At 52.9% G+C, this 57671-nt stretch carries 55 protein-coding genes and 1 tRNA gene (1 of these 56 cut by a window edge); 17 read left to right on the top strand and 39 right to left on the bottom strand.

The window, feature by feature from the left end; all coding sequences use genetic code 11:
* Position 1: 1 nt before the first annotated feature.
* Positions 2-77, top strand: a tRNA-Lys gene (locus tag WES_RS06375).
* A gap of 102 nt (positions 78-179) precedes the next feature.
* Here WES_RS06375 and xapR read toward each other — a convergent pair.
* The 4 genes from xapR to xapA are packed head-to-tail and all read right to left on the bottom strand — an operon-like array spanning position 180 to position 3465.
* The gene (gene xapR / locus WES_RS06370) at positions 180-1064 is read right to left on the bottom strand and encodes a DNA-binding transcriptional regulator XapR (protein WP_000439927.1); all 885 of its coding nucleotides are present in this window, start codon (positions 1062-1064) and stop codon (positions 180-182) included.
* A gap of 40 nt (positions 1065-1104) precedes the next feature.
* The gene (locus tag WES_RS0121635; protein WP_000651752.1) at positions 1105-1263 is read right to left on the bottom strand and encodes a DUF1427 family protein; all 159 of its coding nucleotides are present in this window, start codon (positions 1261-1263) and stop codon (positions 1105-1107) included.
* Positions 1264-1315: 52 nt separating this feature from the next.
* Entirely contained in the window at positions 1316-2572 is a 1257-nt protein-coding gene (xapB, locus tag WES_RS06365; RefSeq protein WP_016158731.1) for a xanthosine/proton symporter XapB, read from the bottom strand.
* Positions 2573-2631: 59 nt separating this feature from the next.
* The gene (gene xapA, locus WES_RS06360) at positions 2632-3465 is read right to left on the bottom strand and encodes a xanthosine phosphorylase (RefSeq protein WP_000075899.1); all 834 of its coding nucleotides are present in this window, start codon (positions 3463-3465) and stop codon (positions 2632-2634) included.
* Between the two features lie 248 nt (positions 3466-3713).
* Between xapA and WES_RS06355 the strand changes: the two genes are divergently transcribed.
* A complete protein-coding gene (locus WES_RS06355) occupies positions 3714-4472 on the top strand; it encodes a nucleoside-specific channel-forming Tsx family protein (RefSeq protein WP_016158732.1) in 759 nt (252 codons plus the stop codon).
* A 283-nt stretch (positions 4473-4755) separates the two neighbouring features.
* Positions 4756-5754, top strand: a complete 999-nt coding sequence (locus WES_RS06350; RefSeq protein ID WP_016158733.1) for a bile acid:sodium symporter family protein — start codon at positions 4756-4758, stop codon at positions 5752-5754.
* On the opposite strand, the gene WES_RS06345 is transcribed toward WES_RS06350, so the two are convergent.
* From WES_RS06345 to zipA, 3 genes are all read right to left on the bottom strand, one after another.
* Positions 5751-5969 carry a DUF3820 family protein gene (locus WES_RS06345; protein WP_016158734.1) on the bottom strand — a complete coding sequence of 73 codons (219 nt, stop codon included), beginning with the start codon at positions 5967-5969 and terminating at the stop codon, positions 5751-5753. The genes WES_RS06350 and WES_RS06345 overlap by 4 nt on opposite strands.
* A gap of 1 nt (position 5970) precedes the next feature.
* Positions 5971-7986, bottom strand: coding sequence for an NAD-dependent DNA ligase LigA (gene ligA / locus WES_RS06340; RefSeq protein ID WP_016158735.1), 2016 nt, complete (start codon positions 7984-7986; stop codon positions 5971-5973).
* Positions 7987-8056: 70 nt separating this feature from the next.
* Positions 8057-9049 (bottom strand): cell division protein ZipA, encoded by a 993-nt coding sequence (gene zipA / locus WES_RS06335; protein ID WP_016158736.1) that lies wholly within the window; start codon positions 9047-9049, stop codon positions 8057-8059.
* Positions 9050-9278: 229 nt separating this feature from the next.
* Here zipA and cysZ point away from each other — a divergent pair, with 229 nt between their 5' ends.
* From cysZ to crr, 5 genes are all read left to right on the top strand, one after another.
* The gene (gene cysZ / locus WES_RS06330; RefSeq protein ID WP_000255355.1) at positions 9279-10040 is read left to right on the top strand and encodes a sulfate transporter CysZ; all 762 of its coding nucleotides are present in this window, start codon (positions 9279-9281) and stop codon (positions 10038-10040) included.
* Positions 10041-10223: 183 nt separating this feature from the next.
* Positions 10224-11195, top strand: coding sequence for a cysteine synthase A (gene cysK / locus WES_RS06325; RefSeq protein ID WP_000034402.1), 972 nt, complete (start codon positions 10224-10226; stop codon positions 11193-11195).
* 383 nt (positions 11196-11578) lie between these two features.
* Positions 11579-11836 (top strand): phosphocarrier protein Hpr, encoded by a 258-nt coding sequence (ptsH, locus tag WES_RS06320; protein WP_000487600.1) that lies wholly within the window; start codon positions 11579-11581, stop codon positions 11834-11836.
* A 44-nt stretch (positions 11837-11880) separates the two neighbouring features.
* On the top strand, positions 11881-13608 hold the full coding sequence (gene ptsI / locus WES_RS06315) for a phosphoenolpyruvate-protein phosphotransferase PtsI (RefSeq protein ID WP_000623129.1): 1728 nt from the start codon (positions 11881-11883) through the stop codon (positions 13606-13608).
* A gap of 40 nt (positions 13609-13648) precedes the next feature.
* A complete protein-coding gene (crr, locus tag WES_RS06310) occupies positions 13649-14158 on the top strand; it encodes a PTS glucose transporter subunit IIA (protein ID WP_000522247.1) in 510 nt (169 codons plus the stop codon).
* Positions 14159-14200: 42 nt separating this feature from the next.
* On the opposite strand, the gene pdxK is transcribed toward crr, so the two are convergent.
* Entirely contained in the window at positions 14201-15052 is an 852-nt protein-coding gene (pdxK, locus tag WES_RS06305) for a pyridoxine/pyridoxal/pyridoxamine kinase (protein ID WP_016158737.1), read from the bottom strand.
* Between the two features lie 104 nt (positions 15053-15156).
* On the opposite strand from pdxK, the gene WES_RS06300 reads away from it, so the two are divergent.
* Complete coding sequence (locus WES_RS06300) at positions 15157-15525, top strand: YfeK family protein (RefSeq protein WP_000719936.1); 369 nt, start codon at positions 15157-15159, stop codon at positions 15523-15525.
* 2 nt (positions 15526-15527) lie between these two features.
* Here WES_RS06300 and cysM read toward each other — a convergent pair whose 3' ends face one another.
* From cysM to ucpA, 6 genes are all read right to left on the bottom strand, one after another.
* On the bottom strand, positions 15528-16439 hold the full coding sequence (gene cysM, locus WES_RS06295; RefSeq protein ID WP_001297645.1) for a cysteine synthase B: 912 nt from the start codon (positions 16437-16439) through the stop codon (positions 15528-15530).
* Positions 16440-16572: 133 nt separating this feature from the next.
* Positions 16573-17670, bottom strand: coding sequence for a sulfate/thiosulfate ABC transporter ATP-binding protein CysA (gene cysA / locus WES_RS06290; protein WP_000021086.1), 1098 nt, complete (start codon positions 17668-17670; stop codon positions 16573-16575).
* Positions 17660-18535 (bottom strand): sulfate/thiosulfate ABC transporter permease CysW, encoded by an 876-nt coding sequence (cysW, locus tag WES_RS06285; protein ID WP_016158740.1) that lies wholly within the window; start codon positions 18533-18535, stop codon positions 17660-17662. The genes cysA and cysW overlap by 11 nt, the downstream gene beginning before the upstream one ends.
* Positions 18535-19368 carry a sulfate/thiosulfate ABC transporter permease CysT gene (gene cysT / locus WES_RS06280; protein ID WP_000458422.1) on the bottom strand — a complete coding sequence of 278 codons (834 nt, stop codon included), beginning with the start codon at positions 19366-19368 and terminating at the stop codon, positions 18535-18537. Before cysT ends, cysW begins: the two co-directional genes overlap by 1 nt.
* A complete protein-coding gene (cysP, locus tag WES_RS06275) occupies positions 19368-20384 on the bottom strand; it encodes a thiosulfate/sulfate ABC transporter substrate-binding protein CysP (protein WP_016158741.1) in 1017 nt (338 codons plus the stop codon). The genes cysT and cysP overlap by 1 nt, the downstream gene beginning before the upstream one ends.
* Positions 20385-20541: 157 nt before the next feature.
* On the bottom strand, positions 20542-21333 hold the full coding sequence (gene ucpA / locus WES_RS06270; protein WP_000517454.1) for an SDR family oxidoreductase UcpA: 792 nt from the start codon (positions 21331-21333) through the stop codon (positions 20542-20544).
* Between the two features lie 229 nt (positions 21334-21562).
* Here ucpA and murQ point away from each other — a divergent pair, with 229 nt between their 5' ends.
* A complete protein-coding gene (murQ, locus tag WES_RS06265; protein WP_001175639.1) occupies positions 21563-22459 on the top strand; it encodes an N-acetylmuramic acid 6-phosphate etherase in 897 nt (298 codons plus the stop codon).
* A gap of 3 nt (positions 22460-22462) precedes the next feature.
* The gene (gene murP, locus WES_RS06260) at positions 22463-23887 is read left to right on the top strand and encodes a PTS N-acetylmuramic acid transporter subunit IIBC (protein WP_016235246.1); all 1425 of its coding nucleotides are present in this window, start codon (positions 22463-22465) and stop codon (positions 23885-23887) included.
* Between the two features lie 146 nt (positions 23888-24033).
* On the opposite strand, the gene yfeX is transcribed toward murP, so the two are convergent.
* From yfeX to WES_RS06240, 4 genes are all read right to left on the bottom strand, one after another.
* Positions 24034-24933, bottom strand: a complete 900-nt coding sequence (gene yfeX, locus WES_RS06255; protein WP_010356930.1) for a porphyrinogen peroxidase — start codon at positions 24931-24933, stop codon at positions 24034-24036.
* A gap of 95 nt (positions 24934-25028) precedes the next feature.
* Positions 25029-25604, bottom strand: coding sequence for an RpoE-regulated lipoprotein (locus WES_RS06250; RefSeq protein ID WP_016158744.1), 576 nt, complete (start codon positions 25602-25604; stop codon positions 25029-25031).
* A gap of 206 nt (positions 25605-25810) precedes the next feature.
* On the bottom strand, positions 25811-26260 hold the full coding sequence (locus tag WES_RS06245; protein ID WP_010356932.1) for a DUF2919 domain-containing protein: 450 nt from the start codon (positions 26258-26260) through the stop codon (positions 25811-25813).
* The gene (locus WES_RS06240; RefSeq protein WP_000406000.1) at positions 26247-26672 is read right to left on the bottom strand and encodes a GNAT family acetyltransferase; all 426 of its coding nucleotides are present in this window, start codon (positions 26670-26672) and stop codon (positions 26247-26249) included. Before WES_RS06240 ends, WES_RS06245 begins: the two co-directional genes overlap by 14 nt.
* Before the next feature lie 213 nt (positions 26673-26885).
* Here WES_RS06240 and amiA point away from each other — a divergent pair, with 213 nt between their 5' ends.
* Both amiA and hemF read left to right on the top strand, forming a co-directional pair.
* Positions 26886-27755, top strand: coding sequence for an N-acetylmuramoyl-L-alanine amidase AmiA (amiA, locus tag WES_RS06235; protein ID WP_000102903.1), 870 nt, complete (start codon positions 26886-26888; stop codon positions 27753-27755).
* Positions 27756-27758: 3 nt separating this feature from the next.
* Positions 27759-28658: an oxygen-dependent coproporphyrinogen oxidase gene (gene hemF / locus WES_RS06230; RefSeq protein ID WP_016158745.1), complete on the top strand. Its 900-nt coding sequence runs from the start codon at positions 27759-27761 to the stop codon at positions 28656-28658.
* Between the two features lie 5 nt (positions 28659-28663).
* Here hemF and eutR read toward each other — a convergent pair whose 3' ends face one another.
* The 18 genes from eutR to maeB form a co-directional block, all read right to left on the bottom strand.
* Complete coding sequence (gene eutR, locus WES_RS06225) at positions 28664-29716, bottom strand: HTH-type transcriptional regulator EutR (RefSeq protein WP_000753695.1); 1053 nt, start codon at positions 29714-29716, stop codon at positions 28664-28666.
* A gap of 45 nt (positions 29717-29761) precedes the next feature.
* Positions 29762-30250: an ethanolamine utilization microcompartment protein EutK gene (gene eutK / locus WES_RS06220; protein WP_010350327.1), complete on the bottom strand. Its 489-nt coding sequence runs from the start codon at positions 30248-30250 to the stop codon at positions 29762-29764.
* Between the two features lie 12 nt (positions 30251-30262).
* On the bottom strand, positions 30263-30922 hold the full coding sequence (gene eutL / locus WES_RS06215; protein WP_001111028.1) for an ethanolamine utilization microcompartment protein EutL: 660 nt from the start codon (positions 30920-30922) through the stop codon (positions 30263-30265).
* Positions 30923-30931: 9 nt separating this feature from the next.
* Positions 30932-31819: an ethanolamine ammonia-lyase subunit beta gene (gene eutC, locus WES_RS06210; protein ID WP_016158746.1), complete on the bottom strand. Its 888-nt coding sequence runs from the start codon at positions 31817-31819 to the stop codon at positions 30932-30934.
* Positions 31820-31839: 20 nt separating this feature from the next.
* Positions 31840-33201: an ethanolamine ammonia-lyase subunit alpha gene (gene eutB, locus WES_RS06205; protein ID WP_016158747.1), complete on the bottom strand. Its 1362-nt coding sequence runs from the start codon at positions 33199-33201 to the stop codon at positions 31840-31842.
* Positions 33202-33212: 11 nt separating this feature from the next.
* Positions 33213-34616 (bottom strand): ethanolamine ammonia-lyase reactivating factor EutA, encoded by a 1404-nt coding sequence (eutA, locus tag WES_RS06200; protein ID WP_016235247.1) that lies wholly within the window; start codon positions 34614-34616, stop codon positions 33213-33215.
* Entirely contained in the window at positions 34613-35839 is a 1227-nt protein-coding gene (gene eutH, locus WES_RS06195) for an ethanolamine utilization protein EutH (RefSeq protein WP_016158750.1), read from the bottom strand. Before eutH ends, eutA begins: the two co-directional genes overlap by 4 nt.
* A 116-nt stretch (positions 35840-35955) precedes the next feature.
* Positions 35956-37140, bottom strand: a complete 1185-nt coding sequence (gene eutG, locus WES_RS06190) for an ethanolamine utilization ethanol dehydrogenase EutG (RefSeq protein ID WP_016158751.1) — start codon at positions 37138-37140, stop codon at positions 35956-35958.
* Positions 37133-37966, bottom strand: a complete 834-nt coding sequence (eutJ, locus tag WES_RS06185) for an ethanolamine utilization protein EutJ (protein ID WP_016158752.1) — start codon at positions 37964-37966, stop codon at positions 37133-37135. The genes eutG and eutJ overlap by 8 nt, the downstream gene beginning before the upstream one ends.
* Before the next feature lie 10 nt (positions 37967-37976).
* Complete coding sequence (locus WES_RS06180; RefSeq protein WP_016158753.1) at positions 37977-39380, bottom strand: aldehyde dehydrogenase family protein; 1404 nt, start codon at positions 39378-39380, stop codon at positions 37977-37979.
* 11 nt (positions 39381-39391) lie between these two features.
* On the bottom strand, positions 39392-39679 hold the full coding sequence (gene eutN / locus WES_RS06175; protein ID WP_000762200.1) for an ethanolamine utilization microcompartment protein EutN: 288 nt from the start codon (positions 39677-39679) through the stop codon (positions 39392-39394).
* 106 nt (positions 39680-39785) lie between these two features.
* Complete coding sequence (gene eutM / locus WES_RS06170) at positions 39786-40079, bottom strand: ethanolamine utilization microcompartment protein EutM (protein WP_000387713.1); 294 nt, start codon at positions 40077-40079, stop codon at positions 39786-39788.
* A gap of 38 nt (positions 40080-40117) precedes the next feature.
* The gene (gene pta / locus WES_RS06165) at positions 40118-41134 is read right to left on the bottom strand and encodes a phosphate acetyltransferase (protein WP_000582951.1); all 1017 of its coding nucleotides are present in this window, start codon (positions 41132-41134) and stop codon (positions 40118-40120) included.
* On the bottom strand, positions 41131-41934 hold the full coding sequence (eutT, locus tag WES_RS06160; RefSeq protein ID WP_016158754.1) for an ethanolamine utilization cob(I)yrinic acid a,c-diamide adenosyltransferase EutT: 804 nt from the start codon (positions 41932-41934) through the stop codon (positions 41131-41133). Before eutT ends, pta begins: the two co-directional genes overlap by 4 nt.
* A complete protein-coding gene (eutQ, locus tag WES_RS06155) occupies positions 41931-42632 on the bottom strand; it encodes an ethanolamine utilization acetate kinase EutQ (protein ID WP_016235248.1) in 702 nt (233 codons plus the stop codon). Before eutQ ends, eutT begins: the two co-directional genes overlap by 4 nt.
* Entirely contained in the window at positions 42607-43086 is a 480-nt protein-coding gene (gene eutP / locus WES_RS06150) for an ethanolamine utilization acetate kinase EutP (protein ID WP_016158757.1), read from the bottom strand. The genes eutQ and eutP overlap by 26 nt, the downstream gene beginning before the upstream one ends.
* Before the next feature lie 12 nt (positions 43087-43098).
* Positions 43099-43434 (bottom strand): ethanolamine utilization microcompartment protein EutS, encoded by a 336-nt coding sequence (gene eutS / locus WES_RS06145; protein WP_000356956.1) that lies wholly within the window; start codon positions 43432-43434, stop codon positions 43099-43101.
* Positions 43435-43724: 290 nt separating this feature from the next.
* Positions 43725-46004, bottom strand: a complete 2280-nt coding sequence (gene maeB / locus WES_RS06140; protein WP_016158758.1) for an NADP-dependent oxaloacetate-decarboxylating malate dehydrogenase — start codon at positions 46002-46004, stop codon at positions 43725-43727.
* A gap of 285 nt (positions 46005-46289) precedes the next feature.
* On the opposite strand from maeB, the gene tal reads away from it, so the two are divergent.
* Together tal and tkt are read left to right on the top strand one after the other, a co-directional pair.
* On the top strand, positions 46290-47240 hold the full coding sequence (gene tal, locus WES_RS06135) for a transaldolase (RefSeq protein ID WP_001003729.1): 951 nt from the start codon (positions 46290-46292) through the stop codon (positions 47238-47240).
* Between the two features lie 19 nt (positions 47241-47259).
* Entirely contained in the window at positions 47260-49263 is a 2004-nt protein-coding gene (gene tkt / locus WES_RS06130) for a transketolase (RefSeq protein WP_016158759.1), read from the top strand.
* 103 nt (positions 49264-49366) lie between these two features.
* Here tkt and WES_RS06125 read toward each other — a convergent pair whose 3' ends face one another.
* The 3 genes from WES_RS06125 to aegA form a co-directional block, all read right to left on the bottom strand.
* Entirely contained in the window at positions 49367-50410 is a 1044-nt protein-coding gene (locus tag WES_RS06125; RefSeq protein ID WP_024195146.1) for a DUF1176 domain-containing protein, read from the bottom strand.
* Between the two features lie 125 nt (positions 50411-50535).
* Positions 50536-51111 carry a GDP-mannose pyrophosphatase NudK gene (gene nudK / locus WES_RS06120; protein ID WP_010350316.1) on the bottom strand — a complete coding sequence of 192 codons (576 nt, stop codon included), beginning with the start codon at positions 51109-51111 and terminating at the stop codon, positions 50536-50538.
* A 67-nt stretch (positions 51112-51178) separates the two neighbouring features.
* Entirely contained in the window at positions 51179-53158 is a 1980-nt protein-coding gene (gene aegA, locus WES_RS06115; protein ID WP_016235249.1) for a formate-dependent uric acid utilization protein AegA, read from the bottom strand.
* Between the two features lie 205 nt (positions 53159-53363).
* On the opposite strand from aegA, the gene narQ reads away from it, so the two are divergent.
* On the top strand, positions 53364-55064 hold the full coding sequence (narQ, locus tag WES_RS06110; protein WP_010357107.1) for a nitrate/nitrite two-component system sensor histidine kinase NarQ: 1701 nt from the start codon (positions 53364-53366) through the stop codon (positions 55062-55064).
* 163 nt (positions 55065-55227) lie between these two features.
* Positions 55228-57671, top strand: partial view of a multidrug efflux RND transporter permease AcrD gene (gene acrD, locus WES_RS06105; RefSeq protein ID WP_016158763.1) — the 5' portion only. 670 nt of this gene lie beyond the right edge of the window; 2444 of the gene's 3114 nt are visible here — the first part of the coding sequence; its start codon is at positions 55228-55230; its stop codon lies beyond the right edge, outside the window.

The following is a 57671-nucleotide window of genomic DNA, read 5'->3' on the forward strand; positions in this document are numbered from 1 at the left end:
CGGGTCGTTAGCTCAGTTGGTAGAGCAGTTGACTTTTAATCAATTGGTCGCAGGTTCGAATCCTGCACGACCCACCAATGTAAAAAAGCGCCCTAAAGGCGCTTTTTTGCTATCTGCGATTTGCGAAATTGCCTGATGCGCTTCGCTTATCAGACCTACGATTTCCGGCAACTCCTCGCCTACTGTGTCAATGCTGCCAACAGCTTAACCATCGCGGGTGTCACCTGCTGCGTTTCATAAACAATATACAAATCTGCCGGGATGCGCTCTTTGAGCGGACGGAAAATGACACCTGGCCAGTTCATCTGTGCGTAGCTGTCTGCTATCAAGGTGATACCAATACCCATACTGATCATGGCCAGCACCGTTTGCGGTTCATTAACTTCGCGAATAACAACCGGTGAAAACCCCGCCTGCTGACAAACACGCTGCAAAAAATCCCAGTCTGTGTACACGGGCGGCATTGTGACAAAATACTCGTCACGTAGTGCTTCCAGCGGAACGGCGGAATATGATGAGAGGTGATGCTCTTCAGGCATCGCTACCAGAAACGCCGATTCATGCAAGCGTAAGCTGGTAAAATCTTCCGGTGGTTCTGTCGCCATTCGCCAGATCCCGGCATCGAGTTCGCGACGCTCCAACAGCGCCATTTGCATCGCAGGCATCTTTTCGCGAAACAGTACTTCAACGTTGGGGTTTTCCCTAAGAAATCGCCGCATAACCGGTCGCATCCGTCCCCACATTGCCGTTCCGACCACACCGAGTTCAATCCGCCCTGCTTCTCCCCGCCCTATTTGTTCAATCCGAGCCAACACCTGATTTGCATTCATCAGCAATCGGCGCGATTCTTCCATCAAAATTTTGCCCGCGTGTGTCAGGACGACGCTGCGCGAGTGACGAATAAAAAGCTGTGTGCCAAGTTGATTTTCCAGCTCTTTAATATGAATACTGAGCGGAGGCTGAGACATATTTAAACGCGCCGCTGCGCGGCCAAAATGTAACTCTTCCGCTACAGCAAGAAAATAACGGAGCAACTTAAGGTCTGTTCTGTAAATGCGTTCCATAATTAAGTGCTCCGTTTAATAAATATATCTTGTTAAATTATCACGGCATAAAGTATTTCACCACCAGATAACCTACATACATAAACACAATAGATAATATACCCGGCAATACATTTGGCACAGGAATAGGTAATCGCACGATTGTAAATAAAGCACCAATGCCAAAACCGACACCAGAAGAAAATAAAATATCTTTCACTAATTAACCTTTATCATAAAAGCAGCCCCGAAAAACAGAGCTGCAAATCCTTTTAATGTGTCACTGTTCGATGTGTTATCTTTTCAGGGTCATGGTTATATTTAAACCCAAAGAAAAATATCACTGCGAGGAAAAGAGAATATCCTGCAAACATCAGCCAGATAGTTTGCCAGTCTTTTACGCCATCTACCGAGAAGTAATCTACTGCCATACCGCTCAGAATCGAGCCGACCCACGCACCGACACCATTTACCATGGTCATAAAGAGCCCCTGTGCGCTGGCACAAATGCTGGAATCAACTTCCTGTTCGACAAAGACCGAACCGGAAATATTGAAGAAATCAAACGCGCAGCCGTAAACAATCATCGACAGCAGCAGCAAAATAAACCCGGTTGGTGACGGATCGCCATAAGCGAAGAAGCCAAAGCGTAGCGTCCAGGCCACCATACTCATAAGCATGACCGTTTTGATACCGAAACGCTTTAAAAAGAACGGAATCGTCAGAATAAAACCGACTTCAGCCATCTGTGAAACTGACAGTAAAATGGACGGATACTTCACCACGAAGCTATCAGCAAACTCCGGGTTACGAGCAAAATCATGCAGGAACGGGTTGCCAAAAACGTTGGTAATTTGCAGTACCGCGCCCAGCATCATGGCGAAGAGGAAAAAGATGGCCATGCGTGGATTTTTGAACAGGACGAAGGCATCCAGACCGAGCTTACTGGCAAGCGAAGTAGCCACTTTTTTCTGCGCAACAGGAATCTTAGGCAAAGTCAGCGCATAAGCCGACAGCAGCAGAGACGCCCCGGAAGCGATATACAGTTGCAGACTGCTCAATTCCAGATGCAGTAAGCTTACCGCCCACATCGCGATGATGAACCCCACCGTACCAAAAACGCGAATAGGCGGGAAAGCCGTCACCGGGTCAAGCCCCGCCTGGGCGAGGCAGGAATAAGAGACGCTGTTCGATAATGCGATAGTCGGCATAAATGCCATCGCATTGACTAACATCACCCAAAACATCGTATCCGGATCACTCACCGACGCCGCATAAAAAAGCACACCAGCACACACCAAGTGGCACAGCATATATGCACGTTCCGCACGCAGCCATTTATCCGCGATAATCCCCATAATGCCAGGCATAATTATCGCAGCAATCCCTTTGGAGCTGTAGACCATACCGACGTTAGCGCCGGTAAAATGAAGGGTATTAATCATGTAAGAACCGAGGGTAACCAGCCAGCTCCCCCAGATAAAATATTGCAAAAAGGACATTACCTTTAAGCGTAAAGCGATGCTCATAATCGTTTCCTTATCGCATCATGTGGCCTCACCCGTGAGGCCGTTTATTGTTGTTTTACTTAGGCAATATTGCGCAGAAAGCCGCAAATAAGGTTGATAAAGTTCTGCTTAGAGAGCTCCGCAGCTGCCAGCGTTTGGGTATGCGAAAGCTTTACGTCACTCAGACCTTCCGCCATATTGGTAATCGCAGAAACGGCCACTACCTTCAGGTCACAATGGCGTGCTGAAATAACTTCAGGCACAACGGACATTCCAACGACATCCCCGCCAATAATTTGCATCATGCGAATTTCAGCCGCCGTTTCGAAATTCGGTCCCGGATACGAAACAAACACACCTTCCGTCAGGGGGAATCCCTCTTCTTTCGCCACTTTTTGCAACAGAGCCCGGTAATCCGCATCATAGGCATTTGCCAGCGAGAAGAAGCGTTCTCCAAAACGTTCATCGTTAAGACCCACCATCGGTGTACCCGGCATGGTGTTGATGTGGTCTTTCAGCGCAACCAGACTGCCCGCCCCCACCTCCGGACGCAGTGATCCCGCCGCATTGGTGCAGAACAGCAGTTCACAACCCAGCAATTTGAAAGTACGAATCGCATCGGTCATGATGGTCATTCCACGACCTTCATAGAAATGTCCCCGACCTTTCATACATGCCACCGGAACGCCCTGGAGATGCCCCAACACCAGCTCGCCTGCATGTCCATGCACCGTACTCACCGGGAAGCCCGGCAGCTTTTCATAGGAAATGGCGACAGCGTTCTCAATCTGATCGGCCAGCGCGCCCAGCCCGGAACCTAAAATAAAAACCACTCGTGGTGTGAAATCTGGTTTATAAGCCCGGATAATATCGACGCAATACAGCGGGTTATGAGAAAAATTTGCCTGAGACATATATATCCTTTTTCTGTGGGGTTGAATCTAACGCCTTTTTATAGCGAGGTTGTCCCGGCTCTTACCAATACACTTTTTTCACGCATTCAATAGTGATTCGATATCGATGGATTTATATCTTTTCACTATTAATTCTCAGCAAAAACTGTATTGGTGATACTCACTCCCTTGCATTAACAATATGCCGTTTTTAAGCAACCATTTTATTAAGCAATCTACTAATAACGATCGGCATAGGGATTTATGCTATGAAAAAACATCTTCTGACTCTTTCCTCTTTATTAGCCATACCTGTTATATCTCATGCAGAATTTAAAAGTGGATTTGCAGATATCGGCGTGCATTACCTGGACTGGACCAGCAGAACCACTGAGAAATCGTCGACCAAATCACACAAAGATGATTTTGGTTATCTTGAACTGGAAGGCGGCGCTAACTTTAGTTGGGGAGAAATGTACGGGTTCTTCGACTGGGAAAACTTTTATAACGACCGCCACAATAAACCAGGTAGCGAGCAGCGTTATACCTTTAAAAATACCAACCGCATTTACCTGGGCGATACCGGATTTAATCTCTACCTACACGCGTATGGCACCTACGGTTCGGCAAATCGGGTGAATTTCCACGATGATATGTTCCTGTACGGTATCGGCTACAACTTTACTGGCAAGGGGTGGTGGTTCAAACCGTTCTTCGCTAAACGCTATACGGATCAAACCTATTACACTGGCGATAACGGTTACGTGGCAGGTTGGGTTGTGGGTTACAGCTTTATGCTGGGCAGAGAGAAATTCACCCTCACCAACTGGAACGAGTACGAGTTTGATCGTGATGCCACCTACGCAGCAGGTAATGGCGGTAAAGAAGGGCTGAACGGTGCGGTCGCCCTCTGGTGGAACGCTACCGCGAAACTCACCGCAGGCATTCAGTATCGCTACGCGGACGACAAGCTGGGAGAAGCCTGGTATCAGGACGCCATCATTTACTCGGTCAAATTTAACTTCTGAACCATTTCTGCCGGGATTCCCGGCAGAAATACATAACACGATATATGATACAACGAATCCCCTTCTCGCCCTGCCATCACTATTCTCCTTGTTCTTGCTCCACGTCCTCTAATGCTTCAGCAGTTGTTGAAAGTGACCGGTTCTTCCTGCGCTACTGTGACGAAAACATTTAATTGTTTTAATGAGTCATTCATCTATTTTCTTCATGAATGAATGCAATAAATCAATTTTATTTCTCAAACTGAAAGAAGCACAATAGCACCATCGATCATCTGGAGTCTTTATGAAACTTTTTCGTATCCTCGATCCTTTCACCTTAACCCTGGTCACGGTGGTGTTACTGGCTTCTTTCTTTCCGGCCAGAGGCGGTTTTGTCCCCTTCTTTGAAAATCTGACCACGGCAGCCATTGCCCTGTTGTTCTTTATGCACGGCGCGAAGTTGTCGCGAGAGGCTATTATTGCAGGCGGTAGTCACTGGCGACTGCATTTGTGGGTGATGTGCAGTACCTTCGCGCTGTTTCCGGTTCTGGGCGTGTTGTTTGCCTGGTGGAAACCAGTAAACGTCGATCCCATGCTCTATTCCGGCTTTCTCTATCTTTGCATTCTCCCTGCCACCGTGCAGTCTGCAATCGCTTTTACTTCGATGGCGGGCGGTAACGTCGCGGCGGCCGTTTGTTCTGCATCAGCATCCAGCCTGCTGGGTATTTTCCTTTCGCCATTGCTGGTTGGTCTGGTGATGAATGTTCACGGTGCAGAGGGCAGCCTTGAGCAGGTCGGTAAGATTATGCTGCAATTGTTACTGCCTTTTGTGTTGGGGCATCTTTCTCGCCCGTGGATTGGCAACTGGGTGGCACGCAATAAAAAGTGGATTGCGAAAACTGACCAGACCTCCATTCTGTTGGTGGTCTATACGGCGTTCAGCGAAGCCGTCGTTAACGGCATCTGGCACAAAGTCGGCTGGGGATCGTTGCTGTTTATCGTGGTGGTCAGCTGCGTGCTGTTGGCTATCGTGATTGTGATTAACGTCTTTATGGCACGCCGACTAGGTTTCAATAAAGCGGATGAGATAACGATTGTCTTCTGTGGTTCGAAAAAGAGCCTGGCGAATGGTATTCCGATGGCGAACATTCTGTTCCCAACGTCAGTTATCGGTATGATGGTGCTACCACTGATGATTTTCCATCAGATCCAGCTGATGGTTTGCGCGGTGCTGGCGCGTCGTTATAAGCGCCAGACCGAGCAACTACAGGCGCAGCAGGAAAGCCACGCTGGGAAGATTTAAAGCGGACGTTTCAGGGGCTGAACCAGTTGCGTCAGCCCCTCGGTTTTAATCAGCAGCGTGATTTGCATTAGCTCACTGAGTTTTCCCGCCGGGAACTCATCCTTGCGGGCAAACCACAAAAGATACTCTTCCGGCAGGTCGATTAAGCGACGCCCTTTATACTTGCCAAACGGCATTATCGTATTGGCTATTTCAATCAGCTGCTCTTTTTCCATCTCAGTTACCCAGCAAACGTAGCATTTCAGCTTCGTCGATCACTTCAATGCCCAATTCCTGCGCTTTCGCCAGTTTAGAACCTGCGGCTTCTCCGGCGATCACCAGATCGGTTTTCTTCGACACGCTGCCCGCAACTTTCGCGCCCAGTTCGACCAGGCGAGCTTTAGCGTCATCACGCGACATCTGACTTAAGCTACCGGTGAGCACCACGGTTTTACCGGCAAACGGACTGTCGATCTCTTCAGCGTTGATGACGACCGGCGCAGGCCAGCGAACGCCTTCCGCTAACAGCTCGCTGATGACATTGCGGTTGCTTTCTTCGGCAAAGAAGTTATGAACATGGGATGCAACGACAATTCCGACATCGGGAACTTTTTGCAGCTCTTCAATCGAGGCTGCTTCCAGTGCTTCCAGCGTGCCGAAATATGCCGCCAGACCTGCTGCGGTGGCCTCGCCGACTTCACGGATGCCAAGCGCATAAAGGAAGCGAGCAAAGGTGGTTTCTTTCGCTTTTTCCAGCGCGTTAACCACGTTTTGCGCTGATTTCGGCCCCATTCTCTCCAGTCCGGTCAGTTTGCCTGCGGTGAGTTTGAACAGGTCAGCAGATGTGTGGACGTACTCTTTTTCGACAAGCTGGTCGATGATTTTGTCACCCATACCGTCAACGTCCATCGCGTGGCGGGAAACAAAGTGTTTCAGCGACTCTTTACGCTGAGCGCCGCAAATCAGGCCACCAGTACAGCGGGCGACTGCTTCTCCTTCCACACGTTCAACATCAGAACCACATACCGGACAATGCGTCGGAAATACAACCTCACGGGTATCTTCCGGGCGTTCAGAAAGCACTACGTTAACCACCTGCGGGATCACATCGCCAGCGCGGCGGATCACCACCTTATCGCCAATACGTAAACCAAGACGTTCGATTTCATCGGCATTGTGTAAGGTAGCATTGCTCACCAGCACGCCTGCAACATGTACAGGTTCCAGACGCGCAACGGGCGTAATAGCGCCAGTACGTCCAACCTGAAACTCAACGTCGCGCACGAAAGTCATCTGTTCCTGTGCCGGGAATTTAAACGCCACTGCCCAGCGCGGGGCACGTGAAACAAAGCCAAGTTGTTCCTGCTGCGCCAGTGAGTTGACTTTAATCACCACGCCGTCGATATCAAAGCCCAGCGTCGGGCGGTCTTCTTCAACTTTGTGATAAAACGCCAGCACCTCTTCTGCCGATTCACATAACGTGACACGATCGCTGACCGGTAATCCCCACTTTTTAAATTGCATTAAACGGCCAAGATGGGTGTCAGGCAGCTCGCCACCTTCCAGTACACCAACGCCGTAGCAGAAGAAAGTGAGCGGTCGCTTCGCCGTGATACGTGGATCAAGCTGACGCAGCGAACCTGCCGCCGCATTACGTGGGTTAGCAAATACTTTCCCGCCCGTGCGTCGCGCCTCTTCGTTGATCTTTTCGAATCCCGCTTGCGGCAGGAATACTTCACCACGTACTTCCAGGCGCGCCGGGATATTCTCACCATGCAATTTCAACGGAATAGCGCGGATAGTACGGACGTTAGACGTAATGTCTTCTCCGGTGGTGCCATCGCCACGGGTCGCCGCACTGACCAGAACGCCATTCTCATACAGAATGCTGACGGCAAGACCATCCAGCTTCAGCTCACAGCACCAGGTGACTTTTTCGTTACTTTTCAGACGATCCAGTACGCGTTTGTTGAAGGCGAGAAAACTCTCTTCATCAAAAACGTTGTCCAACGACAGCATCGGAACTTCATGACGAATCTGGCTGAAGGCTGCCAGCGGTGCTGCGCCTACGCGCTGGGTTGGTGAATCCGGGGTAATGAGTTCCGGATGTTTTGCTTCCAGCTCGCGCAGCTCACGCATCAGCCTGTCGTATTCAGCGTCGGGAATTTCCGGCGCATCCATCACATGATAAAGATATTCATGATGGCGAAGCGTCGTTCGCAGTTCTGTGAGTTGTCTTTCGATTGATTCCATATCGCACCATCAATGCTAAAAACCCCCGACAAGCGGGGGTTCGAAGAAGAGTTAATTTGCCTTAAGTGTATCAGGCGTTAGCGTCTTTCACTTCGCGGATGATGTCCTGATACTCGCGCAGTTTCTGCGGAGTCATCATACGGCGCTGATCGTCAAGAACCACGCCACCGACTTCATCAGCGATATGCTGCGCAGATTGCAACATCAGCTTGAAGTTTTGCAGTTCATCACCATAAGAAGGAACCTGCATAAAGATAGTGACGCCAGGAGTGGTGAAATCCTTCATTTCAGGATCGAATGTTCCCGGTTTCACCATATTCGCCAGGCTGAATAACGCAGGGCCACTGCCGTCAGGGCTAAGATGACGATGGTAAATATTCATATCGCCAAAGATGAAGCCCGCCTGCTGAATGCTGTTAAGAAGCAGTTCACCATTAAGCTCACTACCGTGATGCGCCGCAACGTTCATAATGATCACCGCTTCTTTGCGTTTCGGCTTATCCATGACAGGCGCCGGTTCATTTACAGGTTCAGGCTGCGGTGCCGCTACGGGTTCTGCAACCTGGAAAGCCTGCTGCGCTGGTTGGGGCGCTGGCTGCGTCGGTTGTGGAGCTGGCGGTACTTGCGAAACAACTGGCTGTTCAGGCTGCGGCTGGTAGGCCGGCTGCTGAACTGGCTGCGGTTGCTGAACCGGCTGCGCTGAATGCGGAGCATGTTGCGGCGCTACCTGCGCTTCAGGCGGCTGCTGAACCGGTTGACGCGGCTGCGCAGACGCATAAGGCGGTTGGTACTGGTGTTGCGGCGACGGACGAGCAGCCTCATGCTCCTGGGCGTTAGCCGGGGCATGATTTACGCGGTGAACACGAACCTCACCAACGCCCTCATCATCTTCGACATCCTCGTCATAAGAATCGTCGTCACGTTTTGACTTCATTCGTTTTAATGGCCGATCGCGGAACATAGAAGATCGTTCTTTACGGCTGGTCCAGAAACCATGTACCAGTAAAGCGATTATGGCGATCGCGCCAACAATGATTAATATCAGACGCAAATCCTGCATCATTATATTCTCTGTTGTTCTAACACCTTGCCACCACGGCAAACATTTACTCACTAAGAGTATTTGCCGATTACCTCGAGTGCAAGTGCACTCTTAACTTTCACAGCACAAAGATAGATGAAATCGTGCTTTTTGCTGTTTTTTCGAACATATCCTAACTGTCCATTGCGCAATTAGTCGGTAAAATACGCAGAATTTTCCTGGGATTGGTCAAAAGGAGCATCTCCTGATTATGGTTTCAACATACACATCTTCCCCACGCAGCGGTTTTTACTATTTTGCGCAAGGCTGGAAGCTCGTCTCGCAACCCGGGATTCGGCGTTTTGTCATTTTACCTCTGTTAGTCAATATTTTGTTGATGGGAAGTGCATTCTGGTGGCTCTTTACCCAACTGGATGTCTGGATCCCATCATTAATGAGCCACGTGCCTGACTGGCTGCAATGGTTAAGCTATTTGCTGTGGCCTGTCGCGGTTCTCTCCGTGCTACTGATTTTTGGCTATTTTTTCTCAACTATTGCGAACTGGATTGCCGCGCCATTTAACGGTTTATTGGCTGAACAGCTGGAAGCAAGGCTGACAGGCGCTACGCCGCCGGATACCGGAATTTTTGGCATCATGAAAGATGTGCCGCGAATTATGAAACGCGAATGGCAAAAATTTGCGTGGTATTTGCCACGCGCCATCGTATTGCTGATCCTCTACTTCATCCCGGGCATCGGGCAAACCGTCGCGCCAGTGTTGTGGTTCCTGTTCAGCGCCTGGATGTTAGCCATTCAGTACTGCGACTATCCGTTCGACAACCACAAAGTGCCGTTCAAAGAGATGCGCACTGCCCTGCGCACGCGCAAAATCACCAACATGCAGTTTGGCGCATTAACGAGTCTGTTCACGATGATCCCGGTGCTCAACCTGTTCATCATGCCAGTGGCCGTCTGTGGCGCGACAGCGATGTGGGTCGATTGCTATCGCGCTAAACATGCATTATGGCGGTAACAATTTTTAGGTTGTTTTGTAAACTTTTTGTATGAAACAGGGGTGGCTTATGCCACCCTTATTCCATCTTGCAAGCCATTATTTCCCTTCTGCATATAGATATGCTAAATCCTTACTTCCGCATATTCTCTGAGCGGGTATGCTACCTGTTGTATCCCAATTTCATACAGTTAAGGACAGGCCATGAGTAAGATTTTTGAAGATAACTCGCTGACTATCGGTCACACACCGCTGGTTCGCCTGAATCGCATCGGTAACGGACGTATTCTGGCGAAGGTGGAATCTCGTAACCCCAGCTTCAGCGTTAAGTGCCGTATCGGTGCCAATATGATTTGGGATGCCGAAAAACGCGGCGTGCTGAAACCCGGCGTTGAACTGGTTGAACCCACCAGCGGCAACACAGGTATTGCTCTGGCTTATGTGGCAGCCGCTCGCGGTTATAAACTCACTCTGACCATGCCAGAGACAATGAGTATTGAACGTCGCAAACTGCTGAAAGCCCTGGGCGCAAACCTGGTACTGACTGAAGGCGCGAAAGGCATGAAAGGCGCGATTCAAAAAGCAGAAGAAATTGTCGCCAGTAACCCAGAGAAATACCTGCTGCTGCAACAATTCAGCAACCCGGCGAATCCGGAAATTCATGAAAAAACCACCGGTCCGGAGATCTGGGAAGATACCGACGGTCAGGTTGATGTATTTATTGCGGGTGTCGGTACTGGCGGTACGCTGACCGGCGTTAGCCGCTACATTAAAGGCACCAAAGGCAAGACTGATCTCATCTCTGTCGCCGTTGAGCCAACCGATTCTCCCGTCATCGCCCAGGCGCTGGCAGGTGAAGAAATCAAACCCGGCCCGCATAAAATCCAGGGCATCGGCGCTGGCTTTATCCCGGCGAACCTTGATCTCAAACTGGTCGATAAAGTTATTGGCATCACCAATGAAGAAGCTATCTCTACTGCACGTCGTTTAATGGAAGAAGAAGGCATTCTTGCCGGAATCTCTTCCGGCGCGGCGGTTGCTGCGGCGTTGAAACTACAAGAAGATGAAAGCTTTACCAATAAGAATATTGTGGTTATTCTGCCATCATCGGGTGAGCGTTATTTAAGCACCGCATTATTTGCCGATCTCTTTACCGAAAAAGAATTGCAACAGTAATGCCAGGTTGTTAAAAATGCGTAAAAAAGCACCTTTTCAGGTGCTTTTTTGTGGCCTACTTCAAATTTTAGCCTCTCCTGGCATTGATTCAGCCTGTCGGAACTGGTATTTAACCTGACTAATTATTTTGATGCGCGAAATTAATCGTTACAGGAAAAGCCTTAGCTGAATCGATTTTATGATTTGGTTCAATTCTTCCTTTAGCGGCATAATGTTTAATGATGAACGAAACGTCAGCGGTCAATATCCGCCAGCAATGGACTGTACAGAACACTTCGTGCGTCGCGTCTGTTAAAAACTGGCGCTAACAATACAGGCTAAAGTCAAACCGCCAGGCTAGACTTTAGTTCCACAACACTAAACCTATAAGTTGGGGAAATACAATGTTCCAGCAAGAAGTTACCATTACCGCTCCGAACGGTCTGCACACCCGCCCTGCTGCCCAGTTTGTAAAAGAAGCTAAGGGCTTCACTTCTGAAATTACTGTGACTTCCAACGGCAAAAGCGCCAGCGCAAAAAGCCTGTTTAAACTGCAGACTCTGGGCCTGACTCAAGGGACCGTTGTGACTATCTCCGCTGAAGGCGAAGACGAGCAGAAAGCGGTTGAACATCTGGTTAAACTGATGGCGGAACTCGAGTAATTTTCCGGGTTCTTTTAAAAATCAGTCACAAGTAAGGTAGGGTTATGATTTCAGGCATTTTAGCATCCCCGGGTATCGCTTTCGGTAAAGCTCTGCTTCTGAAAGAAGACGAAATCGTCATTGACCGGAAAAAAATTTCTGCCGACCAGGTTGATCAGGAAGTTGAACGTTTTCTGAGCGGTCGTGCCAAGGCATCAGCCCAGCTGGAAACGATCAAAACGAAAGCTGGTGAAACGTTCGGTGAAGAAAAAGAAGCCATCTTTGAAGGGCATATTATGCTGCTCGAAGATGAGGAGCTGGAGCAGGAAATCATAGCCCTGATTAAAGATAAGCACATGACGGCTGACGCAGCTGCTCATGAAGTTATTGAAGGTCAGGCTTCTGCCCTGGAAGAACTGGATGATGAATACCTGAAAGAGCGTGCGGCTGACGTGCGTGATATCGGTAAGCGCCTGCTGCGCAATATCCTGGGTCTGAAGATTATCGATCTGAGCGCCATTCAGGATGAAGTCATTCTGGTTGCCGCTGACCTGACACCGTCCGAAACCGCACAGTTGAACCTGAAGAAGGTACTGGGTTTCATCACCGACGCAGGTGGCCGTACTTCCCACACTTCTATTATGGCGCGCTCTCTGGAGTTGCCGGCCATCGTGGGTACTGGTAGCGTCACTTCGCAGGTGAAAAATGACGACTATCTGATTCTGGATGCCGTAAATAATCAGGTTTACGTCAATCCAACCAACGAAGTTATCGATAAATTGCGCGCTGTTCAGGAGCAAGTTGCTTCTGAAAAAGCAGAGCTTGCTAAACTGAAAGATCTCCCGGCTATTACGCTGGACGGTCACCAGGTAGAAGTGTGCGCTAACATCGGTACTGTTCGTGATGTTGAAGGTGCAGAACGTAACGGCGCTGAAGGCGTTGGTCTGTATCGTACCGAATTCTTGTTCATGGACCGCGACGCGCTGCCAACAGAAGAAGAACAGTTTGCTGCCTATAAAGCAGTGGCTGAAGCGTGTGGTTCGCAGGCTGTTATCGTTCGTACCATGGACATTGGCGGCGACAAAGAGCTGCCGTACATGAACTTCCCGAAAGAAGAGAACCCGTTCCTCGGCTGGCGTGCTATCCGTATCGCGATGGATCGCAAAGAGATCCTGCGCGATCAGCTCCGCGCTATCCTGCGTGCCTCTGCTTTCGGTAAATTGCGCATCATGTTCCCAATGATCATCTCTGTCGAAGAAGTACGCGCTCTGCGCAAAGAGATCGAAATCTACAAACAGGAACTGCGCGACGAAGGTAAAGCGTTTGACGAATCAATTGAAATTGGCGTGATGGTGGAAACACCGGCTGCCGCAACAATTGCGCGTCATTTAGCCAAAGAAGTTGATTTCTTTAGTATCGGCACCAATGATTTAACGCAGTACACTCTGGCAGTTGACCGTGGTAATGATATGATTTCACACCTTTACCAGCCAATGTCACCGTCCGTGCTGAACTTGATCAAGCAAGTTATTGATGCTTCTCATGCTGAAGGCAAATGGACTGGCATGTGTGGTGAGCTTGCTGGCGATGAACGTGCTACACTTCTGTTGCTGGGGATGGGTCTGGACGAATTCTCTATGAGCGCCATTTCTATCCCGCGCATTAAGAAGATTATCCGTAACACGAACTTCGAAGATGCGAAGGTGTTAGCAGAGCAGGCTCTTGCTCAACCGACAACGGACGAGTTAATGACGCTGGTTAACAAGTTCATTGAAGAAAAAACAATCTGCTAATCCACGAGATGCGGCCCAATTTACTGCTTAGGAGAAGATCATGGGTTTGTTCGATAAACTGAAATCTCTGGTTTCCGATGACAAAAAGGATACCGGAACTATTGAGATCATTGCTCCGCTCTCTGGCGAGATCGTCAATATCGAAGACGTGCCGGATGTCGTTTTTGCGGAAAAAATCGTTGGTGATGGCATTGCTATCAAACCGACTGGTAACAAAATGGTCGCTCCGGTTGACGGCACCATTGGTAAAATCTTTGAAACCAACCACGCGTTCTCTATCGAATCCGATAGCGGCGTTGAGCTGTTCGTCCACTTCGGTATCGACACCGTTGAACTGAAAGGCGAAGGCTTCAAGCGTATTGCTGAAGAAGGTCAGCGCGTGAAAGTTGGCGATACGGTTATTGAATTCGATCTGCCGCTGCTGGAAGAGAAAGCCAAGTCTACCCTGACTCCGGTTGTTATCTCCAACATGGACGAAATCAAAGAACTGATCAAACTGTCCGGTAGCGTAACTGTGGGTGAAACCCCGGTTATCCGCATCAAGAAGTAATTCTTGCCGCAATGAAAAATGGCGCCCATCGGCGCCATTTTTTTATGCTTCTAACAGCAGCGGCAAAATCAATTCATCGCTCTCATGCTGCTGGGTATAACGCATTACCTCCAGCACACGTAAGCCCGCGCTATGTACTGCGTCGGTTAACGCCTTCCCTTTCAGTAATCCACTAATAAGCTGGGCGCAAAACAGATCGCCAGTACCTTTCAGGTCGGTTTTTACCCGTGAATGGGAAATGACATTCACGCTATCGGCACTGACCACCACCACCTGCATCTCCTGATGTTCTTCATTACCGGAGGCGCTGGTAACCACCACCCATTTTAATGTCTCTGAAAGCAGGGTTTTTGCAGCAGCAATGGCGCTGTCGAGGTCACGACAATTTTTACCGGTCAGGATTTCCAGCTCAAAGATATTTGGCGTAATCCCCTGCGCCAGCGGCAGTAAATATTGCCGATACGCATCGGGAAGATCAGCTTTGACGTAAATACCGCTATCAATATCGCCAATCACCGGATCAACCATAATCAGCAAGTCAGGATGCTCTTCGCGTAAGGCTGTCAGCCATTCAGCAAGGATTTTGATTTGCGATGCCGTCCCCATATAGCCCGTGGTAACAGCGCGAAGTTGGCGCAGCGCATCACGCTCCTGAAGCGCACGCAAATAGCCACTAAACCATTCGTCCGGAATCGCACCACCATAGAATGTGTCATAATGCGGCGTATTGCTCAGCAACACGGTCGGCACGGCAAAGACATTCAGGCCGTTCTGTTTAATCGCAGGCACGGCGATGCTGTTGCCTACGCTGCCGTACACTACCTGCGACTGCACGGCGACAATATCCGCCTGCAGCGCCCTGCTCTTATCGTTAAACAACAACAAACTACTCATTTAGTTTTTTCTCCTTGCCGATGATCCCCATCGTATTCCAACCGAAACTTTACCTGATTCTGGCAGTCAAATCGGCTAACACAAAACAAGGATAAGGTAATTCAATGAAGAAAATCATTTGTCTGGTCATTACGCTGTTAATGGCACTCCCCGCTTACGCGAAGTTAACAGCCCATGAAGAAGCCCGCATCAACGCCATGCTCGAGGGATTAGCACAGAAAAAGGATTTGATATTTGTACGCAACGGCGATGAACACACCTGCGATGAAGCGGTTTCCCATCTGCGTCTGAAGCTGGGCAATACCCGTAATCGCATTGATACTGCCGAGCAATTTATTGATAAGGTTGCCTCGTCATCATCGATTACCGGAAAGCCTTACATTGTGAAGATCCCTGGTAAGAGCGATGAAAACGCGCAACCTTTTTTACATACGTTAATTGCCCAGACGGATAAAACAGTGCCTGCGCAATAAACTCAAATCCCCGCCCCCTGGCTAAAGTGTTCTTCGCCAAATACGCCAGTGGAAAGGTAGCGATCGCCACGATCGCAGATGATCGCTACCACCACCGCACCAGGGTTGGCTTTTGCCACGCGTAGCGCGCCTGCAACGGCACCGCCGGAGCTAACACCGCAGAAAATACCTTCCCGCACCGCCAGTTCGCGCATGGTGTTTTCAGCATCGCGCTGATGAATATCCAGCACCTCATCCACCAGCGAGGCGTTGAAAATCCCCGGCAGATATTCCGCTGGCCAGCGGCGAATCCCCGGAATGCTGCTGCCCTCTTCTGGCTGCAGGCCAACAATGGTCACCGGTTTGGATTGTTCGCGCATAAAGCGTGACACACCGGTAATGGTGCCGGTTGTCCCCATGCTGGAGACAAAATGGGTAATGCGCCCACCGGTCTGCTGCCAGATTTCCGGCCCGGTGGTGGTGTAATGGGCGTAGGGGTTATCGGGGTTGTTGAACTGATCAAGCAACTTGCCTTCGCCCCGGTTCGCCATTTCCAGCGCCAGATCGCGCGCACCTTCCATGCCCTGTTCTTTGGTGACAAGAATCAGCTCCGCACCGTAGGCACGCATCGCCGCTCGGCGTTCCTGGCTCATATTGTCGGGCATCAGCAATTTCATGCGATAGCCTTTTAGCGCCGCAATCATTGCCAAAGCAATGCCGGTGTTACCGCTGGTGGCTTCAATCAACACATCGCCCGGTTTAATTTCTCCGCGTTTTTCCGCCTCGACAATCATCGATAGTGCCGCGCGATCTTTCACCGAACCTGCCGGATTATTACCTTCCAGCTTTAACCAGACTTCACTGCCGTTATCCGGCCCCATTCGCTGTAATTTCACCAGAGGCGTATTGCCAATTGTTTGTTCTAATGTACTCACGATCTCTGTCCATACGTGGTGTTGCCTGATGCGACGCTTGCGTGTCTTATCAGGCCTACAGGTTACAAACCTTGCCATTAAAAAGCCCGGATCGCGGGAAGCGCCTCCGGGCGTTTAACATTCACTCAACCTATCAGGCGCTTTGTGCGAGAGCAAGTTCCTCATCGCGGGTTTCAATACGCTCGTCGCCGTTATACAGCCGCGCATGTTGCAGCCCGACGAACAAACGATCGCCGCGCTGCGGAGCATCGTCACCACGCATAACCACAGTTAGCGGGTCGTCATACCATCCCAGCGGCTGCACCACTAATTGGGTGTAGTGGCCTTTCGGGCTGGCTTCCAGTACCTGTACCGGCAGTGGCGAATCGAGGCTGGTACGGCGGCTGATATCCACTTCCCACGGGCGCAGGAAGAGATCCACCGGCCCCTGATACGCAGGCGTATATCCCAGCGGCCAGCGATGTGCGCCAACGTGGAACTGCCCGCCGCGAATGGTTCCCTGCAGGCGGTTCACTTCGCCCATAAATTCGAGCACAAAACGGGTCGCAGGTTCGCGCCATACCTGATCCGGCTCATCGGCCTGTTCGATATTGCCCTGGCTCATCACCACCACGCGGTTGGCGACTTCCATCGCCTCTTCCTGGTCGTGGGTGACGAATACGCTGGTGAATTTCAATTCTTCATGCAGTTGACGCAGCCAGCGACGTAGCTCTTTACGCACCTGCGCATCCAGCGCGCCAAACGGTTCATCGAGCAGCAGAATTTGCGGTTCAACGGCAAGTGCGCGCGCCAGTGCCACACGCTGCTTCTGACCGCCGGAAAGCTGCGCCGGATAACGATCCGCCAGATGTGCAAGCTGAACCATCTCCAGCAACTGCGTGACTTTTGCTTTGATGGCTGCTGCATTCGGGCGCTCACGACGCGGCAGCACCGTCAGGCCGAAAGCGATGTTGTCGAACACGGTCATATGGCGGAACAGCGCGTAATGCTGGAACACAAAACCGACTTTACGATCGCGCGCGTGCAAGCGGCTGACGTCGGTGCCGTGGAAGCGGATATGCCCGCTGGTTTGATGTTCCAGCCCGGCAATAATACGCAGCAGCGTGGTTTTCCCGGAACCGGACGGCCCCAGCAGCGCGACCATCTGACCTGAAGGAATATCCAGTGAGATATCGTTCAGCACCTGGGTGCGACCAAAAGACTTCTTAATCCTGGCAATCTCAATGCTCATGGTGTTCCTCCTGTTGCGCGCGTTTTTCCTGATTCTCCAGGCGCCATTGCAACATACTCTTCAAAAACAGGGTGATAATCGCCATCAGCGTCAATAACGCCGCAGCGGTAAAGGAGCCGACTGCGTTATAGTCCTGCTCCAGCAATTCAATTTGTAACGGCAGCGACAGGGTTTCGCCGCGAATCGAGCCGGAAACCACCGATACCGCGCCAAACTCGCCAATTGCGCGGGCGTTGGTCAGCACCACGCCGTAAAGCAGCGCCCAGCGAATATTCGGCAGCGTGACGCGCCGGAACATCTGCCAGCCGGATGCACCAAGCAAAATCGCGGCTTCGTCTTCCTGGCTGCCCTGGCTTAACATCACCGGCACCAATTCGCGTACCACAAACGGGCAGGTGACGAAAATCGTCACCAGTACCATTCCCGGCCAAGAGAACATAATTTGCAGGTTATGCTCGTCGAGCCAACCGCCCAGCGGGCCGTTGGAACCGTAGAACAGCAGATAAACCAGACCCGCCACCACCGGCGACACCGCAAACGGGATGTCCAGCAGCGTCAGCAGCAGCTGACGTCCCGGAAAATCAAAACGCGTCACCAGCCAGGCCAGCAGAATGCCGAACACCAGGTTTACCGGCACGGCAATCAGCGCAATCATCACCGTCAGCCAGATGGCGTGCAGCATGTCCGGGTCGGCCAGATTCTGCAAAACCGGCATCAGCCCTTTGCTGAACGCCTGCACGAAGATGTAAATCATCGGCACCAGCAGGATGAACGCCGAAACCAGCATCCCGGTGCCAATCAGAAACCATTTGCCCCAGTTAATCGGGCGCGCGTCATAACGCTTCAACTGTGTCACTTCCGCCATTAATGACCTACCACACGCCGACCAAAGCGACTTTGCAGAGTGTTAATTGAGAACAGCAGCAGCAGGGATGCCGCGAGGATCACCGAGGCAATCGCGCTCGCCGCCGGGTAATCAAACTCCTGTAACCGCACAAAAATCATCAGCGACGTCACTTCCGTCTTCCAGGCGATATTCCCGGCGATAAAAATCACCGCGCCAAACTCACCAAGACTGCGGGTAAACGACAGCGCCACGCCCGCCACCAGCGCCGGAGAAAGTTCCGGCAGCACCACTTTGCAGAAACTCTGCCAGCGCGTTGCGCCGAGCGTTTCCGCCGCTTCTTCATATTCCGGGCCTAACTCTTCAAGCACTGGCTGCACCGTGCGCACCACAAACGGGATGCTGGTAAAGGCCATCGCCACCGCAATCCCAAGCCAGGTGTAGGTGACTTTGATATCAAATTTTGCCAGCCACTCGCCGTAAAAGCCGTTCACGGAAAAGAGCGAGGCCAGCGTTAAACCCGCGACCGCCGTCGGTAGCGCAAAGGGTAAATCCATCAGTGCATCAAGCAGAGTGCGCCCCGGAAAGCGGTAGCGGGTTAAGATCCACGCCATCAGCAGACCGAAAACACCGTTAAAAATCGACGCCACAAACGCCGACAGCAACGTTACTTTGTAGGCCGCGACCACCTGCGGGTTGGTGACCACCTCCCAGTACTGCGCCCAGCTCATCTCAGAAAGCTGCATCACCAGCGCGGAGAGCGGCAGCAGCAAAATCAGGCAGACAAACAGCAGACTGGTGCCGAGGCTTAAGGTAAAGCCCGGCAGCACGCGTCTGGAGGAGACGGCAAACATCAGTTACGCCCCGCCGCTAACAGCTTGTCTAACTCGCCGCCGCTGGTGAAGTGGGTTTTCATCACTTCCGGCCATGAGCCAAATTTATCTTCCACGCGGAACAGCTCGGTCTGCGGGAATTTATCTTTCAGTTTGTCCATGACTTCCGGGTTATTTACGCGATAGTAGTAGTCGGTGATGATGGTTTGCGCCTGCGGGCTGTAGAGCCAGTTCAGATAGGCCTTTGCTGCTTTTTCCGTGCCGTTGGCCTGCACGTTTTTATCCACCCACGCCACCGGGAATTCCGCCAGAATGTTGGTTTTCGGAATCACCACTTCAAAGCCCTGCGCTTCATACTGCTTACGGATGTTGTTCACTTCCGATTCGAAGCTGATCAGCACATCGCCCAGACCGCGCTCGGCAAAGGTGGTGGTCGCGCCACGACCTCCGGTATCGAACACTTCGACGTTCTTCAGGAACTGGGTCATAAACTGTTCGGTTTTGGCTTTATCGCCACCGTCGGCTTTATCCGCCGCGCCCCATGCTGCAAGGTAGGTGTAACGCGCGTTACCGGAGGTTTTCGGATTCGGGAAAATTAGCTTCACGTCGGAGCGAACCAAATCGTTCCAGTCGTGGATATTCTTCGGGTTGCCCTTACGCACCAGGAATCCCATCGTGGAGTAGAACGGCGAACTGTTATTCGGCAAACGCGACTGCCAGTCGGCCGGGATCAGCTTGCCTTTATCGTGCAGGATCTGCACGTCAGTCACCTGGTTATAAGTGACAACGTCTGCTTTCAAGCCCTGCAAAATTGCCAGCGCCTGTTTTGATGACCCGGCATGAGATTGTTTAATCGTCAGTTTGTCGCCAGCGTTATCTTTTGCCCACTGCTGTTCAAACGGGGTATTCAGGGCGGCAAACAGCTCGCGGGAGACGTCATAAGAACTGTTCAGCAGTTCCGTTGCCTGCACGTGACCAGCCAGCAGCAGAGAAGCGACCAGCGCGAGAGATTTCTTTTTCAGTAAGTTAACGGCCATTGCGCACCCTTATATATTTAATGACTTTCTAATAGCCATCATATTTATAACGGGCATGAAAGGAGTAACGGTTTTATATACCGTTTGGTGATTTGGAAGTTGAAAAGGGAATAAGACGAAATCCTCCCCACACATGCAGGGAGGAAACAGAGGTGAATCAGATGCCGACGCTGACCGTCTCCGGCAGTGTGCTGCCACCATCGATCACATTCTGTGTACCGGTTAAATAGCTGGATTCATCCGACGCGAGGAAGGCCGCCAGCTCACCGACTTCCAGCGGATCGGCGAGGCGACGCAGCGGGATTGCTTTCGCCATTTCAGTCAGTACCGATTCCGGATCTTGCGGATTTGACTGGCGGGCAATACTTTCCGCCATTGGCGTGCGAACGTATCCAGGGCAGATTGCGTTAACGCGAATCCCCGACTGCGCGTACTCCACTGCCAGCGATTTGGTCAGCCCCACAATCGCCGCTTTCGTTAAGGCATACGCCGTTTCGCCCGGATCGGCCACCATATCGCCGGTGACCGAAGACATCATCACAATGCGACCATCTTTGCGGGCAATCATTTCCGGCAGCACCGCTTTCGTGACGTTCCACACGCCTTTAATATTGATATCAATATGGAAATCGCGATCGTCATCGCTCATTTCAAGAAAACTACCCAGACGGCAAACACCTGCGTTATTCACCAGAATATCAATGCGCCCTTCTTTTTCCTTCGCGCGCTTGATCGCTGCCGTAACTGACGCCGGGTCGCGTACATCAGCAATTACCGCCGTACAGCGATGACCACGACCACACAGCTCATCCGCCAGCTTTTCAATCTCAGGGGAGATATCCAGCAAGATTAGGTTTGCGCCATGACGCGCAAAGGTTCTGGCAATTCCTTCACCAATGCCTTGCGATGCGCCCGTAATCAGTGCTGTCTTGCCCGTGAGTTTACCCATTTCAAGTTTCTCCTTTTGAATACAGAGCATTACGCTCTATTGTCCCTACCATACCTGAATAACAGATCAATGCTGAGGAGTGGATCTAAATTCAGGAAAATCTTAAGTAAAATCTCCCATAACCACAACTCTGTCATTGTATGCATTCCCTGCTGTACATAATCAGGCAGGGAGATATGATTCACTCCATATGAAATTATTCGAAGGCAAATATTTAAGGTGATTGTATATGCAACTTGAAAAAATGATTACTGAAGGTTCGAACAGTGCCTCGGCTGAAATCGACCGCGTATCGACGCTGGAAATGTGCCGAATTATCAATGATGAAGATAAAACCGTTCCATTGGCCGTTGAGCGAGTACTGCCGGATATCGCAGCGGCGATTGATGTCATCCACGCCCAGGTGAGCGGTGGTGGTCGTCTGATTTATCTCGGTGCCGGGACTTCCGGTCGGCTGGGGATTCTGGATGCCAGCGAGTGCCCCCCAACCTATGGCGTGAAACCGGGTCTGGTGGTTGGTTTGATTGCTGGCGGCGAATATGCCATTCAGCACGCGGTAGAAGGCGCGGAGGACAGCCGGGAAGGCGGCGTCAACGACCTGAAAAATATTGCTTTAACGGCGCAGGATGTGGTTGTCGGTATTGCTGCCAGTGGTCGCACGCCGTATGTGATTGCCGGGCTGGAATACGCTCGCCAGTTGGGCTGCCGCACGGTCGGTATTTCCTGTAATCCCGGTAGTGCTGTTTCAACAACCGCAGAGTTTGCTATTACGCCAGTCGTCGGGGCTGAAGTGGTTACCGGTTCTTCGCGGATGAAAGCAGGTACGGCGCAGAAACTGGTGCTCAACATGCTCTCCACCGGGCTGATGATTAAGTCAGGAAAAGTGTTCGGCAACCTGATGGTCGATGTGGTCGCCACCAACGAAAAACTACACGTGCGCCAGGTCAATATTGTCAAAAACGCGACCGGATGTAGCGCGGAACAGGCGGAAGCGGCGCTAATTGCCTGCGATCGCCACTGCAAAACAGCGATTGTAATGGTCTTGAAAAATCTCGATGCCGCAGAAGCGAAAAAACGCCTGGCGCAGCATGGGGGTTTTATTCGTAAGGCTCTGGAAAAGGAATAACCTATGGCTAAAGAGATCAGCAGTGAGCTTCTGAACACCATTCTTACCCGCGTCGGCGGCGCGGGAAATATCGCCAGTTGTGGTCACTGTATGACGCGTCTGCGTCTCGGTGTACATGACAGTTCACTGGTTGATCCTGATATCAAAACGCTGGAAGGGGTGAAGGGTGTCATTTTGACCAGCGATCAAGTACAGGTGGTATTTGGGTCGGGCAAAGCGCATCGTGCTGCAAAAGCAATGAGCGAGTTGTTGGGTGAAACACCTGTGCAGGATGCCGCAGAAATCGCCGCTCAGAACAAACGTCAGTTAAAAGCCAAGCAAACCTCTGGCGTGCAGCAATTTCTCGCCAAATTCGCCACTATCTTTACGCCGCTAATTCCCGGATTTATTGCCGCCGGTCTGTTGCTGGGGATTGCGACGTTAATCGCCACGGTGATGCACGTTCCGGCAGATGCCCAGGGAACGCTGCCCGACGCACTGAATTTTATGAAGGTATTCAGCAAAGGCTTATTCACCTTCCTGGTGATTCTGGTGGGCTATAACGCCGCTCAGGCCTTCGGCGGCACGGGTGTAAATGGCGCAATTATCGCCGCACTCTTTCTGCTCGGTTATAACCCAGCAGCCACCACCGGTTACTACGCTGGTTTTCACGATTTCTTCGGCCTGCCTATCGATCCGCGCGGCAATATTATCGGCGTACTGATTGCCGCCTGGGTCTGCGCCCGCATTGAAGGTATGGTGCGTCAATTTATGCCGGACGATCTCGACATGCTGCTAACCTCGTTAATCACTCTGCTGATCACCGCCACGCTGGCATATCTGGTGATTATGCCGCTGGGAGGCTGGTTATTCGAAGGCATGTCCTGGCTGTTTATGCATCTGAACAGTAATCCACTTGGTTGTGCTGTACTTGCCGGGCTGTTCCTGATTGCCGTGGTGTTTGGCGTGCATCAGGGCTTTATTCCTGTTTACCTCGCGTTAATGGACAGCCAGGGATTCAACAGCTTATTTCCCATCCTTTCAATGGCAGGCGCGGGCCAGGTGGGCGCGGCACTGGCGCTTTACTGGCGCGCGCAGCCGCACAGTGCCTTACGCAGCCAGGTGCGCGGGGCGATTATTCCTGGTTTGCTGGGCGTGGGTGAACCGTTGATTTACGGTGTAACCCTGCCCCGCATGAAACCGTTTGTTACCGCTTGTTTAGGCGGCGCGGCGGGTGGATTGTTTATCGGGTTGGTCGCATGGTGGGGTCTGCCGATGGGTTTAAACAGCGCCTTTGGGCCGTCTGGCCTGGTGGCGTTGCCGCTGATGACTTCGGCACAAGGTATCCTTCCGGCAATGGCGGTTTACGCTGGCGGGATCCTGGTGGCATGGATTAGCGGGTTCATTTTCACCACGCTCTTTGGCTGCCGTAACGTCAATCTGGACTAAGCCGTAACTTAGAAACAAAACAGCCCGATACGCTACGCTTATCGGGCCTGCAGGTTAACTGCAATTTATTGAATTTGAACGATCATACAAGCCGAATAAAGCATTTACGCCGCTCCGGCAAGACGCTACAGGTGCGTGAGTAAAACTTACAGCGCCATCAGTTTGTCCAGCGACGGCGCGAAGTAATAGCCGCCAGTGACCGGTTTGGTGAAACGTAACATTGCGTCACGTTTGCCATCGCTATCGCCAAACATGCTCAGCAGCTGCTGCTCAATGTTGTGCAGACGTGCGCAGTAAGCGCAGAAGTACAACCCGTGCGTGCCGCTGGCGGTGCCGTATGGCAAGCTCTGGCGAACAATCTTCAGCCCTTTGCCGTCTTCTTTCAGATCAACGCGGGTCAGGTGAGAAGTTTCCGGGCGTTCGTCGCCGTCGATCTCTTCGTTGGCCTCTTTGGTACGACCGATCATCATCTCCTGATCATGAACGCTCATACGGTTAAGCTGCTTCAGGTTATGTTCCCAACGCTGTACAAACACGTAACTACCGCCTGCATCCACGCCGTCTTTGATAACCGCCACTTCGCGACGCGTCTCTTCACCCGCCGGGTTTTCTGTACCGTCAACAAAGCCGCTCAGGTCACGTTCCTCAACCCAACGGAAGCCGTGGATCTCCTCTTTCACTTCAATGCAGTCACCAAAGGCTTCCATCGCCGCCTGGGCGACAGAGAAGTTTACGTCATGACGCAGAGAAAGAATGTGGATCAACACATCAAACTGGGTCGTTGGCGCAAGACCTTTACCGTAACCCGGAAAATCTTTCAGCTCTTCGGCACCCACGCCGCCGCTCAGAGCACGCCAGGTGTTGTTGCCAAAGGCAACCACCGCGCCGAGATGCGCATCCGGGAATTTTGCTTCAAAGGTTGCCAGTTTATCGGCAAAGGTTTTACTGGCCGCACGCAGGGCATCAACTTCCCCTTTAACGTTGGCTTCAATCCAAATCGCTGCGCGGCAATGTTCTGGCAAAATGCCACTCTGAACCTGAGACATTGTTCCTCCTGAAAATAAGAATGCCACGCAATCCGTGGCATTGTTGGGCGCTATCTTACGTGTTTTTTTGCGGCGGCGGTTTGTTCAGACGCAAATTAACGCCGCCAGATAATTTTACTGACTTTCCAGTTTTTCAGGGTATCGTCTGAAGGCATTAACCCTTCAGGACCACTCCACTCACCGCTGAACTGGTAGCTAATATGTTGGCTGCCTTCGGCTTTACATTCCACAGCACGATTATCATCACCGTCGGCTTTTTGGCAATTGCCAAATGCTTTGCTGTAAAGGTCGCTAAACGGTGTTCCGATTTTAACACCCGTGTCAGCAGGAATATCGCTATCAAGCACATCAATGCGGCTGATTGTGCCCTGATCGCCATTAATCACCATCGCCACGTTGTCGCCTTTCATCACTTCGAAAAAGCGCACAACATTACCGTTCGCAGTTTTCATTCCGCTGCGCAGGCGATAATCACCATCAAGCGCACCGGCAATGGCTTGTTCTTGTAGCGGCGTAGACGCCGTTAATTCACCCACCCCCTGCTCGCTCACTTTGGTGGACGACCCAAACCAGTTCCACGGGTTAGCGGCAGACCAGTTAACTGACGACATGGTGGAACAGCCGGTCAGCATCAACGGCATAGCGCATAACAATAAACGCAGCGATTTCATGTCACTTCCTTTGGTTATTCAATAACGTTGCTTGGAGTGCGAATTTGCAAAAAAGTGCCGTTAGAAGCTGATGACAAACACAGAATTGCCTGATGCGCTACGCTTATCAGGCCTGTTTTTTCCTGCAATGTATTGAATTTGCGAAAATTTGTAGGCTGAATAAGCCGTTCACGCCGCATCCGGCATAAACAAAGCGCGCCTCTGCGCTATTCTTTTTCTTCATTAAAACAGGCACGTAAGCGTCGATTGGTCAAAAGCCAGATTAACGCCACAATATCTGCCACCACCAGCGCCAGACCGATACCGCTAACAGATTCACCGTTCAGCCACAGCCACGGTTGCCAGCAAAGCAAAACGAACTGCGCCAACAGCAACAGAAAATAGAGCACATGCCAGATACGGGGAAACGTAGCCCGCCGACCACTCAGCAAAAACGCCAGCACCGCCGGAATGCCGGGAATCAACCCCAGCCAGAAATTATCGTGATCGGGATAAAACAGATTCAGCAGCGCAGTACCCTGCTCGCGCGATGCACCGGCAATCACAAACAGTACCCAGGTTCGCGCCTGTAGCAAAAGCACAATCCAGAAGAGAAAAGGTAAACGCAGGCGTCCGTGCGCATCATAATGGACAGGATGAAACTCAGTACTCTTCATCTTCAATCAAACGCTTACCCAGACTCAGCACATCGGCGTGTTCATACCCCAGTCGTTCATACATTCCAAGCACCATGTCGTTATCTTCCGGAACGTTGATCTGAATTTTCGGGCAACCACGAGCAATCAGCTTTTTCTCCAGCCGATTAAGCAGCGCATTGGCAATCCCACGCCCGCGAAACTCAGGATGCACGCCAAGATAATAAGCAGATCCGCGATGCCCGTCATAACCGCCCATCACCGTTCCGACCACTTCACCGTTCACCTCAGCGACCAGAAACAAACTGACGTCATGGTTCATCTTGCGCTCGATGTCCATTTCCGGATCATTCCACGGACGCAGCAAGTCGCAACGCTCCCAAAGGGTGATGACCTCTTCGAAATCTTCCTGGCGAAATACGCGTATCTCCATGGTATTCGTTACCTTTTTGCGGGTTAAAAGGGTGATTATGGCGTGAACGGTTGAATTAGCCAATATCTGACGAAAATCGGTTGAAAAAGTGGCATAATGGGGAGTTGTCAACTATTGAAATGAAAAGTAAAACAATTCTCAACAGCAAACGGTCGTAACGGATTACGCGATACGATATAACATCTGGAACTTTATTATTACAACTCAGGCCGTATGAGCACTTTTAAACCACTAAAAACACTCACTTCGCGCCGCCAGGTGCTGAAAGCCGGATTGGCTGCCCTGACGTTGTCAGGCATGTCGCAAGCCATCGCCAAAGAAGAACCTTTAAAAACCAGTAACGGACATAGCAAGCCAAAAGCCAAAAAAGCTGGCGGCAAACGTGTCGTTGTTCTCGATCCAGGCCACGGAGGGATTGATACCGGAGCGATCGGTCGCAACGGTTCGAAAGAAAAACACGTGGTGCTGGCGATTGCTAAAAACGTCCGTTCCATTTTGCGCAATCATGGCATTGATGCGCGTTTAACGCGTTCTGGCGATACGTTTATCCCACTGTACGATCGCGTTGAAATCGCCCATAAACATGGCGCGGATCTGTTTATGTCAATTCACGCCGACGGCTTTACCAACCCAAAAGCCGCTGGTGCATCAGTCTTTGCCCTCTCTAACCGTGGCGCAAGTAGTGCGATGGCAAAATATTTGTCGGAACGCGAAAACCGTGCCGATGAAGTCGCCGGGAAAAAAGCGACTGACAGGGATCATCTATTGCAACAAGTGCTGTTTGATCTGGTGCAAACAGATACCATTAAAAACAGCCTGACGCTTGGCTCGCATATCCTGAAGAAGATTAAGCCGGTGCATAAACTTCACAGCCGCAACACTGAACAAGCCGCGTTTGTGGTGTTGAAATCACCGTCGGTTCCTTCAGTGCTGGTGGAAACTTCGTTTATCACCAACCCGGAAGAAGAGCGACTGTTAGGCACGCCGGCGTTTCGTCAGAAAATTGCCTCTGCCATTGCCGAAGGCGTGATCAGTTATTTCCACTGGTTCGACAACCAGAAAGCACATTCGAAAAAGCGATAAGTTATGAAGCCCGACGCACACCAGGTTAAACAGTTCCTGCTCAACCTTCAGGACACAATTTGCCAGCAGCTAAGCGCCGTAGATGGCACAGAGTTTGTCGAAGATAGCTGGCAGCGCGAAGCTGGTGGCGGCGGGCGTAGCCGGGTGTTGCGTAATGGTGGAGTTTTCGAACAGGCGGGCGTTAACTTTTCTCACGTCCACGGTGATGCGATGCCGGCTTCCGCCACCGCTCATCGCCCGGAACTTGCCGGGCGCAGTTTTGAGGCGATGGGCGTTTCGCTGGTCGTGCATCCGCATAACCCGTATGTCCCCACCAGCCACGCTAATGTGCGCTTTTTTATTGCCGAAAAACCAGGTGCCGATCCTGTCTGGTGGTTTGGCGGTGGCTTCGACTTAACCCCCTTCTATGGCTTTGAAGAAGACGCCATTCACTGGCACCGCACCGCCCGCGAGCTGTGCCAGCCATTTGGTGAAGACGTTTATCCACGTTATAAAAAGTGGTGCGACGAATACTTCTACCTCAAACATCGCAACGAACAGCGCGGCATTGGCGGGCTGTTCTTTGATGATCTGAACACGCCAGATTTCGACCACTGTTTTGCCTTTATGCAGGCGGTAGGCAAAGGCTACACCGACGCATACTTGCCTATTGTTGAGCGACGTAAAGCGATGGAATACGGCGAGCGCGAGCGTAATTTCCAGCTCTACCGTCGCGGGCGTTATGTCGAATTCAACCTGGTCTGGGATCGCGGCACGCTGTTTGGCTTGCAAACCGGCGGGCGCACCGAATCAATCCTGATGTCAATGCCGCCGCTGGTACGCTGGGAGTATGATTATCAACCGGAAGAAGGCAGCCCGGAAGCGGCGTTGAGCGAGTTTATTAAGGTCAGGGATTGGGTATGATTTCCTCACCCCAACTCCTGCATCCGCTGATGCAGCGTCAGTGATGGCTTCTCGGCAAACAGTTGCTGATAATCCGTGGCAAATTGCCCCAGATGCCAGAATCCCCACTGCATGGCGGCGTCTTTTACCGTTGTGCTTTGCGACCACGGGCTTATCAGTTCGCGGCGCACAGCGTTCAGGCGAATGCGTTTCAGCCACGCGTTCGGGCCAATGCCTAAAATAGCGTGAAACGCGTTTTGTAACGTACGGCGACTGACATGCAGTTGATTGCACAAGTCCAGCACCGTTACCGGTTCGGACATGTTTTCCAGCACATATTCGCGGGCGCGGGAAAGCAAACGGCGGTAACTCTGATGACTAATGCTTTCCGCCGTCACCATTGGCTGCGCTTCTTCCAGCATCGCCCCCATCGCCAGCAGCAAATTGTCACCCAGCACTTTACGTACCGCAGGCTGATGCAAATTCTCGGGATTCTCGCAAAATGTTGCCAGCGCCTGCTGGACAAAGCCCCACAGCGCGGCTTTATGCTGCTCTTTCACTTCAAGCGCCGACTGGCTACGCAGCATATGTAATACCCGATCAGGATTATGCAAAAAGTTAGCCTGCCGGGTAATGACATCTTCAGAAAGCACCACGCCAAGAATGGTGTAATCGTCCGGCGTACTTAATTCAAACTCGGTGCCACCAGGGCGTGTGGCAATTTCTGCGCTTCCCAGACATTGCGAACCGATAAATCCCTGTTCGCCACGCGTCGCCGGAATGCCAAACCAGAAAGAGTTCGGCCAGACCAGGCACGACTGGCGCAGCGCCAGACCGGTGTATTCACGGAAAACCTGAATATCATCAAGCAGGATTTCCGTAAATTCACCATGAAACTTGCCCGGATGGAGCTGATCGTAAATCTGCTGCCAGGCGGTAATCGTCAAAGCATGTTCATAGACATCCGTTGTCTGTCGTTGATGAACATTATCCACTTCGACCTTCGGCGTGAGCTTCAGGTTTTCGGGTAAGGGTTCATGATAAAGATGGTGCAAATTGGCTGTACGGGTCTTTTTCATGATGTTAATGCCGGATGTTGTATGACATCCGGCACCTCCGACAGGTTAATGGGGCTTGAGACGATAACGACTACTGCGTTTACGCAACGTCCCGGCAGAAAAGAGCTGTTCGAGCGCATTTCTGGCTTTTTCCAGCGGCCAGCCAAAGTGGGCAGCCACTTCTCCTGCCGTCATTCCCTGACGTACTGATGTTAACAGCGCCAACAACTCGTCAGCAGATCCCTCGGCAATAGCGGACGCATCAGGTTGCTTCGGCTGGCGGTTAAAGCCAGTAACCAGCCACTGGGTGTCATCATCAGGCCGACCGATTTCCTTACGGCTGATGACGCGCCCGGTACGCATCGCGGCGGCACAACCTGCGTCCAGCGCCGCACGACACGCCGCCAGATCACCTTCCACCACCAGCGTTAAGCGACCAGGGTCAAGCACTTCGTGACTGAGCAGACGCACGTTAGCCGCTTTCAGCATGGCATCTGCCGCATCTATCGCGGCGACCATGCCGTCCACTTCCAGCAATCCCAGTGCATTGATCATCGGCAACCTCCATTACGCACGCTGGATTGGATTACGCGCGATTTCCAGCACGGCATCGGTAAAGGCGTTGCAGGCTGCTTTACACGCGGCCTGGCTACCGGTTAAAAATGCCGCTGAATAGTTGGTTTCTGACGGTGGCGGGACATAGGTCACCAGTTGCACGTCGGCAGATTTCAGCGCCGCATCAATGCCGTAGGTCGCTTCCAGCGGCGGCGCCACCAGATACGCCAGCGGATCGCCGAGCGTAATTCCGGCGGTTGATGAGAGATAAGAACCGGTACGCGAAACCACATGCGCGAGGAATGCGGTGTCTTGCTTATCGTTCGCCCACTGGAACGCCGCGCCATTTTCAATATGCGCAACCATCGCATCCAGGCCGGCACGCACTTCCGCCGGGTTTGGCCCACCAAGCATAATCAACACTTCACCGGCAGTCGGTGACGGACCGTGCGCCGCGCCGGCATACAGCGAGCGACCATAAACCACTTCCACCATCGCCTGTTTGGTCGCTTCGTCAGCCGCAATGTAGGTAACATCATCAGAGTCGGCGGAAATCAGCCCGAGACTACGAATATGCGGCGGCAATTTCAGTTCACGCGCAAAATCAGCGTTAACGGAGGCAATCACCCGCATGGCGGTGACCGACGGTCGAATCAAATCTAAAGCTGGCATGATGCCTCCTTATCGGGTCATGTTGATGCCGGATGCTTTCTGCTCCAGCATACGTTTCGCCAAATCCACAATGACGGCTGCGGCTTCAACCGGCGGCGTACCGCCCTGGTGAATGTTAGAGATACAGGTGCGATCGGCCTCAACGGTGGTCGCCATACGCGGTGAGTAAACGGCGTAGCAGGAGAGACTTTCCGACTGTCCTAACCCCGGGCGTTCGCCCACCAGCAGAATCACCACTTTCGCGCCGAGAAGTTCGCCAATCTGGTCTTCAATCTTCACGCGACCATAACGAACAAAGAATGGCGTACCGACTTTCAGTCCCGCATGTTGCAGACCCGCCATCAGCGGCGGCAGGATCTCTTCGTAGTTCACGGTGATGGCATCAGTTGACAGGCCATCGGAGACAACGACCTGTACGTCCGGATTAGCAACACACTGTGCTTTCAGGGCTTCAACAGCTTCAGCACACAAGCGACGCCCCATGTCCGGGCGAGTCAGGTAGAGATTTTTGTCGCTGATTTCAGAGCGTACTTCCAGCAGCCCCTGCGCTTTCACCCACTCTTCCGGCACTTCTTTCAGTACGGTGTCTTTCGAACGTGAGTGGTCGGCCAGGAAACGCAGCAACGCCTGAGTACGCGGACGCGGGCCGGCACGACCGGTACAAACGCGAGCCACGGTGCTACGACGCAGTTCTGTTAATACGTCTGCGCGATGCGGATTTTCCACGCCAATCCATGCCTTTGCTTCAGCGGAACCTAAATCCAGCGCGCAGCTTTCAGAGGTCACCGGCGCAGCGCACGATGTGGTGGCGCATTTGGTTTCCGCTGGCGCGGCATCCGCCTGTCCCATTGACGCCATCACGCTGCGTACAATTTCTTCAATCTGTTTTTGATCCATGATGTGTTATCTCCGCGTCATCAGAAGAACAGTGACGGATCGCCCGCCCGTTTGGTCAGGCGACCGTTTGCCATAATGCCCATGCTTTCCAGCCAGCGTTCAAACTCCGGTGACGGACGCAGGTTGAGTAACTGACGCACTGTGGCGGTGTCATGGAAGGCGGTGGTCTGATAGTTGAGCATGATGTCATCGCCCAGCGGCATCCCCATGATGTAGTTACAGCCTGCGGTTGCGAGCAGGATCATCAGGTTTTCGTTGAGGTTCTGGTCAGCATCAGCGTGGTTGGTGTAGCAGCAGTCACAGCCCATAGAGATGCCGCTCAGCTTGCCCATAAAGTGATCTTCTAAGCCCGCGCGGATAATCTGCCGGTCGTTATAGAGATACTCCGGCCCGATAAAGCCGACCACGGTGTTGACGATAAACGGATCGTAATGACGCGCCAGCCCGTAGTTTCGCGCTTCCATCGTCACCTGATCAGCGCCGAAGTTCGCGCCAGCGGAGAGCGCAGAACCTTGCCCGGTTTCGAAGTAGAGGCAGTTTTCCCCGGCAATACGGTTGAACTCCGCGCCCACTGCGCGCGCTTCGTCAAGCATCGCCAGTTCCACGCCAAACTCTTTCAGCCCTTTTTCGCTGCCGCAGATACTCTGGAAAATCAGCCCGCCTGGTGCGCCACGACGAATCGCTTCTATCTGGGTGGTGACATGCGCCAGCACGCAGCCCTGGGTTGGAATATTGAATTTGTCGATCACACCGTAAATGGTATCCAGCACACGGCTTAAGTTTTCCACGTCGTCCGTCACCGGGTTGACGCCAATCACCGCATCGCCTACCCCAAAGGAAAGCCCTTCGTAGATTTGCGCGGCGATACTTTGCACATCGTCACGGGTATCATTTGGCTGCAAACGGGCGCTGAAAGTGCCTGGGATACCGATGGTGGTATTGGCCTTTTTGATCACCGGCATTTTCTTCGCGCCGTAGATCAGATCCGCGTTGGAGCAAATCTTCGCAACCGCTGCGACCACTTCCGAGGTCAGCCCTTTGCGGGTAAAAGCAATGTCGTCAACTCTGGTCTCGTCGCTCAGCACATACTCGCGCAGCTCGCTGATACTCCAGTTTTTAATCTGGTTGTAGGCCGTTTCGTTAACGTCATCCTGAATCAGCCGCGTGACGCAGTCCTCTTCATAAGCAATCACCGGATTATTGCGGATATCCGCCACCGTCATTTCCGATAACACCTGCTTTGCCGCCACGCGCTCCTGCGAGCTTGCCGCAGCAACGCCCGCCAGCACATCCCCCGAACGCAGTTCGTTGGCTTTAGCCAGCACCTCTTTTACATCCTTAAACTGATATACATTGCCGAACAATGTGGTCTTTAGTTTCATAAGTCGTTCCCTCAGGAAGGAAATGCGAGTGATTTCACCGTCACCGGCACAACCGATCCGCCAAAAAGAGGCGTACCAATGTCGATATAGTCCCCCGCGCGGACAATCACTTCATCAATGACTGCCAACGGGAGTTGTTGTAGCTGTGGGCGCAATAACATACCCAGAGCTTTACCAAAGTCCTGCCCAGCTACCACCAGCAGGGGATGCGGATTCGGAAAACGCGCGACGAAATCGACCAGCGCGTTGATAACCGTCAGTACCGAGGCGTAACGCACCGGAAGCCCGGCGGGAAGCGCCAGCACGTACGCGTCAGTTTTGGGGCAAAGATCAAGCTGAATCAGCGCCTGTTGCCAGGCATTCACCAGATCCGTTTCATCAATCGGGATCGCCACCGGCAGATTGCGCAGCGGCAGTTGTACGCCCTCCAGCCAGATAGTGCTGCCCGAGAGCGAAAGGGTATGCGCGCCCGCGCCAATCACCGTGGCGCGCACGGTTTGCACCGGAAACTGCACGTTCATTTCACGCAGGCGCGGATGCTCATGCAGCGCCGTTGCCAGAAGCGGGCCGATATCGGCGAAACAGAACGGATCGGCGGGCTGGTGGCGATAACATTCGCCAACCCCGCCGGAGAGCGTAATGATTTCGGGCGTAGCGCCTGCGGGCAGCAAACCGGTTTGCATCAATGCCTGCGCGAGCGGAGAGAGCGTTCCTTCAATCACTTCGACAATCAGCGTCGCCATCCGCCGGGTGACCTGCACCAGTTGCGCACCGGTCAGTGAACGGGCATCGGTGCCTGCGCCGAAGCACTCATCCACAATCATCTGCCCCGGTTTATGGGCGTAAACCACGCGTCCCTGGCTGTCGGTTTCCAGCAGGCGACCGCCGACGTTCAGGCAGGCAGTCCCGCTGATTTTTCCGACATCGAACAGGGCGTAGTTCGCGGTGCCGCCGCCGATGTCGATATTCAGTACCCGACACAGCCGTTGTTCAGAGAGGGTTTGCGCCCCGGCTCCGTGACCGGCGATCACGGATTCGAGGTGCGGCCCGGCGCTGGCAACGACAAAATCGCCCAGCGACTGAGAGAGCGCCATCACCGCCGGGCGAGCATTGCGGGTTTTTGCGCTTTCGCCGGTGATAATGATGGCACCGGAATCAACGCTTTCCGGCGCAATGCCCGCAGCCTGATATTGCTCGAGGATTAAGGTTTTCAGTTCCGCTTCTTTTAAACCGCCCTGTTTATCGACAGGGGTAAAGAACACCGGGCTTTGCCAGCTAATTTCGCGTTTGATAAATTCGTAGCGCGGCACCTGCGACACCGCCGCACGGTTAACCAGTTCCAGATGGGAGAAGATCACCTGAGTGGTAGTGGTGCCGATATCGATACCGACGCTCAGTAGCTGGCGAGTGCTCACGATTGCGCCTCCGCTGCGTTTTTAGCCGTTGCCGCGTCTTCTTTTGGCACCAGCATCATCGCCACGCCAATCGCCGTGACGCCGCCAATCAACTTGCCGACAATCATCGGGAAGATCATGGCGTTCATGTTGGCAGCCGCGAAGCCTAAATGGTCGCCCAGGGCGAAGGCTGCGGAAACGGCGAAGGCGCAGTTGATGACTTTGCCGCGAGTATCCATCTGCTTCATCATGCCGAACATCGGGATATTGTTAGCAAGCGTCGCCACCATGCCTGCTGCCGCGATATTGTTCATATTCAGCACTTTACCGACGCTCATCAGCGGTTTTTCAAACCAGCGGGTCAGTAGCAGTACCATCGGATACGCGCCAAGCAGGACGCAGGAGATCGAGCCGATAACTTCAATCGCGCGCATCACTTCACCAGGTTTGTCACCAGGCGCCATAAAGATCGGATCAAGACCGGGGATCAGTTCCCAACCGAGGAGGAATTTCACCACCGCAGCGGCAAGACCGAGGGTGATTAATGCAACGAGAAATTTGGCGAAGATCTGGAAGCCGTTGATCATTTTTTCCGGGATGAATTTCAGCCCCAGCGCCACCAGCACCGCAACGATAAGCACCGGGATCATGTTCATCAGGATCAGCGCAAAGGTGAACTCCACAGGCTGACCGTTGATCTGTACACCGGAGTACATAGCTACCAGACCTCCAGCGATACAACCAATCGGAATGGTCACAATGCCCGCCAGCACGCCGAGCGCCAGATAACGACGATCTGAGGGTTCGATAATGCCGAGCGCCACCGGAATGGAAAACACAATCGTTGGCCCCATCATCGATCCGAGAATTAACCCAGAGTATAGCCACGCTGCTACGTCACCGCCCGCCAGCTCTTTGGCAAGGAAGAAGCCGCCCATATCACACGCCAGCAGTGTTCCGGCAAACATGGAAGGGTTTGCGCCGAGCATTTCATAAACGGGGATGATTACCGGCCCAAGTACATGCGCCAGTACCGGTGCCAGCGCGGTCATACCGACCATCGCCAGACCCAGTGCGCCCATCGCCATAAAGCCTTCTTCGAACTGACCGCCTGATCCTTCGATACTTTTACCGAACTTACCGAGGAAACGAGCAGAGCCGCCGAACTGTGACAAGATCCTGTCTATGGCCGCTATCAGCATAAAGAACATCATGATGTACATGATGATTTCGTTAATTCCCATCGCCTTTACTCCCTGTTAGTTGTTATTTATTGGCGGATGCGGCGTGAACGCCTTATCCGCCCTACCTGTGCAATCCCCCAGGCCGGATAAGACGCGGCAAGCGTCGCATCCGGCATTTATTGTGCTGCTGCGTACAGGCCGACAATCTGTTCCAGGCTGGCGGTACGCGGATTACTGCGCAGACAAATATCTTCCTGCGCGGCCTGCGCCCATGCACCGTAATGCGCAGATGTCGCGCCAACATCTCCCAGTCGTTTACCAATCCCAACTTCCGCAATCAGCTCACTTACCGCGTTAATAGCGTCACGATCGTCGGATTTTTTAGTTCGCAGCGCCCGACCAATCTGACTAAACCGATCACGACAAACCATCCGGTTAAATTCCATCACCGTTGGCAGCAACATGGCGTTCGCCAGACCGTGTGGAATATGCAGCGCCGCCCCTGGCTGATGCGCCATCGCGTGGCATAACCCAAGCCCCGCACTGGAAAACGCCATTCCCGCCATGCATGATGCGAGCAACATACTTTCGCGCGCGGCAAGGTCGTGCCCGTAACCCACCGCTTTCGGCAACGATTTACCAATCATCGCAATAGCGCCAATCGCCAGACTGTCGGTAAACGGTGTGGCGTTCAGTGCGCTATACGCTTCAATGGCATGGGTTAACGCGTCGATGCCAGTCATCGCCGTCACATACGACGGCACGCCTTCGGTTAGCGCGGCGTCGAGGATCGCCACATCCGGCATCAGCGAGGCATGTGCTAACACCTGCTTGCGCCCGCTCACCGCGTCGATAATCACCGTTACGTTGGTCGTTTCAGAGCCGGTTCCGGCAGTCGTTGGAATGGCTATCAGCGGCAGGCGCGGTTGCAGAACGCTGGTTTCTGACATCTCTGCCAGCGTGCTATCGGGATTCGTCACCAGCAACGCCACGGCTTTCGCCGCATCGAGCACCGATCCACCGCCAAACGCAATCACCCCATCACACCCCGATTCACGCAGTTGCGCTACAGCCGCACACACGTCGGTAATGCACGGTTCGCCCACCGGACATGGCCAGAGCGTCATGGCGATACCTTTTACCGCCAGGCTACGCGTCAGCCCAGCGGTCATCCCCGCCTGATGCAAAAAGCTGTCTGCCATCACGAACAGATGTTTCAACCCGCGCGTTTGCGCTTGCTGTCCGCAACTGCTCACCGCACCAGAGCCACAAAGCGTCACCGGCGGGACGCTAAATGTTTTTACCCGTTGCAGATTCAGGGTATCGAACGCCTGAAAGAGCGCCGTTTGCAATTCATGCATAGATCCCCTCCGCCTTCTCTCGCCCGCTACTGGCAATCGCCAGCGGGGTCATAAACAAACTGTGCTGCGGTAAATGCACCTGTAACGCCGGGAATTGTTTGCGAAACAGTTCCGCCACGCCCGGTTGCATACAGGAGCCGCCTGCCAGCCATAAATCAGTAATGCCCTGCCCCGCGATATGCCGCGCGACAATGTCCGCCATTTTTTCGTACACCGGTTTCACCGCAGGCCAAATCTCTTCGCCGTGACCCCGCTTGTACTGCTCCGCCTCTTCCAGCGGAATACGACGATTTCCGGCGAGAGTCAGAGAGATGTGATGCCCGCCGGTGGCTTCATCCGCCGAGTAGGTCACTTTGCCCTGTTTCACGATGGCAATACCGGTGGTGCCGCCACCGATATCCACTACGCCGGCGTTATCCAGTTGCAGCAAATCCGCCACCGCCGTTGGCTCATCCAGCACATGGCTCACTTCCAGTCCGGCAGATTCCAGCACGTTGATGGAAATACGCGCATCCGTACCTGGGGGAAATGACGTTGCCGCATGGCTAAAACGGCGACCGAATTGCTGCTCGAGGGCGTCGAGATGGCGACGAACAATGGTGACCGCACCGAAGAAATCCCAGACGATGCCGTCGCGAACCACATCAGCCCAGTCGAGGCATACCGCCACCGGCTGACCTTCGCGGTCAACAACCATCGACACCACATCGCAGGTGCCCAGATCCACCCCCAGCCACAGCGGAGATTCCGTCGCGGCAGGCGTCTGGTTACACAGCGTTGCCGCCGTTTGCAGACGTGGGGTGAGCCATTGTTCATCGTGCGCCATCGGTTACTCCTTAAACAATGCGAAACGCATCGACTAATACACAGCGACGCAGACGAACAAATGTCCGTGCGCTGGTTACCCCTTCACCGGTTGGCGTGGTGATGGTCATGGTGGTCCAGCCTTCCCCGCCCAACCCCAGCCCCGCAATGCACGGTCCGTTCTTAACGAAAATGCTGGTATCAATGGCATTCGCCATCTGGTTCATGTTGTCGATATTGCGCGAGTGCATTGCCGCCGTGTGGTGGCAACCGCCTTCCAGTTTCACCGCCAGCGCAATGGCATCCGCCACGTTGGCGACGCGCACGACGGGCAGAACCGGCATCATCAGTTCGGTCACGGCAAATGGATGTTCTGCAGTGGTTTCCACAAACAGCAAACGCGTTTCTTGCGGCACGTTCAGGCCGATTGCCGCCGCGATTTTCGCCGCATCGCGACCAACCCAGTCACGGCTGACGGTGCCTTTTCCGCGCTCGTCGATATTTTTCAGCAACACCGGTTGCAGCTGCTGCGCCTGTTCTGCGGTCAGTTTCACCGCGTGCTGGCCTTCCATCAGACGCATCAGTTCATCGGCTACGCTATCAACAACAATCAGTACCTTTTCGTCGGCACAAATGATGTTGTTATCGAAAGAAGCGCCTTTGACGATGGACTGAGCGGCACGGGCGAGGTCGGCGGTTTCATCCACCACCACCGGCGGGTTGCCTGCACCTGCGGCTATCAGACGTTTATTGGTGTGTTTGCGCGCCGCTTCTACTACCGCTTCGCCGCCGGTCACCACCAAAAGGCCGATGCCCGGAAACTTGAACAAACGTTGCGCGGTTTCGATATCCGGATTTGCCACGGTCACCAGTAAGTTTTCTGGCCCGCCTGCGGCGACAATCGCCTGGTTGAGCAGCGTAATCGCCCGCTGAGAGACTTTTTTCGCCGCCGGATGCGGGGCAAAAATGACGCTGTTGCCCGCAGCAATCAGGCTGATGGCGTTATTAATCACGGTTGCCGCCGGATTAGTGGAAGGCGTCACCGAAGCCACCACGCCCCAGGGCGCGTTTTCAATTAACGTCAGGCCGTTGTCGCCCGTCAGCACCTGCGGAGAGAGGCACTCTACGCCCGGCGTACCGCGCGCCTGAGCAACGTTTTTGGCAAATTTATCTTCAACGCGACCCATGCCTGTTTCACTGACGGCAAGTTCCGCTAACTCTCTGGCGTGTTTTTCGCCTGCTTCACGAATGGCAGCAATGGCTAACTGGCGCATCGCCACGCTTTTTAAGCCTTGCTGGGCAACTTTAGCTGCCGCAACGGCGTCATCCAGGGAAGCAAAAACGCCCATTTCATGAATGGCGGCGGACGGCGAGTCACTGCTTTGCATTTTCAGCAGTACCGCTTTCACCACCTGTTCAATATCCTGTTGATTCATGATGTTCTGCCTTATTTGTGGAAAATTACCTGACCGCCAGACACCACTTCATCGACGATGCCAATCACGCACAGATCGACCGGTGACGTTTCGCTTTTATGCGCCTGGCGGGCGGAACTGCCGCTCACCAGCAACACCCACTCCCCGGTTCCCGCGCCAATATTGTCGATGGCGACGGCACACTGCCCGTCAGGATTTCCCTGTGAATCAATCATTTCCACCATCAGCAATTTGTCATGCGCCAGTCCGTGATGGCGTACGGTACAAACAATTTGTCCAGTGACGACTGCCAGTTTCATACCCGCCTCCGTGGCGTATTTCAGGTAAAAGCTCCCCCTACCCTCCGTGGAAGGTAAAATGAAAAAGGAGAGAGCGTGACGCCCGAGTCGACGTCACACAGGGTGATTACAGGTTGCTGCTGTCGCCTTTCAGGCCAATCGGGAAGACTTCTTCCAGGTCACCATGAGGACGCGGGATAACGTGGACAGATACCAGCTCGCCAATACGCTGTGCCGCTGCGGCACCGGCATCGGTCGCCGCTTTACAGGCTGCAACATCACCGCGAACCATTGCAGTACACAGGCCGCCGCCAATCTGCTTCACGCCGACCAGTTTGACGCGCGCAGCTTTAACCATCGCGTCAGAAGCCTCAATCAGTGCAACCAGGCCCCGGGTTTCGATCATTCCTAATGCTTCCATTGTGTTTTCCTCTTTATAAGGGTCCAGAACGGGACCGTTCATTCAACCAGTGTTTGTAAACTGCTTTCGCGGTTCACTTCTGTCTGGCGCGGTACGGCTGCCACCAGCGCCAGCTCGATAATTTCCTGCACGCTACAACCACGAGAGAGATCGTGCAGCGGCGCGGCAAGTCCTTGTATCAACGGTCCGACGGCACGATATCCGCCGAGTCGTTGTGCGATTTTGTAGCCAATATTTCCTGCCTCCAGCGACGGAAAAACCATTACATTCGCTTTGCCCTGTAGCGGGCTGCCAGGTGCTTTTTGCGCCGCGACATCCGGCACGAAGGCGGCGTCAAACTGCAACTCGCCATCCACCACCAGTTGTGGCGCGCGTTCCCGGACGATTTCGGTCGCCTGCTGAACGTTAGCAACGCAAGGGTGACGGGCGCTGCCGTTACTGGAAAACGACAGCATCGCCACGCGCGGCTCTTCTCCGGTGATGGCACGCCAGGTTTCGGCGCTGGCAAGGGCGATATCCGCCAGTTGCGCTGCCGTCGGCTGTGGCACCACACTACAATCGGCAAAGCCCAACGCGGGGCCGCTGTACTGCGGCAGCATCAGGAAAATGGAGGAAAGCGTTTTACAGCCCGGCTGCAAACCAATAATGCGTAATCCGGCACGCAGCACATTCGCCGTGGAAGAGAGATTACCCGCGATACAGACATCCGCTTTACCGGCGCTGACCATTGCGGCGGCGAACATCAGCGGGTCGGTGAGTTTATCCAGCGCATCCGGCGGCGTTTTATCGCCTGCACGGGCGAGCCAGCGATGGGCAAATTCTTCCCGCATTGCGAGGTTGCTCTGTGGCTCAATCACCTGTAGCCCGTCCATCGCCACGCCGTGACTGAGCGCAAACTGACGAAGTTCAAACGGATTGGCGACCAGAACAGGCGACGCCAGACCTTGTTGATGCAGATATTGCGCGGCTTTCAGCACACGCGGGTCTAACGCATCCGGAAAAACCACTCTTGCGGGCGCTCGCAACGCCAGTTCACGGCAACGTTCAATAATCATTGCGTCTCTCCCAGTCGTTGTTGGATCTGCTTCACCGTTAGCGGCTGCTTCGTCACGCTCAGGATCATCATCACGTAAACCGTGCTGGAAAGGCGGTTCAGCACCTGCAAGATGTCCGGGCGTAATACTTCAAAACTGCGGGTAATAAACACCTGCGCCGCTACCGTCTCGGTTTCACGCACTTTGGTGCGTAGAAGATTCAGCAACGCCGCATCGCGTCCGTGGCTGGCTTCCGGCACCAGATGATCGTGGTCGAGATAACGCAGCGGCTGATGGGAAAGCCGATGCAGGTCTTCGTCAGAAAGCCCGACAATCGCCTGGCAGCCCAGCGGTTCTCCCAGCGCATCGGCGCGCATAATGTTGCCAAGACGCGAACGGATATCCGCCAGCCACGGCTGCCACGGTTCCGCCAGTTCAATTTGCAGCCACACGGCCAGCGCAATGGTGCTGTCGAGAACAGCGCGAAAACCCAGGCGCGGATCGCTTTTAGCGACCATTTTTTCCGCCGACAGGTGGGTCAGCGTATCCGGCTTTTTTGCCACCGGCTGGTGGCACAGTTCGCAGCACGCCTGCGGATGTTCATCGCTACTGGTCAGCCCGTGAACACGCTGCGGCTGCTGCTGTTCATCGTCTACAAACAGGCTGCCCTGCTCGTTAATGAACTTGATACGCAGATGGCGGCTTTCCAGCAACTCCCGGGCAGAGGGCGTCAGGCGACCGTGCGCAGGGAGATGGATCTCTGCGCCTTCGCTGAGCGTATGGTTCGCTCTTAGCCATGCTTCGGTAATGAAATCTTTCATAGGGATTGCCAGTTCGCCGGCCAGGCGACATACAGGAATTTCACGCTGGATGTCGTACCAAATTCGATGCTGGAGCCTTTCGGGATAAACATCACGTCACCTGCTTTGGCGATCATGGTTTCGCCTTCGTGGCGAACGTGCAGTTCACCTTCCAGTACCATGTCGATTTCGTCGTAGTTCAGCTTCCACGGGAAGAAGGCGTTATCCCACTGCATAAAACCCGCAGCCATGCTGCTGCCGTCATCTCCGGTAACCAGATCGGTCAACCCGACGCATTGAGGTTCCGCGCCATCAAAGCGACCAAACTTGACGCTGCCGCCATCAATAACTTTGATGCCGCCTTTGCCGGTCACTGATTTAAAGCTCGGCTGCATCGCGCCCTGCTCCAGCGACTGCTTTTCCTTCATCACTTTTTCCATCAGCTGCGCAACCAGGCTTTCGGTAAACTGGCCTTCTGGTAGCTGGGCGATGATGGTTTCGCGGATACGCTGGCTTTCGGTTTTATCGGCAGGCGCGCTGGCAGGAACGGACGCCGTTACCGGTGTCGATTCATCGCATTCGTTGATGGTAAACCCCAGTAGATCCGCTACTTCTCGCGCTTCCGGGGTAATAATGCTGGCGCGCAGAACCACGGACAGTGCCTGTTCGCCGCGCGCATGTGCTTCACGAATATCATTCGCTGTGATGAGTTTTTTCACCTGCTTCCTCCTGTTCGGTGAGAGATGCCAGATAATCCGCCAGTTGCTGCACGCTTTGCGGGTCGTGGCTGTTTAACTCGAAAATCGGCTCTTCAGAGCCAGTCTCGCGCAATAACTGTCGCGTTGCGGCGACGTCAGCATCCGGCATGTCCGTTTTACTGATGACGGCGATTCGCCGTTTAGTGACGCCAATATCCAGCAACCCGGCAGGTAATCGACTTTCCGGGTCATTCGCGCCATGGACATATATCAGCATGTCCACATCCTGTAGCGTGGTAATTAAGGCGTGATACCAGCGGGGATGGCTAAAATATTCACCTGGCGTATCAATATCACCCTTATTATTAAATTCCACAGCCTGCGTTTTTCGCGCGAGGGTATAATCTCCCTGCAACGCATTAAATAACGTTGTCTTTCCTGCCCCGACAGCACCCACAAACGCAATTCGTTTCATGAATGCCTCGCATTAACTTTTGGTCATTTCACAAAGCGTATAATTTAATAAGCGCCCTAAACCGCTGACGGTTTGTGATAACGCTTCTTCTACCGCGCCCACCGAGCCATAAATCACCAGCGCGCCGCTAAAACGGTCAAGAAAACCGATATGCACATCGGCGGCTTTCAGTGCTAAATCGCCGGCAATCATCGCTGTTTCACCGGGAGTTAGCGTCATAATGCCGATTGCGCCAGCATCGGGAACACCGATTTTCTTCGCCAGCTCCTCGCCGGGATGCGCAATTAAATGCGCCAGCGTGACCTGTTTACCGGGAACAAATTCCTGAATGATGCGTTCTTTATCCATGAGTCGCCGCCTGTGAAAAATCTGGCGCTATCGTGACAATTTTTCGTCAGAGTAAATAACAAAATTCGGCAAGGGAGTTTAAAAGGTGAGGTAGATCACTAAGAATGGAGAGATATTTTATCTAATGCATAAGTTTTCATGTACAGCACATGAATATAATTAAATTGATATTGATTTATTTTTATAGGGCGCGCTTTATTATTCGAAAAACAAGTAATAATCCCTTCTGATATATTGCGATAAACCGCTTACCCTGAATATTCAGGGTAAGCGTAAGAGTTAAGAAAGAATTACAGCGGCTGGGTTTGCGCTTCAACCACGGCCAGCGCCACCATGTTGACGATACGACGTACCGATGCGATTGGCGTTAATACGTGAACCGGTTTCGCCACGCCCATCAGTACCGGGCCGACGGTAACGCCTTCTGAGCTGGAAACACGTAGTAAGTTGTAACTAATACGGGCAGCTTCCATATTCGGCATCACCAGAATATTGGCGGAACCTTTCAGGGGGCTGTCCGGCATCCGGTCGTTGCGAATCGCTTCCACCAGCGCCGCATCACCGTGCATTTCGCCATCAATCATCAGTTCTGGCGCACGCTCCCTGACCAGCTCCAGAGCTTTACGCATTTTGCTGGACGACGGGCAGTTTGAAGAACCGAAGTTGGAGTGCGACAGTAAGGCAACACGCGGCTCAATACCGAAACGACGGACAGTTTCTGCCGCCATCAGCGTGATCTCCGCCAGCTCTTCTGCGTCTGGATCATCGTTGACGTAGGTGTCAGCAATAAAGGTGTTACCACTCGGCAGCAGCAGCGCGTTCATTGCGCCAGCGGTGTGAACGCCATCGCGATAACCAAACACATTTTTCACCACGCCGAAGTGTTCGTGATAATCCCCCACCGTACCGCAGATCATCGCATCGGCTTCGCCACGCTGAACCATAATCGCGCCGATCACTGTCGGGTTACCGATCAGCGCACGCTGCGCCTGTTCCTGGGTGACCCCACGACGTTTCATGATCTGGAAGTATTCGCTCCAGTACTCTTTAAAGCGCGGATCGGATTCGTTATTGACGATCTCAAAATCAACGCCTGCTTTGATCTGCAAGCCCAGCTTCTGAATGCGCATTTCGATTACGTTCGGACGACCAATAAGAATCGGTTTCGCCAGTCCCAGCGTTACCAGTTCCTGAGTCGCGTGCAAAACGCGCGCCTCTTCCCCTTCCGGCAGCACCACGCGCTTCGGTGCTTTGCGAGCCAGGGAGAAGATCGGCTTCATAAACAGGTTGGTTTTGTAAACGAACTCGGTCAGTTTGTCGATGTAGACGTCAAAATCGGCAATCGGACGCGTCGCCACACCAGACTCCATTGCCGCTTTTGCCACCGCTGGCGCAATCTTGACGATCAGACGCGGATCGAACGGTTTAGGAATGATGTATTCCGGGCCAAAGCTCAGATCCTGATCGCCATAGGCAGAAGCAACCACTTCGCTCTGTTCCGCATGAGCCAGTTCAGCAATCGCACGTACCGCCGCCAGTTTCATCTCTTCATTAATAGCGGTTGCGCCAACGTCCAGTGCTCCACGGAAAATGAACGGGAAGCAAAGGACGTTGTTAACCTGGTTCGGGTAGTCGGAACGACCTGTACAGATGATGGCATCCGGGCGCACTTCTTTCGCCAGCGGCGGCAGAATTTCCGGTTCCGGATTCGCCAGCGCCAGGATCATCGGCGCGCGAGCCATTTTCTTCACCATCTCCTGTGTCAGCACTTTCGGACCGGAACAGCCAAGGAAAATATCCGCGCCTTCAATTACATCGTCGAGGGTACGTTTACCGTCATCCACCACCGCGTAAGCGGCTTTGGTTTCCGCCATGTTCGGCTCTCGCCCCTGATAGATAACGCCTTTAGAGTCACAAACTACAATATTGTGTTTTTGCAGCCCCAGTGCCACCAGCAGGTTCATACAGGCGATTGCGGCCGCCCCCGCGCCGGAAACCACCATCCGCACGTCGGAGATGTTTTTCTCTACCACGCGCAATCCGTTGAGGATAGCGGCGGTGCTGATGATTGCCGTTCCGTGCTGGTCGTCGTGGAATACCGGAATGTTCATTCGCTGGCGCAGTTTTTGCTCAATATAGAAGCATTCTGGCGCTTTAATGTCTTCGAGGTTGATGCCGCCAAAGGTCGGTTCCAGCGCAGCGACCACTTCGATAAATTTGTCCGGGTCCAACTCATCGACTTCAATGTCAAACACATCAATCCCGGCGAATTTCTTAAACAGAACGCCCTTGCCTTCCATCACCGGTTTGCCTGCCAGCGCGCCAATGTTGCCTAACCCCAGCACCGCCGTACCGTTGGAGATCACCGCCACCAGGTTACCGCGCGCAGTATATTTGTAGGCTTTTAACGGATCTTTCTCGATTTCAAGACAAGGCGCGGCGACGCCAGGTGAGTAGGCCAGCGCCAGATCGCGCTGCGTTGCCAGAGGTTTAGTAGGAGAAACCTGGATTTTTCCTGGAACTGGAAATTCATGGAAATCAAGTGCACTTTGTTTTAACTGGTCATCCATTTGGTTGTTCCTTTCACGTAACGTTCACAAAAATGAGCGGGCAGCTGCCTCAGCCCACAACATGGCGCACATTATTACCTTGCCGGAGCTTTCAGACTTTGAGCAAGTCCAAACTCTCCTCATCAAAATAATATTTTGGCAATAATCCTATAACACTGATGTTACCTGCTTAATCCAGCAATACCATGCCTGTCTGCTATGCTTTTTTGATGCGATTAGCGAAATTTCTCAGAAGTGTGAATTAACGCACTCACCTAACACTTTACTTTTCAAGGAGTATTTCCTATGAACGAGTTAGACGGCATCAAACAGTTCACCACTGTCGTGGCAGACAGCGGCGATATTGAGTCCATTCGCCATTATCATCCTCAGGACGCCACCACCAATCCTTCGTTATTACTCAAGGCTGCCGGATTATCACAATATGAGCATTTAATAGACGATGCTATCGCCTGGGGTAAAAAAAATGGTCAAACGCAGGAACAACAAGTGGTAGCTGCCTGCGATAAGCTGGCGGTCAATTTCGGTACAGAAATTCTCAAAATCGTACCCGGTCGTGTATCGACAGAAGTTGACGCACGCCTCTCTTTTGATAAAGAAAAGAGTATTGAGAAAGCGCGTCATCTGGTGGATTTGTACCAGCAGCAGGGCGTTGAGAAATCACGCATTCTGATCAAACTGGCTTCAACCTGGGAAGGAATTCGCGCGGCAGAAGAGCTGGAAAAAGAAGGTATTAATTGCAATTTGACGCTGCTGTTTTCCTTTGCACAGGCGCGCGCCTGTGCAGAAGCAGGCGTTTTTCTGATTTCGCCGTTTGTCGGGCGTATTTATGACTGGTATCAGGCACGCAAGCCGATGGACCCGTATGTAGTGGAAGAAGATCCGGGCGTTAAGTCGGTGCGTAATATCTACGACTATTTCAAGCAGCACCGCTATGAAACTATTGTGATGGGCGCAAGTTTCCGCCGTACCGAGCAAATCCTCGCTTTAACCGGTTGCGATCGTCTGACTATCGCGCCGAACTTGCTGAAAGAGTTGCAGGAAAAAGTCTCGCCAGTCGTCCGCAAATTGATCCCGCCTTCTCAGACGTTCCCACGCCCTGCTCCAATGAGCGAAGCGGAGTTCCGTTGGGAGCACAATCAGGATGCGATGGCAGTAGAAAAACTGTCTGAAGGCATCCGCCTGTTCGCCGTCGATCAACGCAAACTGGAAGATCTTCTTGCCGCCAAACTATAAACCAGCCACGGAGTGTTATATGTCCCGAAAAGATCTTGCCAATGCGATTCGCGCACTCAGTATGGATGCGGTGCAAAAAGCCAATTCCGGTCATCCCGGCGCGCCAATGGGCATGGCCGATATTGCCGAAGTGCTATGGAACGACTTTCTTAAACATAACCCCACCGACCCGACCTGGTATGATCGCGACCGCTTTATTCTCTCCAACGGTCACGCGTCGATGCTGCTCTACAGTTTGCTGCATCTGACCGGTTACGACCTGCCGCTGGAAGAGCTGAAGAACTTCCGTCAGTTGCATTCGAAAACCCCAGGCCACCCGGAGATTGGTTATACGCCCGGTGTTGAAACCACCACCGGTCCACTTGGACAAGGTTTGGCGAACGCCGTCGGACTGGCGATAGCAGAGCGTACACTGGCGGCGCAGTTTAACCAGCCGGATCATGAAATTGTCGATCACTTCACTTATGTGTTTATGGGCGACGGTTGCCTGATGGAAGGTATTTCCCACGAAGTCTGTTCGCTGGCGGGCACGCTGGGACTGGGCAAGCTGATTGGTTTTTACGATCACAACGGTATTTCCATCGACGGTGAAACCGAAGGCTGGTTTACCGACGATACGGCAAAACGTTTTGAAGCCTATCACTGGCATGTTGTCCATGAAATCGACGGTCACGATCCGCAGGCGGTGAAGGAAGCGATCCTTGAAGCGCAAAGCGTGAAAGATAAGCCGTCGCTGATTATCTGCCGTACGGTGATTGGCTTTGGTTCGCCGAATAAAGCAGGTAAGGAAGAGGCGCACGGCGCACCTCTGGGGGAAGAAGAAGTGGCGCTGGCACGGCAAAAACTGGGCTGGCACCATCCGCCATTTGAGATCCCTAAAGAGATTTATCACGCCTGGGATGCCCGCGAAAAAGGCGAAAAAGCGCAGCAGAGCTGGAATGAGAAGTTTGCCGCGTATAAAAAGGCTCATCCGCAACTGGCAGAAGAGTTTACCCGCCGGATGAGTGGTGGTTTGCCGAAAGAGTGGGAAAAAACGACTCAGAAATATATCAATGAGTTGCAGGCAAATCCGGCGAAAATCGCTACCCGTAAGGCGTCGCAAAATACGCTTAACGCTTACGGCCCCATGCTGCCGGAACTGCTCGGCGGTTCGGCGGATCTGGCGCCCAGTAACCTCACCATCTGGAAAGGTTCTGTGTCGCTGAAGGAAGATCTGGCAGGGAATTATATTCACTACGGAGTGCGTGAATTTGGTATGACCGCTATCGCCAACGGCATTGCGCACCACGGCGGCTTTGTGCCGTATACCGCGACGTTCCTGATGTTTGTTGAATACGCCCGTAACGCCGCGCGGATGGCGGCACTGATGAAAGCGCGGCAGATTATGGTTTATACCCACGACTCAATTGGTCTGGGCGAAGATGGTCCGACACACCAGGCTGTTGAGCAACTGGCCAGTCTGCGCTTAACGCCAAATTTCAGCACCTGGCGACCGTGCGATCAGGTGGAAGCGGCGGTGGGCTGGAAGCTGGCGGTTGAGCGCCACAACGGACCGACGGCACTGATCCTCTCAAGGCAGAATCTGGCCCAGGTGGAACGTACGCCGGATCAGGTAAAAGAGATTGCTCGTGGTGGTTATGTGCTGAAAGACAGCGGCGGCAAGCCGGATATTATTTTGATTGCTACCGGTTCAGAGATGGAAATCACCCTGCAAGCGGCGGAGAAATTAGCGGGAGAAGGTCGCAATGTTCGCGTGGTTTCCCTGCCCTCGACCGATATTTTCGACGCCCAGGATGAGGAATATCGGGAATCGGTGTTGCCTTCTAACGTTGCGGCTCGCGTGGCAGTGGAAGCAGGCATCGCCGATTACTGGTACAAATACGTCGGCCTGAAAGGTGCGATTGTCGGGATGACGGGTTATGGCGAATCTGCTCCGGCGGATAAATTGTTCCCGTTCTTTGGCTTTACCGCCGAGAATATTGTGGCAAAAGCGCATAAGGTGCTGGGAGTGAAAAGTGCCTGATGCCGGTTTGCCTGATGCGACGCTAACGCGTCTTATTAGGCCTACAAACCGCGCCGGACCGTAGGGCGGATAAGGCGTTTACGCCGCATCCGCCAGATGGCATTCAACGCGTGATCCAAAGCGTAGGCCAGGCGTCTGGCCCATGCCAGTTATCGCAGGTGGGTTCTGCGGCGTAACGCACCAGACGAAAACGCTGGCCGTCAAAACGCCAACGCGTCTGAATACCACAATCACTTAATCCACGGCCTTTCGCTAACGTCACCAGTTCACGCGATTTTTCATCAAATGTCGCGTTCATCAGCTCCAGTTCATTCGTCTCCTGACCGTTGTTGAACGGCAAACGTAACCGTACCGGACGCGAGGCCAGCGGCTTTTTACGCGACACTATCCACGCCAGATCAATGGTGTTATAGGCGCCCGCCTCACAGCTAATCATCATCAATGCTTTATCATCGGTCAGCGCAGTGACATTCACCTCACGACGCAATGGATCAAGCGAACAACGCAGACCATTCATCCGCCAGTTTCCATAATCCAGCAAATCGTTACGTTCTTCGAGTGAGAGTGGCGTCGGCGTTGGGTTTACCACAGCGACCTCTTTCAGCGCAGGCGCAGGCGGTACGCTGAGTGGCGGCTCGTCTCCTTTCTTGATCCACGCAGTTTCACTACCCACGCGCTTTTGCTGGGCATCAATAAACAACAACGCCGCTTTTAATCCATTAAGAGAAATGGTCTGATCGCCGTCGCGTAAGGTAATTGCCTTCCCTTCCTGAATCATCTGCAAAAACGCGGTGATGGTCTCTGTATCATCGGTCACTAATAACCACGGCGAAATCCGCCACTTGTCCCCGCTTAACGCCAGCGGCTCACCATCTAACAGCAGTCGTGGCGCTATCGCCTCTTCCGACGCATCCGGCGACTTCAACCCGCCGCGCTCAATACGCAAAACGGCATCGGTATGCGCCCCAGCACTGCGACTGAGAGTCATCACCAGTCCATTATGATTGCCTGTGTTGCGCGCTACGCAGAAATTTTGGTTGTTACAGGTGACCTGCCAGTCAGAAAACGTCCGTTGCGCTGGTGCTGCCCACGCTAAAGACGTCGGCAACAAAGCGAAAAAAAAGAGAAGGAAAATGCGATAGCGCATGGACGGTACGACCCCAGAAGTTCAAACAAACAGCACAAGTCGTATCTTCGTTGCGCAGGTAGCGCGGCTCAATCGGATTTATCGGATTGAGCCAATAATAAACAACGAAATATTATTGTTATTTTTCAGTCCATTAAATGTGACGATTGCAAATAGTTAAGCAATAACACCGTCTTACCGTCACGTATCTCGCCGGTTTTGATCATCTCCAACGCCTGGCTGAACGGCAGCTCGAGCACTTCAATATCTTCATCTTCGACGCCGCCCCCCGCGTTAGCACGCTGACTGTCACTGTATTCGGCGATAAAAAAGTGGATTAGCTCGGTCACACCACCAGGCGACATGTACAGTTCAAATAATTTGCGTACTTCGCCAACCTCATAGCCCGTCTCTTCAATCGCTTCTTTGCGAATGCACACTTCGGGTTCGTCGTTGTCCAGCAACCCGGCACAAGTTTCAATCAATTGCCCGCTTTCATTGCCATTAACCCAGGTAGCGACGCGGAACTGACGAATCAGAACTACAGTCTTTTTCTTCGCGTTGTACAGGAGGATCGTCGCGCCATTGCCGCGATCGTAAACTTCACGTTTATGGCGGATAACTTCGCCATCTTTGCGGGTGAGATCGTAGGTAATGTTGTGCAGGGTGAAATAGTTATCGGAGAGAATTTTGTCTTTGATGAGGGTGATTTGTTGCGTCATACCGACTCCACAGCGCGAAATGAACAAGTATCTTACGCTGTGAAGTCGGGTTTGTCTGCGGATGGAATTAGTGAGATTTGACTGATTTTATCCCCAGCCAGTCAATAATTCCCTGCGCCGCATGGCGCCCTTCCGCCATTGCAGTCACCACCAGATCCGCACCGCGCACGGCATCGCCACCAGCGAAGATTTTCGGGTTCGTCGTCTGGTAACGGTACTGACTTTCAACATCAGCCACGATGCGCCCCCATTTATCCACCGTTACACCGTGTGACTGAAGCCACGGCATATCATGCGGATTAAAACCAAACGCCATAATCACCGCGTCGGCTGGCATGACAAATTCACTGCCTTCCACCGGCACCGGACGCCGACGCCCTTGTGCATCCGGCTCGCCAAGACGCGTACGCAGGAAACGAATCCCGCAGACGTGACCTTGCTCATTCAGCTCAAGCGCCACTGGCTGGACGTTAAATTCGAAGTTAGCCCCCTCTTCGCGGGCGTTCTTCACCTCTTTTTTCGAACCGGGCATGTTAGCTTCGTCACGACGATAGGCACAGGTGACGTTACTTGCGCCGTGGCGCAGTGCGGTGCGCACACAGTCCATCGCGGTGTCGCCGCCGCCCAGTACCACGACATTTAGCCCGGCGGTATTGATAAACGGCTCTTCCGGTAGCTCTTCAAGCCCCATCACCTGTTTGGTGTTGGCAATAAGGAACGGCAGCGCGTCATAAACGCCCGGCGCATCTTCATTGGGTAAGCCCGCTTTCATGGAACGGTAAGTGCCGACGCCAACGAAGACTGCGTCGTACTGTTCGAGCAGCGAATCCAAAGAGACATCTTTACCCACTTCACAATTGAGTTTGAAGTGGATCCCCATTGCGCTGAAGATTTCCCGACGGCGCGCCATCAGCGATTTATCCAGTTTGAAAGAAGGAATGCCAAAGGTGAGCAAGCCACCGATTTCTGGATGGCGATCGTATACCGTCACCTCCACGCCGTTGCGTGTCAGGACGTCCGCACAGGCCAGCCCTGCCGGACCCGCACCGATAATCGCCACTCGCTTGTCCACTTTGGTGACATGGCTTAAGTCAGGACGCCAGCCTTTCGCCAGCGCCTGATCTGAAATGTAGCGTTCAATATTGCCGATAGTCACCGCACCGTGTTCGTCGCGAATAGTGCAGGCACCTTCACACAAACGGTCTTGCGGACAGACGCGTCCGGTAATTTCCGGCAGGGTGTTGGTCTGGTGAGAAAGCTCGACGGCTGCGTCGATATTTCCGCCTTTCACCAGTTCTATCCACTGCGGAATATGGTTATGCAGCGGACAGGTCCATTCACAAACGCTGTGCTCGCCGCACTTCAGGCAGCGCGAGGCTTCCCGCTGTGCCTGGTCGGCGCGAAACGGCAGATAAATTTCATCAAAGCCGGTTTTGCGCGCTTCAATTGCCAGTTTATCCGGCTCGCCGCGCGCGGGCGTTGCCTGCATTTGCTCGACTTTACTCATTACCGGCATTTCTTGTGCCGCTGTACTGGTATGCCACGGTTGATGTTCCTGACGTGCAGTACGCAAGCGGCGGGATTTCGCTATGCCGGAGAGTGCGGCGTCGGTGACCAGTTGCAGCGCATCCGCAGGGCAGTTTTCGACACAGGCGGGGCCGTTTTCTCGCCCTGCACACAGGTCGCATTTATGTGCCGTGGCTTTCACTTTACCCGCTGTGACGGGTGTCAGGACAATCTGCATGGTGCCAAACGGACAGGCCACCACGCAGGATTTACAGCCAATACACTTTTGCTGATTGACCTGAATGCTGTCATCAACATGGCTGATAGCGCCATTGGGGCAGCTACGGGCACAGGGCGCATCTTCGCAATGGTGACAGGTCACTGCACTACGTTGCTGCTGATGTTTGATAACCGTAATTCGGGGATGAAAATGGTGTTGGCTCAGGACATGTTGCTCATCATTGTGAGCCATGACACAGGCGATTTCACAAGCATGACAACCCAGACATTGCTGACTGTTGGCCATAATAAAACGATTCATAACGACCTTCTTTTTTGGTTGTAAAAACCTTATTCTTTATATGAGTGTTGTTATTACCCGACTTGCAGGGGAATCGGCAATGTCCATGTGCCCAGAACAAGTAACTATTTCGCTATAAACTGTGGCAGATCAAATAATCCCATCACTGACTAAATTGCGTTTCAACAATCTGGAACATTAATGATTTTATGTGGAGAAGACGCGTGTGATTGTTAAACGACCCGTCTCGGCCAGTCTGGCCAGGGCCTTTTTTTACATTGTGCTGCTGTCGATTCTTTCCACGGGTATCGCTCTGCTAACTCTGGCGAGCAGTTTGCGCGACGCTGAGGCGATCAATATTGCCGGATCGCTGCGTATGCAGAGTTACCGCCTGGGCTACGACTTGCAAAGTGGCAGTCCACAACTCAATGCGCATCGTCAGCTGTTCCAGCAGGCACTGCATTCACCGGTATTAACCAATCTCAACGTCTGGTATGTGCCAGAGGCAGTAAAAACCCGCTATGCGCATCTGAATGCCAACTGGCTGGAGATGAATAATCGGCTCAGCAAGGGTGATTTGCCGTGGTATCAGGCCAATATCGATAATTATGTCAATCAGATAGACCTGTTCGTGCTGGCTTTACAGCACTACGCTGAGCGCAAAATGTTGCTGGTGGTGGCGATTTCGCTGGCTGGCGGCATCGGTATTTTCACACTGGTCTTTTTTACTCTGCGCCGCATACGCCATCAGGTCGTTGCCCCACTGAATCAGCTGGTTACCGCCAGTCAGCGTATTGAACACGGGCAGTTCGGCTCACCGCCGCTGGATACCAGCCTGCCCAATGAGCTGGGACTGCTGGCCAAAACCTTTAACCAGATGTCGAGCGAACTGCATAAATTGTACCGTTCGCTGGAAGCGTCAGTAGAAGAAAAAACCCGCGATCTCCACGAGGCCAAGCGCCGTCTGGAGGTGTTGTATCAGTGTTCGCAGGCGCTGAACACCAGCCAGATTGATGTGCATTGTTTCCGCCATATTTTGCAGATCGTTCGCGACAATGAAGCGGCTGAATATCTGGAATTGAATGTCGGTGAAAACTGGCGGATTAGTGAAGGAAAGCCAAAACCTGAGCTGCCGATGCAGATTTTACCGGTGACGATGCAAGAGACAGTTTACGGCGAGCTGCACTGGCAAAACAGCAACGTGTCGGCCTCCGAACCGCTGCTTAACAGCGTTTCGTCGATGCTGGGGCGCGGTTTGTACTTTAATCAGGCGCAGAAGCATTTTCAGCAGTTGCTGCTGATGGAAGAACGCGCGACCATCGCCCGCGAATTGCACGACTCACTGGCTCAGGTGCTTTCTTATTTGCGTATCCAGTTAACATTACTGAAGCGTTCGATACCGGAAGATAACGCCACCGCACAAAGTATCATGGCCGATTTTTCTCAGGCATTGAATGATGCGTATCGACAGTTACGCGAGCTGTTGACCACTTTCCGCCTGACGCTGCAGCAGGCGGATCTTCCCTCCGCGCTGCGGGAAATGCTGGATACGTTACAAAATCAAACCAGCGCCAAACTGACCCTCGACTGCCGCTTGCCAACCCTGGCGCTGGATGCGCAAATGCAGGTGCATTTGTTGCAAATTATTCGTGAAGCGGTGCTGAATGCGATGAAGCACGCCAATGCCAGCGAAATCGCCGTTAGCTGCGTCACTGCGCCGGACGGCAATCACACGGTCTATATTCGTGATAACGGGATTGGCATCGGTGAACCGAAAGAACCTGAAGGCCATTATGGCTTGAATATTATGCGCGAGCGCGCGGAACGACTGGGCGGAACGCTGACTTTTTCACAACCTTCCGGTGGCGGCACATTAGTGAGTATTAGCTTTCGCTCTGCGGCGGGTGAGGAAAGTCAACTGATGTAATACCTCTTGTTGACCAAAGAATACGGGCACTTAAGGTTCAGTATAAAAGGGAATGATAATTTACATTATCTCCTTTTTTTCTCCACGATTGGCTCGTACCTTGCCGCTACAGTGAAGCAAGTCAAGCCTACAACGATACGCAGAAACACGAGGTCCTCTTTTAATGGCGAATTTCTTTATTGATCGCCCCATTTTTGCCTGGGTACTGGCAATCCTGTTATGTCTGACAGGGACCCTGGCTATTTTTTCATTGCCCGTTGAACAATACCCGGATCTCGCGCCGCCGAACGTGCGAGTGACCGCTAACTATCCCGGCGCATCGGCCCAGACGCTGGAAAACACCGTGACTCAGGTTATTGAGCAGAATATGACTGGCCTCGATAACCTGATGTATATGTCGTCACAAAGCAGCGGCACCGGTCAGGCATCTGTCACCTTAAGTTTTAAAGCCGGAACCGACCCAGACGAGGCGGTGCAGCAGGTACAAAACCAGCTGCAATCAGCCATGCGTAAACTCCCACAGGCAGTACAAAACCAGGGCGTGACAGTACGTAAAACTGGCGATACTAACATCCTGACCATAGCCTTCGTCTCTACCGATGGTTCGATGGATAAGCAGGATATTGCCGACTACGTTGCCAGTAATATTCAGGACCCGTTAAGTCGCGTTAACGGCGTTGGTGATATCGACGCCTACGGTTCACAGTATTCGATGCGTATCTGGCTTGATCCGGCAAAAATGAACAGCTTCCAGATGACGGCTAAAGATGTAACCGACGCCATTGAATCACAGAACGCGCAGATTGCGGTCGGACAGCTTGGCGGTACACCTTCTGTCGATAAACAAGCATTGAACGCTACCATTAACGCCCAGTCGCTGTTGCAAACGCCTGAACAGTTCCGCGATATCACCTTGCGGGTAAATCAGGATGGTTCGGAAGTGAAACTGGGCGATGTTGCCACCGTCGAAATGGGGGCGGAGAAATACGATTATCTTAGCCGCTTTAATGGTAAGCCTGCCTCCGGTCTGGGGGTAAAACTGGCTTCCGGCGCGAACGAAATGGCCACAGCGAAGCTGGTACTGAACCGGCTCGACGAACTGGCGCAATACTTCCCTCCCGGGCTGGAATATAAGGTGGCGTATGAAACCACCTCGTTTGTTAAAGCCTCCATTGAAGACGTGGTGAAAACCCTGTTAGAAGCTATCGCGCTGGTTTTCCTCGTCATGTATCTGTTCCTGCAAAACTTCCGCGCTACGCTGATTCCAACTATTGCCGTGCCGGTGGTGTTAATGGGCACTTTCTCCGTGCTTTACGCCTTCGGTTACAGCGTCAACACCTTAACCATGTTTGCGATGGTGCTGGCGATCGGTCTGCTGGTGGATGACGCCATCGTGGTGGTGGAAAACGTCGAACGTATTATGAGTGAGGAAGGACTCACTCCTCGCGAAGCTACACGTAAATCGATGGGGCAGATCCAGGGGGCACTGGTCGGGATTGCGATGGTGCTGTCGGCGGTATTTGTGCCAATGGCCTTCTTTGGCGGCACCACCGGAGCTATCTATCGCCAGTTCTCTATTACCATTGTTGCGGCGATGGTGCTGTCGGTGCTGGTGGCTATGATCCTCACTCCGGCGCTGTGTGCCACGCTACTTAAACCACTGAAAAAAGGTGAGCATCACGGGCAGAAAGGCTTTTTTGCCTGGTTTAACCAGATGTTCAACCGTAACGCCGAACGCTACGAGAAAGGGGTGGCGAAAATTCTCCACCGCAGCCTGCGCTGGATTGTGATTTATGTCCTGCTGCTTGGCGGTATGGTGTTTCTGTTCCTGCGTTTGCCGACGTCCTTCCTGCCACTGGAAGACCGTGGCATGTTCACCACCTCGGTGCAGCTACCCAGCGGTTCGACCCAGCAACAGACGCTGAAAGTGGTGGAACAGATTGAGAAGTATTACTTCACTCATGAGAAAGACAACATCACGTCGGTATTTGCCACGGTCGGTTCAGGCCCTGGCGGCAACGGGCAAAACGTGGCGCGTATGTTTATCCGCCTGAAAGACTGGAGTGAGCGCGACAGTAAAACCGGCACTTCGTTTGCCATTATCGAACGTGCAACGAAAGAATTTAATAAGATTAAAGAAGCCCGCGTTATCGCCAGCAGCCCGCCAGCAATCAGCGGTCTTGGCAGTTCTGCGGGTTTTGATATGGAGTTGCAGGATCACGCCGGAGCGGGTCACGATGCGCTGATGGCTGCACGTAACCAGTTGCTGGCGCTGGCGGCGGAAAATCCGGAATTAACCCGCGTGCGCCATAACGGTCTTGATGACAGTCCGCAGTTACAGATTGATATCGACCAGCGTAAAGCTCAGGCGCTGGGCGTTGCTATTGACGACATTAACGACACGCTGCAAACCGCGTGGGGTTCGAGCTATGTAAATGACTTTATGGATCGCGGTCGCGTGAAGAAAGTCTATGTGCAGGCCGCCGCGCCGTATCGGATGCTGCCGGATGATATCAACCTGTGGTATGTGCGTAACAAAGACGGTGGGATGGTGCCCTTCTCTGCCTTCGCGACCTCCCGCTGGGAGACAGGTTCGCCCCGTCTGGA

Source organism: Escherichia sp. KTE31 (assembly GCF_000407925.1).
Taxonomy (GTDB): domain Bacteria; phylum Pseudomonadota; class Gammaproteobacteria; order Enterobacterales; family Enterobacteriaceae; genus Escherichia; species Escherichia ruysiae.

What these genes read in the sequence shown, in the direction of transcription:
- xapR (WP_000439927.1), bottom strand. Translation starts at nt 1,064, where the DNA reads ATGGAACGCATTTACAGAACAGACCTTAAGTTGCTCCGTTATTTTCTT.
- xapB (WP_016158731.1), bottom strand. Translation starts at nt 2,572, where the DNA reads ATGAGCATCGCTTTACGCTTAAAGGTAATGTCCTTTTTGCAATATTTT.
- xapA (WP_000075899.1), bottom strand. Translation starts at nt 3,465, where the DNA reads ATGTCTCAGGCAAATTTTTCTCATAACCCGCTGTATTGCGTCGATATT.
- WES_RS06355 (WP_016158732.1), top strand. Translation starts at nt 3,714, where the DNA reads ATGAAAAAACATCTTCTGACTCTTTCCTCTTTATTAGCCATACCTGTT.
- WES_RS06350 (WP_016158733.1), top strand. Translation starts at nt 4,756, where the DNA reads ATGAAACTTTTTCGTATCCTCGATCCTTTCACCTTAACCCTGGTCACG.
- WES_RS06345 (WP_016158734.1), bottom strand. Translation starts at nt 5,969, where the DNA reads ATGGAAAAAGAGCAGCTGATTGAAATAGCCAATACGATAATGCCGTTT.
- ligA (WP_016158735.1), bottom strand. Translation starts at nt 7,986, where the DNA reads ATGGAATCAATCGAAAGACAACTCACAGAACTGCGAACGACGCTTCGC.
- zipA (WP_016158736.1), bottom strand. Translation starts at nt 9,049, where the DNA reads ATGATGCAGGATTTGCGTCTGATATTAATCATTGTTGGCGCGATCGCC.
- cysZ (WP_000255355.1), top strand. Translation starts at nt 9,279, where the DNA reads ATGGTTTCAACATACACATCTTCCCCACGCAGCGGTTTTTACTATTTT.
- cysK (WP_000034402.1), top strand. Translation starts at nt 10,224, where the DNA reads ATGAGTAAGATTTTTGAAGATAACTCGCTGACTATCGGTCACACACCG.
- ptsH (WP_000487600.1), top strand. Translation starts at nt 11,579, where the DNA reads ATGTTCCAGCAAGAAGTTACCATTACCGCTCCGAACGGTCTGCACACC.
- ptsI (WP_000623129.1), top strand. Translation starts at nt 11,881, where the DNA reads ATGATTTCAGGCATTTTAGCATCCCCGGGTATCGCTTTCGGTAAAGCT.
- crr (WP_000522247.1), top strand. Translation starts at nt 13,649, where the DNA reads ATGGGTTTGTTCGATAAACTGAAATCTCTGGTTTCCGATGACAAAAAG.
- pdxK (WP_016158737.1), bottom strand. Translation starts at nt 15,052, where the DNA reads ATGAGTAGTTTGTTGTTGTTTAACGATAAGAGCAGGGCGCTGCAGGCG.
- WES_RS06300 (WP_000719936.1), top strand. Translation starts at nt 15,157, where the DNA reads ATGAAGAAAATCATTTGTCTGGTCATTACGCTGTTAATGGCACTCCCC.
- cysA (WP_000021086.1), bottom strand. Translation starts at nt 17,670, where the DNA reads ATGAGCATTGAGATTGCCAGGATTAAGAAGTCTTTTGGTCGCACCCAG.
- cysW (WP_016158740.1), bottom strand. Translation starts at nt 18,535, where the DNA reads ATGGCGGAAGTGACACAGTTGAAGCGTTATGACGCGCGCCCGATTAAC.
- cysT (WP_000458422.1), bottom strand. Translation starts at nt 19,368, where the DNA reads ATGTTTGCCGTCTCCTCCAGACGCGTGCTGCCGGGCTTTACCTTAAGC.
- cysP (WP_016158741.1), bottom strand. Translation starts at nt 20,384, where the DNA reads ATGGCCGTTAACTTACTGAAAAAGAAATCTCTCGCGCTGGTCGCTTCT.
- ucpA (WP_000517454.1), bottom strand. Translation starts at nt 21,333, where the DNA reads ATGGGTAAACTCACGGGCAAGACAGCACTGATTACGGGCGCATCGCAA.
- murQ (WP_001175639.1), top strand. Translation starts at nt 21,563, where the DNA reads ATGCAACTTGAAAAAATGATTACTGAAGGTTCGAACAGTGCCTCGGCT.
- murP (WP_016235246.1), top strand. Translation starts at nt 22,463, where the DNA reads ATGGCTAAAGAGATCAGCAGTGAGCTTCTGAACACCATTCTTACCCGC.
- yfeX (WP_010356930.1), bottom strand. Translation starts at nt 24,933, where the DNA reads ATGTCTCAGGTTCAGAGTGGCATTTTGCCAGAACATTGCCGCGCAGCG.
- WES_RS06250 (WP_016158744.1), bottom strand. Translation starts at nt 25,604, where the DNA reads ATGAAATCGCTGCGTTTATTGTTATGCGCTATGCCGTTGATGCTGACC.
- WES_RS06245 (WP_010356932.1), bottom strand. Translation starts at nt 26,260, where the DNA reads ATGAAGAGTACTGAGTTTCATCCTGTCCATTATGATGCGCACGGACGC.
- WES_RS06240 (WP_000406000.1), bottom strand. Translation starts at nt 26,672, where the DNA reads ATGGAGATACGCGTATTTCGCCAGGAAGATTTCGAAGAGGTCATCACC.
- amiA (WP_000102903.1), top strand. Translation starts at nt 26,886, where the DNA reads ATGAGCACTTTTAAACCACTAAAAACACTCACTTCGCGCCGCCAGGTG.
- hemF (WP_016158745.1), top strand. Translation starts at nt 27,759, where the DNA reads ATGAAGCCCGACGCACACCAGGTTAAACAGTTCCTGCTCAACCTTCAG.
- eutR (WP_000753695.1), bottom strand. Translation starts at nt 29,716, where the DNA reads ATGAAAAAGACCCGTACAGCCAATTTGCACCATCTTTATCATGAACCC.
- eutK (WP_010350327.1), bottom strand. Translation starts at nt 30,250, where the DNA reads ATGATCAATGCACTGGGATTGCTGGAAGTGGACGGCATGGTCGCCGCG.
- eutL (WP_001111028.1), bottom strand. Translation starts at nt 30,922, where the DNA reads ATGCCAGCTTTAGATTTGATTCGACCGTCGGTCACCGCCATGCGGGTG.
- eutC (WP_016158746.1), bottom strand. Translation starts at nt 31,819, where the DNA reads ATGGATCAAAAACAGATTGAAGAAATTGTACGCAGCGTGATGGCGTCA.
- eutB (WP_016158747.1), bottom strand. Translation starts at nt 33,201, where the DNA reads ATGAAACTAAAGACCACATTGTTCGGCAATGTATATCAGTTTAAGGAT.
- eutH (WP_016158750.1), bottom strand. Translation starts at nt 35,839, where the DNA reads ATGGGAATTAACGAAATCATCATGTACATCATGATGTTCTTTATGCTG.
- eutG (WP_016158751.1), bottom strand. Translation starts at nt 37,140, where the DNA reads ATGCATGAATTGCAAACGGCGCTCTTTCAGGCGTTCGATACCCTGAAT.
- eutJ (WP_016158752.1), bottom strand. Translation starts at nt 37,966, where the DNA reads ATGGCGCACGATGAACAATGGCTCACCCCACGTCTGCAAACGGCGGCA.
- WES_RS06180 (WP_016158753.1), bottom strand. Translation starts at nt 39,380, where the DNA reads ATGAATCAACAGGATATTGAACAGGTGGTGAAAGCGGTACTGCTGAAA.
- eutN (WP_000762200.1), bottom strand. Translation starts at nt 39,679, where the DNA reads ATGAAACTGGCAGTCGTCACTGGACAAATTGTTTGTACCGTACGCCAT.
- eutM (WP_000387713.1), bottom strand. Translation starts at nt 40,079, where the DNA reads ATGGAAGCATTAGGAATGATCGAAACCCGGGGCCTGGTTGCACTGATT.
- pta (WP_000582951.1), bottom strand. Translation starts at nt 41,134, where the DNA reads ATGATTATTGAACGTTGCCGTGAACTGGCGTTGCGAGCGCCCGCAAGA.
- eutT (WP_016158754.1), bottom strand. Translation starts at nt 41,934, where the DNA reads ATGAAAGATTTCATTACCGAAGCATGGCTAAGAGCGAACCATACGCTC.
- eutP (WP_016158757.1), bottom strand. Translation starts at nt 43,086, where the DNA reads ATGAAACGAATTGCGTTTGTGGGTGCTGTCGGGGCAGGAAAGACAACG.
- eutS (WP_000356956.1), bottom strand. Translation starts at nt 43,434, where the DNA reads ATGGATAAAGAACGCATCATTCAGGAATTTGTTCCCGGTAAACAGGTC.
- maeB (WP_016158758.1), bottom strand. Translation starts at nt 46,004, where the DNA reads ATGGATGACCAGTTAAAACAAAGTGCACTTGATTTCCATGAATTTCCA.
- tal (WP_001003729.1), top strand. Translation starts at nt 46,290, where the DNA reads ATGAACGAGTTAGACGGCATCAAACAGTTCACCACTGTCGTGGCAGAC.
- tkt (WP_016158759.1), top strand. Translation starts at nt 47,260, where the DNA reads ATGTCCCGAAAAGATCTTGCCAATGCGATTCGCGCACTCAGTATGGAT.
- WES_RS06125 (WP_024195146.1), bottom strand. Translation starts at nt 50,410, where the DNA reads ATGCGCTATCGCATTTTCCTTCTCTTTTTTTTCGCTTTGTTGCCGACG.
- nudK (WP_010350316.1), bottom strand. Translation starts at nt 51,111, where the DNA reads ATGACGCAACAAATCACCCTCATCAAAGACAAAATTCTCTCCGATAAC.
- aegA (WP_016235249.1), bottom strand. Translation starts at nt 53,158, where the DNA reads ATGAATCGTTTTATTATGGCCAACAGTCAGCAATGTCTGGGTTGTCAT.